Genomic DNA, 57,671 nt, shown 5'->3' on the forward strand with positions numbered 1-57,671 from the left:
TCCCAACCCCAACCCAACCATAGTTAGATAAGTTTCTAGCTAAATAAATAATTTGATCATTAAAAGCTTCCTGTAAACCAGCAATATCAATATTTTGTTCAGTGAATATTGATGTCACTATTTCCTTACGATTGTCCCAAGTGTTATTTCCATCATATACACTGCCATCAACACTATCCTTACTATTTCTTATATTAAATGACATTACATTAAAGTCATCGGCAATTGCCGGTAGTGCCAGCGCAGCTAGCAAAAATATAGCTATCTTTTTCATTAGTTGATTTCCTTATTTAAATTGGATTTTAAATATAAATACTCAAAACATAATGCTGTGCCCGCCTAAGCTGGTGAACCGAAAATACGGACATAAGTAACTTCGCGGGCTTATAGGTCAATCAGTGAGTTCTAGCAGCTTAGTTGATAGAATCTAAACGCTTCAGCTCTGGTGCCAGATCGATCAACTCGCCCTTTTCAAGATCGATCATAAAGTGACGGCTAGCATTACCGTTGGCAAACTTGGTCAAAATACCAAACAGGCTACCAAAACGTTGCTTAAAGACCTCGCCAAAAGCGCTGGAAGCATCAATTGGCTTTGGACGCAAATCTTTGGCCAGTGTTTGTGCCAACAGGCTGTACTGAGGAATGCGCTGCTTCTCGATATCTTTAAAAGCAAGCTCATCGGCATTTCTCAAGCGATAGAAATCAACCGCAAAATCAAAGCCGTTCCAGCGCGCAAAGTCGTCCAGAGTCAGGTTCGACTGTTTTGCCAGTTCAGATGCCTTAAGGCTTGCTTGCTGCCAAGCTTTTGTAAACTCAGGATCATTGATTTTTTCCGGTGTAAAGTAGGTTTCGCCCTCATTTTGCTGGCAGATTTCAATGACCTGTTGGCCTTTGGTCAGTGTTGCAATCTGCTCATTGCTAATTGAGCTATCCAGCAGGCTCAAGATCAGCATGCTCTTACCATCCAAAGCAAACAGCATCTGTTTTAAGTCACAAGGCCAATCTTCAGGAAGGAAGCGCATTCGAGTAAGCTCGGTTATGTGCCAGTTAGTAAACTCATAATAATTTTTGGCACTGAGCACTTCTTTATTCCACATTTCATCGGCGTCAATCTCCTTAAGGTGATCCCACTCCTTTGCATAATGTTCAAACAACTCGTTAAAACGCGGAACTTCATCCAAAATCACGGTTTCCACTTCAACCTGCTGCTTACCTTTAAAAGTTAGGAGTTTATAAGCAGGCACATAAGCCGCCATTGACGGCGCCTGAACATTGAACAAGAAGGTATTATCATCGTAGTGCTTAACCCCAGTATCGTTAAAGTGCATGTGGCCACCAACATGAAGCTTGATGCCGGTTTGTGCTAAAGCCTTGCTGACATCTTCTCTCGGCAAGCGTTTCAGTTGGAAGCTACCTTGTCCGAAGATGTCTGCAATGGTTTCTGCGGCGCCATTATAAAACTCGGTCATCGGGAAATGACTAAAAGTAACAAGGATCTTATCTTGATCTTCTGCTCGCTTAACGACATCACGCATCCAGTCAATAACTTGCTGTTTATGGGTCAGCATTTTGTTATAGCCTGCATTACCAGAACCTGAATAATTATCGCCCGCTTCCGGGTTGCTAGTATCAGCATTGGCTTTTGGTACATATACGTTGGCATCAATAGCAAGCAACCATAGGCCGGGGGTTGGCTCCACCAAATAGCTGGTGTCTGGCACGTTCATGCATGAGGTGTAGCCCTCTTTTTTGTATTCTCCCCCCGTACCCTGATTGCAAATTTCATACTGTCGCTTCTGGTAATCAGCCGCTTTACTTGCATTCGCAAAACTGTAACTTTTCTGGTTGTAATCTGAGTACGGCGTTTCCCAATATACATTGGACTTTTGTGGGGAAAAACCATAATCAGCTAATGATGACATCAGGCCTTCATAACCCAACTCTCGGATCTCTTCACTACATACCGTCGGCAGTTCATACCCAGCATCAATCACGGTAGAAACACCGTCATACCCCAGACACTCTTTTGCCCCTTTGCTAAAGATCCGCTGTGTTTTTCCGTCCTCGCCTAAGAAGTCAGATTTACCACCAGGCCGCCCAAAAGGTCTAACCGGATCATGGTTACCCGGAGCGGCAAAGAACTCAATACCGTGTTCTTTATTGTAACGCTCCAGTATTTTCTGAAGTCCGCGTATATTTACAGGCTGACCGTCATCACTGAAATCACCAGGCAAAGCAACGTACTTAACACCACGCGCAACAGCATCATCAAGAGCCGCGATTAACGCAAAGTAATTTTCATTAAACAACCGAGTCGATGTCAATTGCGCATACATACTGCGAATGGTTGCATTCTTGCCGCTTTTGCTGTTTTTAGGCCCTTGATATGAACCGTCTTCAAACGAGCCGTACACATCATGGAAGTGGATATCTGGCATAAATGCTACTTTCATTTCTTTCGCGACAGCAGAGGTACAGACTCCGCAGGCGATCATGACAGCCATGCTCAGTTTCGTTATATTTTTCATTTTTAGTCCACATTATTGAATGAGTAAGAGTTAAGCTTTGGTGATATTAAAACTTGGCTTGTCCGACTTTTTTGTTATTTTTGTCGGCATTTCACCTTTGAATACTAACAATGAACCTAAGGTGACAATGGCCGAACCCACAGCAATTGCCACAACATAGGTCAACCAGTTTTCCACCGCCAGCCAGCCATAAAACCCCGAGATTGGAGCACGGTTTACCGCACCAAAACCAACAGCCATCGCCGAGCCCACAGCTGAGCCAATCACATTTATAATAATTATTTTAGGGTTTGCTAAGGCAAAAGGAATCGCACCTTCTGAGACACCAATAAGCCCCATAAGAGTGGACGCCTTACCAGCTTCTTGTAATGACTCAGGAAAGCGGGACTTCCAGATCAAAGTAGCAACACCAATGCCGATAGGCGGGATAATAATGGCAACCTGTGCAGCTGTATTCGGATCATAAATTCCGGAGGCCAGCATCGCCATTGCCGTAGTCACCGCCGCCTTGTTAATTGGACCACCGAGGTCAAACCCCACCATACCGCCTATAATGGCAGCCAGAATGACTTTGTTGGTACCTGACATACTAAGCAACCAAGCTTCTAGACCACGGTTCATTGCGGCAAGAGGGTCACCAATCACATACATCATGATGATACATGCCAATAAAGTACCGCCAACTGGGATAATAAAAATGGGCCCTGCAGACGCCAGTGATTGCGGTAACTTAATGTTTGTTGCAAGGTAGCGGACAATATAGCCAGCCACAAAACCTGCGGCTAATGCACCCAAGAAGCCTGTACCCAGATCTTTTGCCAACAAACCCGCAATCATACCTGGACCAATACCCGGCTTATCGGCTAACGAGTATGCGATATAACCTGCTACCACGGGCAGCATTAAGCTAAGCGCCATTCCGCCGAATCCATCAAAGGCATGGAACATTCTGATCAGCGCATTGCCCGCTTCAGCATGACTGCCATCCCAGATATTATCGATGCCATAAAATGAAGCACCAATACGGGATATCCCCATAATTACGGCACCGGCAATAATAAAAGGCAGCATATAAGATACGCCTGTCATTATTGCTTGTTTTATTTCAACACTCGTTGAGTTTCTTTTTTTATTTACATTAAACTTAACCATTATTAATCGCCTCACATAAAGCTTCAAAAACAGCCTCACCATGTTTAATTGGATCCGATACTGCGCATTCTAATATCGGCAACCCAACAAACCTCCCTTTATCATTAATTGCTACTTCCGATGCAATAATAATACCATCCGCACGTTTCATATCCTCTTCAGTTATTACATTTTCGGCCCCCATACTACCCTGAGTTTCCACCTTAACCTCATGACCTAATGACTCACCAATTATTGATAGTGACTCGGCTGCCATATAAGTATGAGCTACGCCCGTCGGGCACGCAGCAACGCAAACAAAAAACATAGTTCTTTCCTTATATTATTTTTTCAACAAGACATAGAAAAAGCACAGCCGTAATATTACTGGCTGTGCTTTTGCATTTACTAATAATGATTTGATTAAAAAAGTGACAGGGTAATAGTTAATAGAACAAGGTATAACACTATTATAAGCAGGTTCACCTGCATTGCGATAACAAATCAACATCTGACTTGAAGCCGCATTAATACAGGTGTGAGCCAATAAGGAGCGCCTTACAGCACAAAGCTTAACGACCATTACCTTTGAAGAAGTAACAAGATCAACTTTCTTTTTTTCAAACGGATAATGATATCGAGAAGATAATTGATGGCCAACACGACTCCACAACGACTCCCACAGGGCGCTTACCTCATCTAAGTCATTCTCTTTACCGTCAATATTGCAATCAAGTTGAGGAGGTATAAATAAAAATGCCATAACTTCTGAAAGCAGGTATTGGCACACAGCTAGAAAACTAGCCAAATGCTTTTTGAGTGTTTTCAATACATAAAATGACATACTCATTAATATACCTACCACCGCTGCTCAACTTATTAAAACAATAGTAACAAACATTTTTCACATATTACCAAACAATAGTCACACTTTTGATTTAATAAAACCAACAAACAGATAAACTTTTATTTATTAGCTAGCCACATTATAAATTCCACGCATTAACCACAGCTTCAATAATTATCTTATTAATTAAGCCGAAATTAGTTTTAGACCATCACTGCATTAATTTAGATTAACCACACCGATGACATAATTATTTTTTAACTTAAACCTCTCAATTTTAAAAAAATACAAACATCATATACATTGCCAGTGAAATAACCCGTGGTGTCTTTTGTCTTTATTGTATGGTTCACTTGCGGAAAAAGATTCTTCTAAATCACGACTATTAAACTTTTCATGCCATTTCTTTATACAAACAAACTCTTAACAGTTCCATCGTTTGTTCAGTTTTTTCTGTTTCCTCCATGTCGCTTTGCATCAGCTGTTGTCTAAAATCGCTATGCATTAACTTTCGTGCCAATTTCGAAAAAATACTCATATGAGTGCCACCTTTATCATGACTGGACATTGTTAACATGATCACCGTCGATACACTCTCATTCTCAACGTCGTTCCATACGATGGGTTCTGATAAATGAGCAATAGAGATGCTATTGTGCGTTACATGTTCGGACTTACAATGTGGTATGGCGACACCAAACCCTAATGATGTAGCAAAAATTTCTTCACGATCCCAAATGGCTTGCTCTGCCGCATCACCGCGAATCACCCGGCCTTGAATTTCCAAGTTATCAGTCAACATTTTAATCACACTCGTTTTATCTTTAGCTTCACAATGTATGACTAGGCGCTCATCCAAGATTTCCGGCTGACTTTGTTGTTGCCAGAAAGCGTCAATACACTCTCTTACCTCATCAGCGGTTTCTTTACTAACCACCTCGACTAATAAGCATTGGCAGGCTTCACTGTCAAGAATATGGAGTTGCGACCGTAACATTGCAATATTCGGAGAAGATAAGCTGATTTCATCAAACCCCATTGCCAGCAGTAATGGCAGAGCACGTCTGTCACTGGCCATTTCACCGCAAATGCCTAATTCAAGTCCGGATCGTTTAGCCGTTACCGCAATATCCCGAAGAAAAGCAATAAATCCAGGGTTCAAACTGTCATAAAGCGATTTGATTTTTATATTCCCCCGATCACATGCCATAAAGTATTGAGTCAGGTCGTTACTACCGATGGAAACAAAGTCGATCCAACTAGAGATTTTTTCCAGAAAATACAGAGCAGATGGCACTTCAACCATGATCCCAAGCCGCCACTTACCAATTGACTGGCCTTCCATCGTTAACTGTTCGGCACATTGGTGGCATAGCTGATAAATCCACTTTACCTCTTCAACACAAGAGACCATCGGAATCATGATATCGATATCCCCCAATGCGCTAGCCCGTAGTAATGCACGCAACTGACTTTCAATCATAGCCTGATACTGCGGATACATACGCACTGCACGGTAGCCTAAGAACGGATTCTCTTCTTGTGGTAAATCGAGGTATGCTAATGGTTTATCCCCACCAATATCGAGTGTTCTTATAATGACTTTCTTCCCATTAGCAGCCTTTACCACTTCACTGTAAATCTCAAATTGTTCCTGCTCTGTGGGTGCTTGAGGGTGATCCATAAACAACATTTCTGTACGGAATAGGCCGATCCCCTCGGCGCCTCGACTAAAAGCTATTTCTGCTTCCAATCCAACGGCGATATTGGCGTACAAGGCCATTGACTGACCGTCTTTAGTTATTCCTTTAGTCGTCATAAAAGGAACCAATAAATCATTCTTGGCTACACACTTACGCGCTTCCAACTTATAAAACTCTGTAACACGATGATCTGGTTCGCGGATCAAGCAGCCGTATTGTGCATCCAGAACAATCCATTCAGAGCCATAAATAAACGACTGTAAATTTTCTATCCCCGTCAATACAGGAATACCAAATGAACGAGCCAAGATTACCGTATGGGAAGTTTGCCCCACATGAGCTAGAACGATCCCTTTTAGTAATGACTTATCGAAACCCAGTAATTCACTCGGTGTTAGGTTCTCAGCAATCACTATACTATTGGAAGTTAGCACCACTGGCTTTTTCAGCGACTCACCAACGACCAAACAGGCGAGCTGAGTACACAGGTCTTCAATATCTAATGCCCGCTCTTTCATGTAGCTACTTTGGCTATTAAGTAAAGGAGCTTTAAGCTCATCAGCTGCAACAGCAATAGCTTTAAGAGTGTTGGTTTGCTTAGCATGTTTTAACAAGGTTTCACTAAAAACAGGATCGTCAGCAATCTGCAAGTGAGCCTGCAAAATAGCAAGCTCTTCTTTTGCTTTCGAATCTACAGCTGCAAGAGCTGAAAACAACTGTTGTTGTAGTTTTTCCAGACCGACTAGTAAATGCTCTGTAACTGTTTCGCTCAACTGCTGTTCGGTCTCATCGGCAAGTTGATGCAAGTTGACCTGACTGCAAATGATGGGCTTACCCTGCCCAATCCCTTTTGACGCGATACTACCGCGTACATAACACGGATTTGACAATTTTAATGAAACGGGAAGTGACAAGCTGTCATTAAGTTCAATAACTTCAATAGGTTCGTCACAGTACGAAAATTCCTGAGTAATAAAATGATGAATGTGTTCAAAAGCGGCTAACTCATCCTTACCGTCAAAAATGAACTGACAAACATCATCCAACACTGCATCAATACCAATCAACGACAACACGCTTTTAGCATTAGCGGTTATCCCTTTAGTTCTATTAACCAAGGAAATGTGACACTGGAACGCCTTTGTACGGCTCTCTATTTCAGCTGCTGGCCTAGCATGAATACCATTTGCTAATTCATTTTTAAATTCAAATTGTCTTGTCATAGCAGTACCTAAATATTTCGTTTACATAGTGACGAACAAAGCCGCTCACCATCAATCTGATGGTGAAGGCTTGGCGCTAACAGGGGGAATTACTTACTTCGTGTTTTGTACATTCTCAGGGTAATCAACCCTTGAGGAGGAACCATGGTAGAGCTGGTTGCCTTACCGATTGGCTGTTCCATACCATTGGCAATCTCCACTTGCCAATCGGAAGGAAGATCACCCAGTTCAGTTGGCTGCATCCCGCTATTTAGTAATCTAAAAATAACTGCACCACTGTCATCCTCAGTGGTCTTGATAGCACTTACCGCTAATTCAGGATGATCAAAAAACATTAAGCTGAAGCATTCAGGAGCCTCAAACAAAGGTGGAGCAATCATGAACCGCTGCACGATGCCATTATGTATAATTAGCGGCGTTGTGAGCCAATGTTTAGCCCGATAACACAAACCTGCTTCCATCGCTTTCCCCTTAAATGGGTACAAAGCCAAACGGAATGATAATGGCTGCTTAAGCTGTGAATCTGGGCTTACATCAGGCAAACCAGATAAACGACCCGGACGGTATTTCAACTCTGGCTTACCAACATAACCAACGGCTCGGAACAGAGTGATAGCAATAGATTCATGGTACTGCTGATATTCACGGATCCCATCGGTTAAGATAGCGATACCACCCTGTTCAGTCTCACCTGCCACCACACTTTGCATTGGGTAAATTGCTACAGGGCAAGATGTCCATTCCTGCTCTTGCCACACTGATAGAGCCTGCTCATCATTACCGCGGCGGATAAGACCAATAGGCTGATCAGCGATGGTTTCTTGGCCAAGAAAATTACCATTAACGTGTAATTGCAATCGATGGTCATCAACCTGATTGTCTAGATGAATATAGATCTCGATTTGATCACTGCCCTTTTCAAGTGACAATTCCATCACCGCAGTTTGCTCTGTCGTGCACAGCTTATCTGCCCTCCCCTGTAGGTTATTAGGCAAGTTAACTTGATAGCTGATACAAATTGTGGAACGTAATGCTCCCTGTGACACCTTGATATTATTAGGGTTAGCCTGTAAAACAACTTGATAGTCTTTGTATGGTTCAGAGAAATCATAGTTGTCGCCATCATCCCCGCCATCAACCAGTGTTAGTAAGTCTTCCCAGTGCTCACCCGACACCGTATTAGTAAGAGAAACTTTGCCAGTGGTATCAACATTGACAGACAGGTACTCGTTTTGAATCATCTGTAACTGATTTTGATCTCTAGCGGATTCAGCATTCCCATCGATATCGGCCTCTTTATCAGCTAAACGTTCAACCATCAGGCTACGATAACCACATGCTGGCAACGCATGCAAAAAAGCAATAATGTGGTGTCGATACCACGATTTAAAGCGTTCATCACCCAGAGTGGTTGGATCTTGGACAATCGCATTGATATCAACCAACTGACAATCAATAGAGTGAACGTCTACCAGATCATCACCATCATGCAGCACGAACTGTCGAGTTGGCAGCACAAGCTCGAGCTCGACCATCGCATTACGCTGGTAAGGTAGAGGATTAAAGGCAAGTACAAATTCCCCCTCAAGACCTTTCGTTGACGCATCAGCCAACTGCTTAAGAGTAATATCTTTTAAGCGTTCAGCATTTTCTCGAACAGCTTGTATTCGTGCCAGTACTTGTCGATTAACAGAGTCCGTATTACATCCACCGATCGAATCATGGGCATGACTTTGCATAAGCTGCTTCCAATTCTTCTCCATCAGACCATAAGGGTATTTCATCCCTAAGCTATTCGCGACCGTTAGCAATGGCTCCAACTGATTAACTATCAAGTTTTCAACACTGCTATTTAGCTTTTTAATATCGTAACGAGTAGAATAAATTCCACGGTGGATCCGGCTATATTTACCGTAAAGCATTTCACTTTCTACAACAGCCAACGGTTTATCAGTAGCCACAGAAAAATAGTCTTCAAAACTACACAGTTGATAACTATATTGTCGTTCATCATTGGCATTGTGAATTGCAGCTACCGTTTCACTCTGCCAAGGTTTCTGATCATGCCCCCCCATAAACAAGAAGTTTTCACGTTCTCCCGGCCAAAAACGCTCAGTCATTTTCTGGTCAATCCCATCTAAATGACAAGCTATGGGTTTCATGCCCTGAAATGCGCTGTAGCCAAACTCCAATACTGCGGTTGTTACTTTGCTGCCATTCGGAGCTCGCCAGATAAATTCAGTTTTTTCAGTGATTCCTTCCCAGATTCCTCGCCAAAATACACATTTATCAATATCAAAATGCTGCAGGAGTTGTGGAAGCTGCTCGCTCTGACCAAACGAGTCTGGTACATAGCCCACTTTCATCACTGCACCGAAGCGCTTTGCATCTCTACAACCCCAAAATAAGTTACGTAGCTGAGATTCACCATGAACAACACACTGATCAGTTTGTGTATACCAAGGGCCCACTAGCAATTTTCCGCGCTTAACCAATTCAGTAACACGGGCTGTGTCTTCTGGTACTACGCTTAGATAATCTTCCAGCATTACCGACTGCCCATCCAGCACAAAGCAAGGCATTCCTTCATCTTGTTCAAGCTGTTCTAGAATCTGTTGCATGGTAAATACCAACAATACCTGAGACTCTTCAGTACTAAAGTACCACTCACGATCCCAGTGAGTATGTGGCACAATATATGCCTTTTTATTCAATGACATTGCTAGATCCTCTATAGTGATTCTGTGTATTTACTTTGGGTCTCTTCCATTGCCTGATTTTTCATATACTGGCGCTTCATGAGCACCGATGTCCCTAGCGCGACGAAAACCACACCAGATGCAATTGAAAGCAGGTATAAGAAGAAGTTTGAAGATAAAACAAGAGCCAAAATCCCCGCAGCAGGAGCCTGAACAATCGAATCAAACATGATAACCATCGAAGCTGCAATTGCACTGCCAACAGTGTTAATCACAATTAATGCAGGATTGGCAAGAATGAATGGAATAGCCCCTTCACTGATTCCGACACAAGACATCATCATTGCCGCACGCCCATTATCTTGCAGCTCTTTGGTATAGTATTTTTTCGCCACAATTGTCGAAACACCAATACCAAACGGAGCAACCATAATCGCGATATGCGAAGCCGTTACAGGCTCATAAATCCCTTGGGCAAATAAGCCAAGACTCACAGTAATCGCCGCTTTATTAATCGGGCCACCCAAGTCAAAACCAACCATGGCGCCAAGTACTGCCGCCATTAATATTTTGTTACCACCAGACATATCCACCAACCAGCTTTCCAAACCTGTATTGAGTGCAATGAGCGGATAACCCACGATATATTTCATAACAAAAAGAACAGTTACAGTTCCTAACAGTGGAATTATTACCATTGGTAACAAACTACGAAAGTCTTTAGGTAATTTGATATTCGCTAGCATCCAGCGAACTAAATAACCAACCATCAAACCACCAAGTAATGCACCGAGAAATCCCATCTGCATATCGCGAGCTAGCATCCCAGCCATTAACCCAGGTGCAATTGCTGGTTTTCCAGCTAATCCAAAACCAACAAAAGCTGCAATAACTGGAAATAAGAGTGTTAATCCATATAAACCAAATATTTTCAAATCATTAATTATTTGGGCTAGAAAGGAATCACTTTCTTTTAAATCAACACCTGTAAGCGTTTCAAATAATGAACCAAAAGCTAATAGCATGCCACCAGCAACAATAACAGGAATCATATATGACACTCCTGTCATCAAGGCTTCTCTTAACCTATCAACTTCTGTTTTTTTTGTTTTTAATAGTAGGGTCATGGTATTCATCCTTGTTGTTTTTATTATTTATTATTTATTATATGTATCATGGTTTCATATACTGCTGCTGATTGTTTAATTGGATCTGCTACAGAACATTCCAAAGTTTTTAATTTTTCAAATCTCTCCATTCCATCGATGGCAATTTCAGCAGCGATTATCGCGCCATCAGCCCGTTCGATATCTTCTAATGTGATTTCATTGTCGATTCCGGTACTACCTTGAGTCTCGACTTTCACTTCCCAGTTATGCTCTTTACCAAGCACTTCCAACGCTTCTGCTGCCATATAAGTGTGGGCAATCCCAGTTGGACAAGCAGCGACACAAACAATAAACATATTTACCTCGTTAACAATCTACTGACTGTTGATTTATTAAAAACAAAAAAAACAGCAGCCACCTTAAGATGACTGCTGTTCAAATGATTGATACTAAATGATTTTACATTAAGAATATGACTAAACGAGTTAGTAGGCAAATTTCCTAACGTCACGCTATTTCCCGGCGCATAACGATAGAAGAGCACCATAGAACTCGCTGAAACTTGTTCTACGAAATGTAGATAAGTCAGTGATAGTACAGAAAGCAACGTTCTCACATTTGCTTGATAAGATAAGAAATTACGACTCCAGCGCAGAACGTTCTCACCATACCAGTGATGTATTTTCTTGCCAATTAACTCACCAATATTGATATAAATCTGATTGTAATTTGAAGCTAATTCATCTAATTCTTCTTCAGTATTTGTGATTAGGTCTTCATGGCTATGAATACATACGCACGAATAAACAGCGTTGACCAGAACGTTTAATACGCCCTGGAAAAACACTTTTATATTTAATTCGTTTGAATTCATTTTCATTAAAAACCCCTATAAAGTACATTTATAATAAACAAAAAATAAAGACATGTATGTGAAGCAATTCACATTTAACACCCCATTAACCTAGTGACATTTAACTATCTGACATAAGAAAATGATTCTTATAATCTAACTTATTAAAAAATCAAAATAACGATCAGCATTCTATTAGCACTAAGAGCAATAACATAACTAGCTTCTTTATATAAGAATAAGCGGTGTCAACCAGAATTCAATCTTGGAGGTTATTTCGAATGCGGTAATAGTTACTCAGCCCTAGCGAGCATCACCTAGATGAATACCTTAATGATACACTTTATTGCTAACGACGAAGCAAGCGATAAAGTATATACCCAAGCTACTTCAATATTCAGGATTCAGAGTGTTCTCAGCGAGCATCTTGAGATAACTTGGGTATAATGCCTATTTTTTAATGGCGGGTTGAAGCTTTGCCATTTAGAGGAGTTCGTAAACCACTCCTGCTAGAATTTACCACGCGTTAGTAAGTTCTTCTGATGCGAATTCTCATGATAAATTGGAGCTATTGGTAGTTAATGTTAGAAAATAGAAATCAATTGAATAGCCATTATGAGGAACAAGGTTTCTTTGTCATAAGGGATTATTTTACGGCGTCTGAAATCTCCTCACTTAGAAACGTTGTCTTGAAATTTCATGAACGTTGGAAAGATGACAACGCGGATTTTTATCATGATGAAGCTTTTAACTCTTCTTTGATCACTGGTAGTCAATATTTAGCATTTGATGATAGGGTAAAGCTGTTTAACTTTATTAGCTCAAAGAAAATAATGGCGCTTGTTGATTCAGTGATCCCAGTTAATCCTGCATTTATGAATACGCAATTATTTTTTAACCCTGTTAACCTTCAACAAAAAGATTTTTGGCACCGAGACTGTCAATATGATCATGATCTTGATTCGCAAAAGAGAATCATAAAGGAAACTCAAGTATTACATCTTCGTGTACCTTTATTTGATGAGCTAGGTATGGAGTTAGTTCCAGGGACACATAAGCGCTGGGATAATGATGAAGAGCTTGATGTCAGACAAGAAGTGAATGGCAGAGTGAGCAGTGAGAATCTCTCAGCGGGTAAGTCAATTGGATTAGCCGCGGGTGACATATTAGTTTTTTCGGCAGATATGATTCACCGTGGTTTATACGGATTGGATAGGCTGGCGTTAGATATCTTAGTTTTTGACTCATCAGCTGATTACATTGACTACGTTGACGACGATTGTTTACCAGATAGTTTAATGTTTGATAAAATTGACGATCCAAGATTGTACAAGAATACAATACAGTTAAAGTCGCAGGGTTAATCTTTCAACGTGTCTAACTGTGCTGGTTAGACATCATCCTTTCCTTTTGCACTGAATCGTATAGCTGAAGCAGCTTATCTAAGGTTAACCACTAAATAACGACGCTACGCCCTGTTGGTAAGTGTTCAAGACGATCACCAAGTACACCTTTGAGTAACCCATACGCCTTCATACCAGTACAATGGCCAGTGTATAACTTATCTATAGGGTAACTTAATAATGTTTGCCCGATAGCTTCAATGTCTTTCTTGCTACCGCCAATACTGTTAAATAGTGGTAATCCGACTAAGTGAAAGCCACCTACAACAGCCTTAATTCTGGTATCAGGAAAAAGCGCAACCGCAGTCTCAACCATATTAAGCACACCACTATGAGCACACCCCGTGAATACGATAAGGCCATCACTTTCTTTAATAACCATAAGTAACTCATGGTCAAATGTATCTGGTTTACAGCCCATCCCAGAGTTAGTGAAAAGATACTGATTACCTTTCGGCTGTTTATACTTGCTACTTATTTTTGTAATAATAAAAATATTGGGGAATATTTCTGTTGTCTTGTTAACGAAATTAAATCGTTCCTTAGCGTTAAGTAATAAGTTCTTATCAATACCTACATTAGTTTTAAAACCAAACGCTTTGAAACAATAGTCGGTTTCTTCGCATTCACGAAAGTGCACCAGAGCTTTAGAGTTGCGCTCGAGGAAATGACTAACACCATTACAATGATCATGGTGTCGATGTGAGATAACAGCAGCATCTATATCTTGAATTTTAACGTTTAATAACGCTGCGTTATCACAAAAAGTTTTACTACTTCCTGCATCAAATAATACCTGTCTACCCATCGTATTCACATGAAGAGACAAGCCTCGCTCAACCGCAAGATCTGTTCGATTATCTAACCGTGTGTTATCAACTAACGCTGTAAGTTTCATAGTCACCTAAGTTATATTCAGCACAATGTAACCCCGTTCATTTTTTGAAAACAATAGGCAAGGCATCAATTTATGCCTTATCGGGTACACCTAACTGCAACAATGCTTTTTGAGTCAGACTTTCAGTATATGGATTAATCTTCCAGTGATCAGGGCTCCAACCTTTCACAAAACGCTGAAAATCAGCCCAAGCGATACAGTAAAGTGGTTTCCATGATTGCACTACATCATTAGGGTCTAATTGAGGCTGATGCTTAACTAAAGCATGTTCAAGTTGTTTGAAATAATAAGCAAGTAAGCTTGGTATTCGTTTATCACATTCATCGAACGGTATACAGCTACTAAAAAACAGTACGACATCTTTCATACCACAACCTTTGCCCACGTATTGAAAATCAACACCAGCAACGTGATCCCCTTTCGGTGTAAAACAAAAGTTCGCAAGTTTTGCATCACCATGCACCAACGTTTGATACGGGGTTTTCTTCAAGGTTTCGTCGATAAGCGGTGCTGCATTTCTTAAGGGGAAATCTAACAATGCTGCAATTTCATCAGGCCGCGTATCTAGATGCCAATACGTGCCGGACTTCCAAAGCCCTATTGGGTCTGTACCAAGGTGCTGAGCATGAAAATGTGCTAACCAGTATAAACAAGCTTCGACTTGTTCTTGGTTTATGTCTTTATGTACTTCACTAAAGCCTAATGTTTTCAAATCTTCTAAGATGAGTAAGATTTCGCCATCTTGTTCTTTTACGAATAAACACTTGGGGACTGCACATTCACTCTTACAATGATTGGCAAAATGTTGATACCAACTGACTTCTACTTGATAAGAATCTAACTTACGTTGATGAGAGGTGACTGTGTTCCACCCTCTTGGGTGATGTTCAGGTTGAGGTAGTTTTATGTATTTAACAATGACCGATTCATATTGAGAGCAGCCTGCAAGTTCAACGCGTAAAAGTTCGCCATAACCGCCCCACAAATGCTGAATTAACTGGGTACTGGTAACGCACTCAGCCCCTACTGCACTCGCGATAGTCTGTAAAATGTTAATGGGGGTTGTCATTCATTGCCTGCTTTAATATTAGGTTCCTTTTCAGTGGTATATAAAAAGCCCTATTCAATATCAGCTACATTAAGCGGCTATTGAATAGGGCTCTTGCCCTTTATATTTGTCCTTTCGTTGAAAGCTTCCTTTACCTTTTTTTGCTTTTACCACTCGTGTTGTAAACAACTTACTGGTCACAACTGCTTTTAGCGCATTATCTCTAATGGTTCCTCTACCAAACTCAGTATCTGTGATATTTGGCTCTAACCGTGTAAAATCAACACTCTCTTTTTGTTTACATTGCTTCAATTTACGTTTTTTAGACATTTGCCGTTCCTCATCGTTGTGTATCATCTGATTGTCTTAAAGAACCCGAGTAATATACCTTATTGTGCAACAATACGTGACTTTTATTAAACTGTACTGAACGTATCATCTTTAAAACTTTTCACTGTTATAGATATGCTTTTTATATAATAGAAGAAAATCGAGCACAATCTCTCGCGCAAATTTTGTTTCGCAATTTGTTAAAAAAACCATACCTGTTTGCGTTAAAGGGTTAAAAAGCATTTCAGTTCGTATTCCTTTAACCCAGCCACCATGATGAACAAAGCCCGTAATACCTTGGTAATCGAATGTTCGCCAGCCTAATCCGTAATAGACATTACTCAGCTTTGCTCTATACCGTGATTGGTTCGCCCGAATGTGCGCTTTATGCATAATTGTTAATGATGAAGGCCGTAATACCGATGGGTTATGCCCTAAATGTGCCAGCATCCACTTTGCAAGATCTTGAGCACTGGCATTTAATCCCGCAGCAGCAGGCACACGATAATAATAAGGTTCTGGCTTAACGGCAGCCCAACCAGATTTTACTTTAACGTGGGGTTCAACACGATTCTTGCTGGCTTTAAATGCATCAAAACCAACAGAAGCATGCTGCATTTTCAACGGAATCAGTAAGTGCTCTTTAACTAATACATCGTAATCATGCCCAGATGCAAGTTCCAGCATTTCTGCACTGAGATTATACACTACATTTTGATAACCATAACAATCACCGGGGGAGCATACAAAATCAATTTGAGGAATCCTTCTCCTGATTTTAGCATAACTGACATTTTGCTCTAACAGATCAGAATAAGCTTGAGGCACCAACCCTGTAGTATGAGACAAAATATGACGCAAGGTAATGATACTCCCCTGCGATGGATCGCTAAATTCAACCGTTTCAAGATAAGGCACAACGTAGGTATCCCAATCAATCATCCCTTTATCAACAAGCACCGAAGTAACCGCTGAAGCGAATGTTTTCGAAATGGACGCGAGCGGAAATACAGTACCAGAGGTGACTCGATTTTTACCACCAATCTTCTTTACACCATAACCTCGAAGTAAACGAATTTGCCCATCGATGATGATCGCAATTGCAGCTCCGGGAATATCTTTCTTAACCGCTTTAGTCACCGAATCATGCAATGTGTAAACAAGCTTATCACCAGGCAAAGCATAGCTATTCGTCACCGTTATTAGCACAAAAAGCGCCAATGCCCTTCTTACAGTCAACGTACAAACAAAGCTAATGTAAAAAGATATACAACGACTAAATTGTAATAGCAGCCCTTTGCAATATTGCGTAGCAAAACTGGGCACTGGACTCACCTTAGACAATAAAAACAACGCCTTTATTTTAGTTGGAAAACGCGAAGTCTGTTTCGAGGGTGAGTATCCATCCTATAATTGTTTAATGAATCTCAATATTGATTCAGTGGCTTGAAGTTAATACTAAATCCATCAGTTATCTTATCAGTTCAGCAAGTACGTGATATTTATCTACCCAAGTTACATTCAAAAATAACAAAGAGATCCGACGTCCTCTACAGTTAATGAAGCTCAAGGTAGCTTCGTGTATGGTCAGCTAAGAACCGTCATTATTTTATACTGTAAGATTTACGTGTTGTTCCACACTATAGTATTGTTATCACACACTCTTGACGGTGTTGTTATTAAGTAAAGTTTTAAACGGTATCATTAAGAACACATACCAATTTATTACGATAAAATGATAAATATAGACTTTTCATACTATTTTGAAATTTTTTATCTTTCTGATTCCAAAGAAGTTTAACTCATCCGATGAGAACAAAAGTGAGAGATAAAGCACAAAAATATTTTTATTAAGGGCGAATATCGTTACAATACGCGCCCTCACTATTTAGTGAGACATTATTTAAAAAGGTCAGATCCATGAAAGTAGTCGATTTTCTCAAGCAAAAGCGAGTTACGCTAGCGCAGCATCCATTTGAATTTAAAGACTGGCTATCACCCTCTATTCGCGATTACTGGATCGAGTTTTTAAGCAAAGCTAACAATAGTCAGCTTGCTACTTGGGTTAAAGAACAAAAAATCGCATCCACTGGAGAATCAATTGACCAACCGGCACCGGTTCAATTACACCCAGAAGCAGAAAAAATACAAACAGAACTGACTGCTACATTAGGGGAAGAAATTCACGTTGGTGATTGGCTGATTGTTGATCAATCTCGAATTAATAGCTTTGCAGCAGTAACAGAAGATCATCAATGGATTCACACTGACCAAGAGCGTGCGGCAAATGAATCACCATTTAAAACAACCATTGCGCATGGTTTTTTAACGTTATCTTTACTATCGGTGTTAACAGACAGTGTTAACCCTGAAAACACCAAGTTTCCTTCGGCCAAAATGACCGTTAATTACGGCCTGAACCAAGTTCGTTTTCCATACCCTGTTAAAGAAGGCAATCGCGTACGTGCACGTACAAAGATTCAGTCTGTAACACCTATCAAACGTGGGCTGGAAATTGTTCAAGAAATATCAGTAGAGATCGAAGGCTGTCGTCGCCCTGGCTGCGTAGCAGAATCTGTTATTCGTTTGTATTTCTAATATGACCGAATAAAAGATTTTAGATATTCCAAGTAAAAAAGCCATCTACAGATGGCTTTTTTAATTTAAGAGCAAAACATAAACATGCTATACAACGCTTTTACTCTTCTTTATTAACGACTTTTAACGCTTCTTTTTTGCTTAACGTGGACAGTTGTTCATTGTGCATTGCAACAAACTCGATAACATAATCAGGGTTTGTTTTAGAATATTCCCGCAATACCCATCCTATTGCTTTGCGAATAAAGAACTCTTTTTCGGGCGCAAGCAATAAGATAGTTTCTTCAAGCAATGGGACATTCGTGTCATTTTTATGCTTTAAGTGCGCGAGCAATGATGCGCGACGTAGCCACATATTATCAGATTGACGCCACTCAATAAGCTTACCTTCAAACTTACGGTAATCTTTAATTAAGTCACCGATCAAATTTGATGAGAGCTTATCAACGGTATCCCAGTTATCTGCTGTTTCTAACATTTCTTCATAAATGCTGAATGCCTCTGGTGTACGAAAAGCCTTGTAGTATTCGGCAACATCCATAGCCAAGTACAGTTCTTCTCGATAAACACCAGACCATAGCCATAGTACCAACCGACGATACTGAACAAAGTCGACAACATCGGTATGCTCACGCGCTTTTTTGAATACAGCTTTACGTTCAGGCGCTTTTACCCCATAAAACGGCTGTTCCGTTTTCATATATTCTTGCATGGAAATAGCATCACCAGCATTTGAAACTTCCACCAAACGCTGTTGCATAAAAATAACCATGGGTATCATCAAGGACATGACGATGGTTTCCTTCTAAAGCAGACTTATTACTTATATTGGCTCGTATTTAGCGTATAGCTAAGAGCCTTTATTATATTGGGCAGCATTTGAACACAAGTTACATCACTTTAACAATACATGATTCAACTTATTGTTCATTCTGGTTATTGTCTTTTAGCTAACCACACTTTCATTCTAGAACTGGCTATTTTTTCCTCACATTACTGATCTTTCCTTGATAGCTTAAGTAATCAAGAATGGAGTCAATTTGTTCTGTCGACAAATCAAGATGATCAGGCATTTGAGTATAGCGAAATTGAGAAGGCTGTTTAATAAATTTACGTAGCATATCTTTCGAACGATAAGACACAACGCTCATGGGTGCATTCAAATCAGGGCCTAGCTTCCCTCCTTGCTGATCCATCGAATGACATTTAATACAACGGTCTTTAAAGATTTCAAAGCCTTGATACACAGTTGAGACTGACTCAACACCTTCTGGATACACTAATGGGTATTGATCTTTAAATTGCAGCATATTGACGCTAGCCAATTGGTAAGGCCACGGGAAAGCTTGCTCAGGTGTTTGCATCTCTCCTTTCCACACCATGTAAAAAGGACCAGGGTTGGCTTTATGGTGCCCTATCGGCTGCCAACCTGCAGCTGCTTTATAAACAATATAACCACCAGCTATTGATATTTTGTCAAACGTTGAAACCGCTTGATAGCCATCTAGCGCTGTAAATTTAACATCCGTGTAGGGTTTATTTCTCCAGTCTTTCCCGTATGCCAATACCATTACATCATTAAGCAAAAACGCATCATAGGCTTTCTCTGCCTCATAATGGGGGTCATAAATTGTAATTTGATGCGTTGCTAATTTGTCCTTCAATACACTTAATGTAAATGTTTGTTCGTTTTGATCCGATTCTGAAAACATCAGCGTTGCTTGTTCTGCATAAGCATCTAATGACACCACGCAAATAGCTGATACTGAAATAGATTTTATGATTGTCCTAATCATCACTCTTCCTTTAACTATTGAGGCATTACCCAAATATTTACAAAAATACCCGCTTAGATATTGCCTTTAACTTTCTAATTATTGATTTACTTCTTACCGCACAAATTACAATACATTATCGGCACAAGATAGGTAACATCTACAGATCACAATGCCACCAATCTATTAACCATAATGTTCATCTTAAATCCAAACATTACAACATCCTGAAAGAACAGTATTTAGACCAATTTAATTGACGGTTCAGCTTCTACTTTCTAGGGTGAATATAGGGAAATGCATAAACAATAGAAAACACCATGGCTAATTTAGGGAATAAATATGAATGCCAGAGATGTTAAAACGATCGATGATGCAAAAAAAATAATAACAGAACGTAAAATCACCCACGTAAAAGTCGGCTTATTCGATAACGATGGCGTCATGCGTGGTAAATACATGTCTAAGTCTAAATTTTTTTCTTCTTTAGAACATGGCTTTGCTTTTTGTGATGTTGTTCTTGGCTGGGATGTTAAAGATCAGCTGTACGATAATGCGAAATATACGGGGTGGCACACAGGTTACCCTGACGCCCCCGTTAGAATTATTCCAGAGAGCTGCCGTGATGTACTTGATGAAGATGGCATGCTGTTATTCATTGCTGAGTTTACAGAAGACGCTGAAAAAGTGTGTCCACGAGCAACACTACGCCGTGTATTACAGCTAGCCGATAAAATGGGATTCAATGTACAGGCAGCTTTTGAATATGAATTCTTTCTTTTCAACGAGACCCCACATTCAGCAAGAGAAAAAGGCTTTAGTAGCCTTGAAACCATTACACCTGATTGGTTTGGTTATTCCATGATTCGTAACTCGACTTACTCAGGACTCTATAAAAGTATTCTTGCCATGGGTGAAAAAATGGACTTCCCCATAGAAAGTATTCATTCCGAAACTGGCCCTGGAGTCATAGAAGCAGCGATCGCTGTTGATCAGGCCATCAATGCCGCAGATAAAGCTGCTTTATTTAAAACCTATATGAAAGTATTAGCCCAGAAAAATGACCTACTCGCCACCTTCATGGCGAAATGGAGTAACGATTACCCTGGCCAGAGCGGGCATATTCATATTTCTTTGCAGAACAAGGATGGTTCTTCTGCTTTTTTTGAAGCCAATAACGATCTCAATATGAGTGATATTCAGCGTCACTTTCTTGCTGGACAGCAACGCTTAATGCCTGAAATTTTGTGCATGATTGCGCCAACCATTAATAGCTACTCACGCATGGTTCCGGGGTTTTGGGCACCCACAGAGGCAACTTGGGGCGTAGAAAACCGAACAACGGCATTACGCTTAATTAAAGGTTCAGAAAAATCACAACGAGTAGAATATCGAATAGGTGCAGCAGACGCTAACCCCTACCTTGCTTTAGCAGCAGCACTCGCATCTGGGCTGTATGGCATAGCCCAGCAATGGGAACCTTTCGACCAAGTTGTAGGCAATGCTTACGATCAGCAACACCCGCAGGAATTACAGTTACCTCATACATTATGGGAAGCAGCCCAACGTTTTAAAGCATCAACCGCTGCACGTGAAATGTTTGGCAATGAATTTGTTGATCACTTTGCAGCATCACGAGAATGGGAAGATCGCGAATTTCGAAAGCATGTCACTGATTGGGAATTAAATCGTTACTTTGAAATTATCTAAGCGCGTTAAGGATTAGCCGCCAGTTAACGACTTAGCGAACTAGATAAAGGGGGGATACATGTCAAATATAAACTCAATTAATACAAAAATTTCCGTTATCTCACCGATTGATAATGATGTATATATCACTCGACCATTTGCATCGCTCACTCACATTACAACATCTTTGAAGAAAGCCAAACAGGCTCAAACACAATGGCAAGCAACACCATTGGCTGAACGTAAAACTCTTTGCAGCAAAGCCATAGATTGGTTAGTCACTAACAAGCATCAGCTCGCAGAAGAAATTACGTGGATGATGGGACGCCCAATTAAATATAGCCAAGGAGAAATCGCTGGTTTAGAAGAGCGTGCTCGGCACATGATTGCGATCAGTGATGACGCATTGGCAACGATTGAGTTACCAGAAAAGCCTCACTTTACGCGCTATATAAAACGGGTTCCGTTAGGCACCGTATTTGTAGTTGCACCGTGGAACTACCCGTACCTGACCGCAATCAATTCCATCATACCAGCATTGTTATCAGGCAATAGCGTTGTACTTAAACACTCTGTGCAAACACCTTTATGTGCAGAGCGCCTATTTCAAGCCTTCACAGAAGCAGGCTTACCGGAAGGTGTGTTTCAGTATCTGCATTTAACGCATCAAGACACAGGCCATGTTATTTCATCAGGTTGTATCAATCATGTCGCGTTCACTGGTTCTGTTAAGGGTGGAAAAGCCATCGAACAATTCGCTGCTGGGCATTTAATCAGTGTTGGGTTAGAGCTTGGTGGAAAAGACCCTGCGTATGTGCGCTCTGATGCTAACCTACAAGACGCGGTTGATACTATTATTGACGGGGCTTTTTTTAACTCAGGGCAATCTTGCTGCAGCATTGAACGTGTTTATGTACATAGTAGTATCTATGATGCTTTTATTGAAAAGGCCGTGTTACTAATCAATCAATATCAACTCGGTCGTTCAGATAACCTTAATACCACATTAGGCCCGCTCGTTAACGGAAAAGCCGCTGATTTTGTACGAGAGCAAACACAAGAAGCAATTCAACAAGGGGCGAAGCCACATATTGATGAACACCATTTTACCAACAGCCAAGCTGGTAGCGCCTATCTTGTCCCTCAATTACTTACCAATGTAAATCATACAATGCGAATAATGACTGAAGAAACCTTCGGCCCCACCCTTGGTATACAAAAAGTAGAATCAGATCAAGAAGCAATCATACTAATGAATGACACTGACTTTGGTCTTAGCGCATGCATTTTCACTCAAGATATAGACAAAGGCATCCATCTTGGGGATCAATTAGAAACAGGGACATTTTTCATTAATCGTTGTGATTACCTAGATCCAGCACTTGCATGGGCGGGTATAAAACAATCTGGTCGTGGCTGTACTCTATCTTCTATCGGATTTGAGCAGTTAACACGCCCTAAGTCGTACCATGTAAAGCACCTAATATAAGCGTTTCTAATACCCTATTGAATCCACCGCAGGTTATTATGTAGAGGAATAACTATGTTACACGGTAACTGGAATTACCCCACCTCAATATCTGTTGGTGTTGGCTGTGTTAATGAAATCCCCAAAGTATGCCAAGAGTTAGGTATTCAATCGCCGTTATTGGTAACCGATCCAGGATTAGCCCATTTACCTGTTATTCAAGCTATCTTAAAAGATTGCCATAACGCGGAGTTAACCATTCATTTATTTAGCAAAGTACAAAGCAACCCAACAGGTAATAATGTAGACGATGGTGTTAAAGCATTTAATGCTGGGCGGCATGATGGCGTGATTGCTTTTGGGGGCGGTTCTAGTATCGATACCGCTAAAGCCATTGCTTTGGTCGCCAAACAAATTCATTCTTTGTGGGATTTTGAAGATGTCGGTGATAACTGGAAGCGTGCCATTACAGAATTAATTGCCCCAATAATAGCGATACCAACCACTGCCGGTACAGGTTCTGAAGTGGGTCGAGCTTCAGTGATAACCGATCAAGAAGAACAGGTTAAAAAGATAATATTTCACCCAAAGATGTTGCCATTAAAAGTGCTTTTAGACCCAAATGTCACTCTCACACTTCCCGCTGAAATTACCGCCGCAACAGGAATGGATGCACTGTCTCATAACCTTGAAGCACTGTGCTCACCGTCGTATCACCCTATGGCAGAAGGTATTGCGCTGGAAGGTATACGTCTAATTAAAGAGTACCTACCTATTGCTTATCATAATGGCCACGATATTGATGCTCGAACTCAGATGCTAGTCGCATCCAGTATGGGAGCAACATCATTCCAAAAAGGCCTAGGAGGTATGCACGCCATCGCTCATACACTCGGGGCACTTTATAACAAACATCACGGGTTATTAAACGCCATCTTAATGCCTTACGTCATGGTCGCAAACCGCCGAGAAATCGAACTAAAGATGACACGTGTAGGGAGTTATATCGCACTCCGACAAGCTAACTTTGATGGTGTTTTAGAATGGGTTTTACAGCTACGTAAAGACCTTGGTATTCCACACACATTAAGTGCAATTGGCATAGATACATTACAACGAGAATTGGTTGGTAAAATGTCAGTATCAGATGCCTCAGCAAGCAGTAACCCTATTAAATTCAACGCAGAGCAATACTCGATTATTTTTTCAAATGCAGTAAAAGGGACACTTTAGACGATGTGGGTATACACTTCTATTAACGATATACTGATTCTACAACCGTTTGGGTATGATTAGATGAAACTGGGTATTTTATTGTGTGACGACGTAAGATCTGAACTTCAAATCAGGCATAATAATTATCCTGAAATGTTCTCCGATATATTACTCAATGCAGACCCAACACTTGAGTTAGTGTTTTATCGTGTTATGGATAATCAATTTCCAACATCACTCGGTGAATGCGATGCGTATATTGGTTCAGGTAGCAAATACAGTGTTTACGATGATATTCCGTGGATTCACCATTTAGCACAATTTGTTCGCGATCTTTATCAACACCAAATCCCTTTTATTGGTGTCTGTTTTGGGCATCAAATGATTGCACATGCTTTAGGTGGCGCTGTCATACAATCTGAAAATGGCTGGGGTGTTGGTTTAAAAACATGGTCTTTAGTCGCAACCAAGCAATGGATGCAATCCGATCGTAAAGTGGAAGAAAAAAGCACATTTTCACTTGCCGTAAGTCATCAAGATCAAATAGTAGATTTACCTGACGATACAGAGATATTAGCAAGCAGTAACTTTTGCCCATATGCAATGATCCAACTCGGGCAACATTTTCTTGGCATACAAGGACACCCTGAATTCACCAGCAGTTACTCACGAGATTTAATGATAGCCCGCCGTGGCGATATACCTGCTTACGTTATTGAAGCAGCTAAAGCCTCACTCGATCAATACATTGATCAAGCAGAGGTCACACAATGGATGCTGGAATTCATCAAATTAAGCATCAGTAGAGTACCTAATTAAACATTCTACTTATTAACTTACGCATAGGTTGTAATTACAACCTATGAAAAAGCGAATTCTCAAAAATGGCTTATAACTATCATCCGAAGCCTTTTCACCTATTACCCATCTTTGGGTAACACTGACTCAATAGAGCTTAATGCGCTCAGCAATTCGGGAGTGAACTATACTTAAAGCCACAATTTTACTATGACTAAATAGTATCGAGGATAGCGTCATGAAAGTTGTCGTTTATGTCTTTAGCGTGATATTGCTTTTTGCTGGCTATATCTCAACATCTGTCGCAAATGAAAAGTCTCAGGCAATGTTAGAAGATGCATTAAGTGCTGCGCCATCGTCACTAAAAGACAAAGTAACAGTGATGGACTGGGAGCAAAATGTTCTGCAAAAGGGTAATAGTAACTACATCTGCTTTCCTACCCCAGCTCAGTTGCAAGGTAAAGCCCCTATGTGTATGGATAAATCATGGATGGAATGGGCGGATGCGTGGATGAATAAGAAGCCTTTTACTGCCAAAACCATAGGTATCTCGTACATGTTAGCAGGCGATGAAGGCGCAAGTAATACCGACCCATACGCAGAAGGAGCAACAGCTGATAATGATTGGGTTAAGGAAGGTCCACATTTAATGATCATTACACCTGATAAGGCACTTTTAGACTCCTTATCAACAGACCCTCACAATGGCGGTCCGTATGTTATGTGGAAAGACACCCCTTATGTGCACATCATGATTCCTGTTGGTGATCGTAAATAGTCACCTTTTTAAGTATTAAATAACATTAAACGGCTGAATAATCAGCCGTTTTTTTATATAAAAAGATGGCATTACGCTGCAACGTGCGACATTAAGAATATCTGTCATTATACTCACTCTTTAGCAGCATTCTTTTCATAATCAAGTACACTGGTGGTATGTATGAGTCATTCGTGAATCTACGTGCTAACAGGCGAAGTTGAGACTCCTATTGAATCAATGATTATAAGAAAAGAAAATACTAAGTACCATGACGAATAATAAAATAACCAAAGTCACACTAGGTAAAGGTTTTACCTTTGATTGCTCAACAAAAGAACTAAAAGAAAATGAACGCTTTATTGAGCTAAACCGTGCTGAAAGGGAAATACTCTGCTATTTAATCCAGCATGCTAATAGTGTTGTCAAAAAGGAGCAGCTTCTTTCAGTAGGATGGACACGGAAAGAAATCACAACAACGTCTTTATTTCAGACTATTCGCAATTTAAGAATTAAGCTTAAAGAGGATGAAATAGGTCAAATCATTGAAATGGTCCCCCGCCTTGGGTACCAAATTAAGGTCGATCATTTTTCAACCTCCTCTGTGCAAAATACAATTGAAAGTTCAAAAAAATCACACAAAAAGAAACGTTATATAATTGTATCGCTATGCCTTCTATTCATCGTCTGTTTTTTTTCATTGTTTTTTTTCTCTCAGCATTCAAAAAAATATCTGCATGAAATAGCTTACGATGATGATATGAACACATTCATTTATTTAGCGAAAGAAGAGGACGACCTTGAATTTTTACGTGACTATACAAAGACATTTGTGACACCTATCGATATTGAAAATAAACTCTTTTTTATCGCTAAAGCGGGTAAATACTATTCAGTCGCATATTGTGATAAAAGTGAACAAAACACCTGCAAACTTACGACAACAAAAGCCGTTACTTTTGCTCATTTTGATCTCAATGAATTTTGGCCAATGTTGTCATTAACCGGTAAAAACACTCAAGCAATTACCCTATTCGATCAAGATAATAAAACCCCAGCAGCAGCAAAATCATTCAACCTTTATCTAGAAAATGGCGTTGTATCAAACAGTGTTGTTCAATACTTTCTTCAGCAAAAAGATCACCTTAATTGGTCTTTTAGTGGTTTAAACTACCGAATGAATACCGATACAAATCAATTTGTACCCGTTTCATTTAAAGGCGGAAATTTTTCATTATCTAGAACATCCGTTTCTCCTTTCGTGGCAGAGATAACGGTGAGACCTGAGTTTTTATATTGGATTCAGACTGAGGCAGAACTTGCCAAGTTAGGTGTCAAAAAACCAGGAAAAATTGAAGAATATTTTGATAATATTTATTTAAGTAATCAAACACATAAAAGTTATATTGTCTTTCGTCAAAAAGACATGATTCTATGGTTTTCAGAAGAGCTTGGCTTTTACTGGCTCAATAAGAAAAATATGCAAGATTCAAACTTTTCAGAGTTGGGCACATTTAAACAGTGTACTGATAACCTTGGTCTAATTCCCAATAGTGCATGTAACCCATTATAAGCGCTCTCAGCAGCGCTTGCTTACAGACTCTCTCTAGTAGTTATACGTCTGCTATTAATCTATCACATAAACAACCAGAAGATTTAGCTTCCATCACACAGTGTTATATTGCAGTTTTCAAATTGCACTTGTTACGCTATTGTTAAAAAACAATAGCATAAAAGGGAAGTATCATGCGTATTTTCAAACAAGGGTTGTTATCCTTATTTATAAGCCTTAAATCGTTTTTCTACTTAAGCTATCCATTGCTTCAAGCTTTATGTCTTTTAGGGTTTAGCGTCGGCGTTTTAATGATTATATCGCCGTCACTTACCCAAGGTTACAGTGAAGAGGTAATGATTCTATTCAGCCTTACCTCTTTATACCTTTTCTTACTTAAGCAGTATTATATTCATGTTATTGCATGGGCAGATCAGCGCAAGAATAATATTATTACAGTAGACTTTAAATAACATTACAGCAGGGTACTGAGTTTATTTCTTAACCATTTATTTGCAGGATTATGATCATTACGTTTATGCCATACCATAAAATGCTTCAACGGTTTTGAGGTAAAAGGTAAAGGTATAACCTGTAAATTAAACTGTTTTGCATATTTATTAGCAAGTAAACCACTCATAATACCTACAGAGTCACTATCTGACACCAGCGCCATCATTGATACCATCGATGCACATTCACAGCTTAGCTCTCTCGGAATAAGGCTTTCTTCCGTAAAATAATTCACTTCAAGCAAATCTGTACGCCGCCTTTGAATCAACACTTGTTTCTCTGCATAAAACTGCTCTCTAGTAGCCGTATTTTGTATATTGGGATGCTCCTTACGGCATACCATTACTGCAATATCGTCATAAAACGCATTATATGAATACGATGGGTTTGATAAATGACCAAAATCAATGGCTAACTCAGCTTTGTGCAAACTAAGCTGATGAAATAATTCATCTTCATTATTTGGCGTAAGGTGTAATTGGATAGAACAATTACCCATACTTTCATCCGCTTCGATTTTCGGCCTGACTATGTGCATCATGGCTTCATTTACATACACCGTAAAAACACGATGAGCTTGAATATCAAAACCAGAGACATTGCCTAATGCGCTTTCTACCTTCGTAAAAGCAGGTTCAATCTCGCTTGCCAATTGAATTGCTGCATATGTGGGAGATATTCCTCGCCCTTCACGTACAAACAGTGCCGTGCCAAGCTGAGCTTGCAACCTTTTAAGTACGCCGCTTACCCCTGGCTGGGTTAAGCCTAACGATTCTGACGCTAAAGTGATTGAACGAAGTCGGTACACTTCTAAAAATACAATCAATAAGTTCAAATCTAATTTCGACTTCATTCGCCACCCAATACATAAGTAATCGTGATGTGTTAAGTAAAGAATACTTTATATATTACGAGGTGTCACTGGCATAAACTACACCCATCAACATTAATAAGCCTTAAACATTCTTAATCTGTTTTCGATATTGTTAATAAACTTCAACAGGATGGATTATCTCACGTTGAAGACTCTTGCAAGGAAGTGCCTTTAGCAACGCGATGACTGAGAACAACTCATCAATCGCAGGACAAACAAGTCCACGCATAAAATTGAGGTTACTACATTATGAAAAATTCAATCAAAACAACTATTGCAGCTCTTGTTTTAGCAACATCTTACAACGTTGCTGCTGCTGATGGCGACTTCACGGGTAATGTGTCGTTTGAACAGCCACAAGCCCATGCCACTCAAGCTAAACATTTTATTAATGACGGCACTCCTGAAAACTATAATTCAGGCATTGTTATTACCGAGAAAACATCACAGCCAACATTCGCAGAAAAATTAGATTCTGCTCGCGATAAATAGCCTTAACGAAAGCGTTATAAATAAGCTCTAGCGCAATTATTCCAGATATAAAAAAAGAGCCTCAAGGGCTCTTTTTTTTAAGTGCGATAAAGCACTTTTACTATATGCCAGCCAAATTTAGTTTTTACCAAATGTGGGGTTAACAATTCACCGGTAAAGCACACTTTATCGAACTGAGGAACCATCTGACCTTTACGGAATTCACCCAAGTCACCACCGCTTTTACCTGATGGACAGTTTGAATACTTCTTGGCAAGCGTCTGGAACTTCGCGCCTTTCTTCAATTGCTCGATGATATCTTCTGCTTTTTCTTGGTGCTTCACTAAAATATGAAGTGCTGCTGCTGTTGAAGCCATGATTGATAACCTAATGTTACGAGTAAATAAGGGGATTAGCTATGGTATGAAGTGTGCGATAAATCACATTAAGTATCAAGTAATAGTACGCACTCTCCCCTTTTCTTATGGCAAAAGAAAACCGCTTAATCGTGAAATTAAACGATTTTCGTATCAAACAGTACTATTTTTTCAAAAAATTAATTTGCGTTTACAGCACATCAATACTGATATCTTCAAAGCTATATAGCTTTCCTCCAAACTCATCAATAAAGACTTCCGCATCGGCTTTTTTGGCAAAGCTGCCCAATGTTTTCCCCATCGCGCCTTTTTTCTCAGAACCGATAACATACCAGGCCTCTCGAGCATTGATGAAATACTCGTCTTCCGGACGCTGCCAAGGCGTTTTACTCATATCATGAACATAGATTTCTTTAACCTGACGTTTGTTTTCCGGTTGCAGGACAAAGCTGAACAAATCGCGGGTTGAGCAGAACTTACTGACCGTGTCGGATGATTTATTATAAGACTCACCTTTTGGTCCTGGGAAATTACTGATGATCATACCGCACAGGTGGCATTCATCAGCCTGTTCTATGGCGATGGCCTGACGCACCATGGCTTGTTCTGCTGATTCCTGATCGGTGCAGGCAACACCTAATATAAGCAACAGGGCAATACTGATAGTCCTTAGTGGATGTAAACTACGCATTATGGTTTCCTTACTTATTCGAATTATTAAATGCTTTATTAAATTGAGCTATTTGCTCTTAAAGCTGCTTGTTTATTGATTTTTATTCTTAAAGCTTTTTCTTACTAAATACCAAGGAAGCGACCGCCAAAGGTGCCACCACCCAGCCACTCATCATCAGAAGCAAGGTTTCTTGTGAGCGGCTTTGGTCGATGGCAACAGCCAGCACGCCATTAACATCACCAGTATTCAATGCTGAAAGGTTTATTAATCGGAACAAATCTGCTGGATTGAACATCATCAGCTGTACTAGCTGTTGCTGTGATAATCCATCTTCAACGCCGACTAGAATAGCCAGCAATGCCAAATCAAAGACCAGCACAAAGAAGAACCAGATCATCAATGCAATACCTGCCGCTTTAGATTTTTCCGATACAGACAGGCTGATCACATAGGCAATTGCGATAAAGCAGAGCCCCAATAGGGTGGCGGTGAGAATAAACAAGCTGAATGCAGGTACTACACCAACAAAATCGGACTGTATCGCCAGCAAGAAAGCAGCACTGCCAAAACCAAGGCAGGTGGCTAGAGTTATGATAGCTCCCTGACCTAAAAACTTACCGAATAACAGCTGACTATGGCTAATAGGATAAGTTAACAACAGCAGCAAAGTGCCAGATTCCTGTTCACCGACAAAACTGTCATAGCTTAATAGCAGCGCAATCAACGGGATCAGAAATACCGCGAGGCTAGACAAGCTGGCAATCGTCGATGACAAAGAGGCCACACCTAGCTGCCCAGATGCGACCGAGCCGTAATAGCTCAAGCCCAAAGACAGCACGGCAAAAATAAGCGTGATGGAAATCAACCAGCGGTTTCTGATTCCGTCTTGAAACTCTTTTATCGCGACAGCAAAAACTGGATTCATGAACTTACGGCCTCCGACCTATTAAGAGCTTCAGGCTGGTTTGATACATTTGGTATATTTGACGCTTTGGATTTAAGGGCACAATCATCATTCAGATAATACTGGTAGAGCTGATCCAAATTGACCGGCTCAATGTGGAGATCACTGATATGGTCATAGCTGAGCAGCTTACGGATTACAGCCAGTTTATCGTTTTCTGGAACCAATAACTGATTATCATTAACCCGCAATTCATTGAGAGCTGGATCATCCCTAAGTATACCCTTGAGTCCCTTAGTATGAATCGTTACAGGTAAGCAAGCCTGCTCGCGTAACTGTACCAAAGTCCCCATTGCTCGCGACTCGCCACCCGACAAAATCATAGCTCTGTCGATATGCTGCTCCACGCCTGGCAAGATATGGGAGCAGAGGATAATACTGGCACCGTTACTCTTAAGGTTGTCTACCGTTTGATAGAACTCTTTCGTCGCAATAGGATCAAGACCCACAGTGGGCTCATCAAGCAATAGTAATTTAGGCTCACCCAAAAAAGCCTGGGCCAAACCCAGTCGTTGCCGCATGCCCTTAGAGTAGGTTTTAACCTTGCGGTTCATGGCAGCGGTTAAGCCGACTTGCTCCAGTAAGGCAATGACCTGTTTTTTATTCACCGATTTTAGTCGAGAGAAATAAGTCAGTACTTCCAATCCGGTAAGGTGATCGTAAAAACTGACATTTTCAGGTAAATAGCCGATATTCCGACGGCTGTGCCAGGCTTGCTTTGACAATGGATCCACGCCGAAGATCTTTACATCCCCGTGGCTAGCTTTAGTAACGCCGAGGATCAGTTTCATCATCGTCGTTTTGCCTGCCCCATTGTGACCAAACAAACCAAGCACTTCACCGGCAGCCAGTTGCAAGTTGATATTTTTTAACGCCTCAACCTGCTGATAGTGTTTGCTCGTATTGTGTAATGAAACAATTGGAGAGGTCGCTTTTATTAAAGAGGTCATGGTTATGCTGTTACCCCGCTGCTTGGTTGTTTTTAGGCATAATTTTATCAAGAGCATGATTTTCCGATGCAGACGGTACTGTCATTAATGGAAAGCTATCTTTTACCCCTGCAGGTTTAAGTACCGGAAATTGTTTCTGTATCCAGCGCAGCATTAGGATTGCTGGGCTATCAAGTAATACCTTAGCTTCCGGATATAGCCACACTACTTTATCGATCCCATCATTGGGTTCAAACGGAGTATCCCCTTTGCCATCGTTGTTCAGATCCCAGCCAAGGTAGTTACTCCAGAAATTTCCGATACCGTCCTGACTCCACTCCTGCTCTCGATTAGAAACATATTTCACCTGAACAGGGTTATTAATAAAGCTATTTCCAAAGATTTTGACATTTTCTGATCCCGCCGTGAGATGAATACCAATTTCAGCGGTGTCGATACTGTTGTAGCTGATGGTGTTGTAACCCGAGTTATAGATAAACAGCCCCTTTCCATCACGCCCCATGACTTTATTTTCAGGCTTAGTCCAAACATTCTTGATTCGATTATGGCTGATATTAGAATAGGTAATAAAATTCATCAAAAAACCGTAATCTTCACTATCACGGCTTTCATTACCAGATACTATCAGCTTGCGAGAACTCATTAATGCATACCCCGCCCGCGTGTTATAGGCCAGGTTGTCTAGCACTTGGTTGCTATGAGAGTACATATAATGGATCCCATAACGGAGATCATGCATAGTATTGTTTTTTAAAATATTATTTTGACTAGCAATGATGTACAAACCATCACGGGTCTTGCTTACCGTATTGCCAGTGACCTCAACATATTCAACTTTTGATAGCTGAATACCATTTCCTCTGTCGGCCGAACGTAGCTTGGGGTTACCCTCAATCTCGTTACCTTCAACCTTGATATGTTTCCCGTCCTGTAACCAAATACCGAAACCGTCACCCTGCAGTTTGTTATTGCGAATGATCAGGTTGCTGGCTTGCTTGTCCGAATAGATACCGGCGTTTTGCTCTGTTAAATCACTACCCCAATTAATGATGGTTAGACCCTCAATCAGGATATCGGAGTTTTTGATCTGCAGAGCGTGCCCCTGTCCGCCGGCATTGATGGTAGCTGTGCTATTTCCGATTAGAGTAATGGCATGACTAAGAACAAAGTTACCCAAATATTCACCCGAAGCCAACGACACCACATCGCCATCCGACACCGAATCCAGCACCACTTGCAAGTTGTCGTCAGCCGTTACCTGATAGGTTTTGGCAAACGCTACAGGCTGGAGACAAAACAGCACTATTAGTGTAATTATTGGTTTAATCATCGACTGTTTTTAACTTCCCTACTACGACTCAAAAGATAAAAGCACAAAGGTGATGATGCAAAAGACCAGTACATAATAAATAAGCTACATACTGACTAAGCTATATGAAGAAAGGTAACAAAGTGCCAACTTGAATGGCACTTTGTCGGTCCTGCTAGCTGTTCAGGCTATACCGATTCAGCATATTAGGCCTCAACCAGCATACGGCCTCGCATCTCCATGTGGAGTGCGTGGCAGAACCAGTTACAGTAGTACCACTGAACCCCAGGTTTATTGGCAATAAAGGTAACGGATGACGTTGCCTGTGGACCAACTTCCATCTGAACGCCATGGTTAGTCATACAGAAACCGTGTGTAACATCTTCCACCATGTCCAGATTAGTGACAATCATGGTGACTTCATCGCCCAGTTTTACCTTAAATTCAGTGAGCCCGAAGTTAGGTGCGACCGAGGTCATATAAACACGTACCTTGTTACCATCACGGATCACTTTACTTTGAGTCATCACATCGACGCCGTCTTTCTTTGCCATTGCCAGTGTTTCTGCAAAGATTGGATCATCACGGGTCCAGAGTTTCTGTGGCTTCACCTTGCTACGGTGAACAATTATACAGTCATGGGGTTCTGCAAACGTCGGGCCGTCATGCACCAACTTCATCTCATCGCCTGAGATATCAATTAGTTGATCATTCTCAGGACGTAGTGGACCAACAGGTAAGAAGCGGTCTTTAGAGAACTTACAGAGAGAAACAAGCCATTTACCATCTGCATCACGAGTTTCCCCTTGAGAGGTATGGTTGTGACCAGGTTGATAATGCACATCTAGCTTTTGACGGATATAGTTTACTTTCTCTCCATTGTAAGCTTTGATTGCATCTTCTACATTCCATTTTGCAATCTGACTATCAAGGAACAACGTCGTGTAGGCGTTACCACGGTTATCAAAGGCGGTATGAAGAGGACCGAGACCCACTTCAGGCTCTGCGACGATAGTGTCACGAGGCTTAATTTTGTCACTAAACAGATCATCAAGCTTGTTGATTGCAATAATCGAAACTGTTGGCGATAGCTTGCCGTTAGCCACAAAATACTTACCATCTGAAGATGTATTCAGTCCGTGCGGAGATTTTGGTACAGGAATGTAACGAGTGAGTTCCGAACCTTTACGGCCATCAAGAACAGGAACATTATTGTCATTGTAAGTTTTGAATTGACCTGCTTTTAGAGCAGCTTCACAACGCGCCAGATTGAAAACAACAACGTGGTCTCGCTCTGGGGTAATCATTTCACCCAGTGTCATACCCATTTCAGAGTTGTAGCTTGTCGACGCGAAATACTTACCGTCGTAGTCGGCATCAGTGTTATCAAGGTTGCCATCAACCATTACCTGGAATGCCACTTCCATTTTCTCGGCGTCAATCACGTTAAACAGAGAACGGTAGGTACTGACATCTTCCAGTGTCGCCTTGCCATCGTTGTTCATCGGGATTTCAAATTCCCCGTTACAGATCACGTACTTGGTCTCAGGTACTTTTTGTACCCGTAATCCGTGAATAGCCTGAACATTCGGAACGGTGATCATTTTGTCGGTTTTCATTACATTACAACGAATACGAGCAACCCGACTGTTGGCTTTGTCGTTGATGAATACATATTTACCATTGTATCGACCGTCTGTCATGCTCATATGAGGGTGGTGGGAATCACCAGCCAAAACATCAACACTGTCGCCTTTAATACGCTTACTTTCGTTGGTTAAACCCCATCCGGTCGCACTATCAATGTTAAATACCGGTATGCGCATTAACTCACGCATTGATGGCAAACCCATAATACGTACTTCACCGGAATGACCACCACTCCAGAAACCATAGTATTCATCTAAATCGCCAGGATGAACAAACGGACTGTTAGCCGCTTCTGCTGCCTTGGCTTGTGCCATTGAAGCAAACATCGCAGCTGACATCGGAGCGACTGCCGCGCCAATACCGATAGCGGCAGTTTTACCAAAAAACTTACGTCGTTCTTTGTTTGGCAATGTATCTTGGTTAGGTTGCTCTATCAGATCATTGTTCTTATTATCACTCATGGTTGGCTCTCCATACCGTTATTATTGACGCAACTACGATTGTTAATATATGTAGTGTCACGTACATCAGCTACGCTGTATTCCTTCTTGCTTTTCACGTTATTTCATCACTATTTGGTACTTACTCTGTAACGACGACTGGAATATCTTGATCCTTGTTTCGGCGTTTTTTGTGTGCCAGCTTCTTAAGTGGTGGACATTTTTCTTCGTTGTAATAGCTGATCTGGCAGTCTAGACAGTAATGGCATTCACGCATGTTGATCACACCATCTGGCTGAATTGCCTGGATTTCACACTCTTTCGCGCATGTCTTACAGGGCGTTCCACAGTCAGGGCGACGTTTCAACCAATTAAATAAACGCACGTTATTGGTGACCGACAGTGCGGCGCCTAATGGACATAAGTAGCGACAAAAGGTTTTTCGGTTAAAAAGATTCAACAAGATCAGGAATGCAGCCCAGGCAACAAATGGCCATTCACGATCAAACTTCAATAAGAAAGTGGTTTTAAACGGTTCAATTTCGGCAAACTGCTCAGCCATTGATAACGAATCGAGCGAAATTCCGAACAAACCTAATAAAATAAGATATTTGATAGTCCACAAACGTTCGTGCACGGCATAAGGCAATTCGAATTGTGGAATTTTGAAATGGCGGGCAAGTTGATTAACCAGTTCCTGCAAGGCTCCGAACGGACATAACCAACCACAGTAAACAGCGCGTCCCCACAATAAAATGGTCACAGCAGCAGCACACCATAAGATGAAAATAATCGGATCGAGTAAGAAAAGATCCCAGGAAAAATCGCTCATCAATGCCTGCAAAAATGTGAAGACATTCACCACAGACAACTGTCCGCCCCATGACCAGCCAATAAATACGACAGTTACCACTAGGAAGCCATGACGTAAGTTATGCATAAAGGTGGGATGGCGAACCAATACATCCTGGAAGAACAGGATCAGCAGCAAAACACTCAGCAAAGCAAGGAGTATCACGACTTCGAGCTGGCGCTCTTTCCATACTTGTTGAGTCAGTGAGAGTTCAGGCTCAGGGACAATTGCTGGCGGCGTATCGACATATTTCTCCAACATGTCGTAACTACCTTTAAAGCTGGTGAACAGGCTGTCGACCGGACCAGTCTGGCGTCGAACCAACAATTCAAGCTGCCAACTTGATCCCGGATCAAGTTCATGGTGCGCCTGCACTCGGAACACCGACATTTCTTTAAACGCTGGCGCCCCTGAAATATACAGATCCGTAATACGGTTGTGGTCTAGATCACGAAATGAAATCGCATTCTCATTCTGATGAATCTGGAGACGATCAAAGATCCCCCCCCGCACATAACCTGACCCCTTGAACGAGTAACCATTACCCAATACGACGAGTAGATGCTCGCTCGGTTTCAGTGATTGCATTAACCACTCATAATCGGCATCACCGAACAAGTTTCGCCCAATCGTTGGCACATCAGCAAGCGCAAAGTAGATTTCAGCGAACATACCCTGCTTTTGATCCGCAGGGATATTACCAATATGCTCAGCCTCTGTGCCTATAAAGGCTTCATCAATTTTTTCATTGGTCAGGTAGAGCTTGCGTATCGAACCATCCCCCGTTAACTGAAGCCAGTCTGCTTTTTCAAACTGATCTTGATAGATGGTCGATGGAGGCTGAATGATGGTTTGCTGTTTTTTAATGATTCCTAGTGACTGAGCCACTTTTGTTGCCGCTTTAGTAACAGCAACATTCATCACCATGACTGTAACAGTTGCGCCTGACAGGCCATCAACGGCAACATACCCCTCGCTCTTATTACCACCAACTTTAATTCTGTCCGTCACCGATAAGCCAGTGTATTGTTCAGCAAAGGCCCACAATTTCTTCTCTGGAATACCCGCTAGAATAATCGGTTCATGGTGTTCCAGCACTTTGGCAGTCAGGTAGTTACCTTGCGGATCGATAGCCACCAGCATATTAACCGGCTCACCGGAATAGGCCGGGATTTTAGCGACATCATTGGTTTCAAAAGCATAGCCGATAATGTCTTGATCTTTGTAGATCCACCAGACAGGGATTTCCCCTTGTTTCTCAGCAATTTTTGTTGCGCTGGGAAAGGTTTTTTTGATGAGGGGGATAGGATCCTTTGGCGGACTAACAAACAATGCACTTGCTGGTGCGATCCCTCCCACAAAGAGCAAAAGGAATAAGAGCGTACGAAAAATAGTTGTTCTGAATAAGCTAATCTTTTGCACCAACGAACTCCCAGATAGTACTTTCGCCTAAGTCACCAAATGAAGTATATTAAATGCAACTAACACCCAGTCATGATTGAGATCAATTAACTTACACATCATTACATCTTTACAACCAAACCGTGACATATATGACAAATGTACTATTTAAGATACAGACGCCGTATTACGCCTTCTATTAACCGTGAACACCCCAGAATCTCTCAAAGTTAAATCTGCTTCAGTTTATTCAACAAAGGGCTACAGTTTAATCATCTATTCATTTTCAGTTCATGGCACTTCGATTACACTACTAATATGAAAAAATATAATAGATTTCTATACATTTTCTGTTTCCTCTTTTTATTGGCTTTTCATGTCAATGCTGCCCCGCAGCTAGAAATTGATGAAGATCACGACGAAGTAATGCATGCCGTTCAACAAGGGTTGATTCAACCTTTTTCCGCGTTACAAGAAAAGGTTGCCAAGCAACTTAATGGTCGCATTATAAAAGTAGAGTTAGACGAAGATGATGATGTATGGGTGTATGAGTTAAAACTGATTGACCCAAACAACAATATCGTAAAAGTCGAATATGAAGCCCGTACACTCACCATTATCGAAATTAAAGGTCGTGGGCTAGAAAATATCATCAAGGTGAACGAATGAAAATATTAGTAGTTGAAGACGAAATTACCCTTGGTGAGCAAATCATTGATGGTTTAGAAAGCAACGGTTGGATTGCAGAACTTTCAAGTGATGGGATTGATGCCCTATACCGTGCAACATCTGAACCTTGGGATGTTATCGTTCTCGATTTAGGCTTACCAAAACTTGACGGTTTAACGGTATTAAAAAGTATTCGAGATGAAAACGTGAATACGCCGGTTGTTATTCTAAGTGCGCGTAATGAGCTTACCCAACGTGTTGAAGGGTTAAATGCAGGGGCCGATGATTACCTCACCAAACCTTTTCAGATGGTTGAGTTAATCGCACGTTTACGTGCCCAGTTACGCCGTTCAACGGGTAATGCGTCCCCTGTTATTCAAGTCCAAGAATTAAGTTTAGATACGCGAACATCAAACGTATTGTGGCAAGGTCAAGTCGTCGATCTTACGGCGTTAGAATTTAAGGTACTGTCTTACCTTATGCATAATACTGATAAAGTAATTTCAAGAACGGAATTGGTCGAGCATATTTACAAGCAAGATTTTGATCGTGACTCTAATACGATTGAAGTATTTATTGGTCGTATTCGCCGTAAGATCGGCAATGATGTTATCAAGACAGTTCGCGGTCTCGGATACCGTATCAATGCCAATTAACACAATTGAAAAACAACTTCCTAGCCTTCGTAGCCGCTTACTTATCGCAGCGGCTGCTTGGCTTGTTGTAATTACGCTTTCTGCTGGTTATCTTGTTCCGAGTTTCATAAAAACTTACCTAGTCGGTCAAGAAGAACAACAACTCAAGCTTTATCTTGATCAACTTACAGCGCTTGTTGATGTTACCCCCGACGGTAAAATGTCATTATCAGGCAAGCTCTCCAACCCTCTCTTTGAATCACCCTACAGCGGATTATATTGGTCGCTGACTATCAATGAGCAACAATTGCGCTCTCGTTCCCTGTGGGATACCCGTATTCGAGGTAATAAAGAAGAAGGCTTTATTGGACCTAACAAACAGCCACTAATCGTGATCAGCCGAGAGTTCTTCGTACCTGAAACGGATGATCCGGTCAATTTATCGGTAGCGATTAATAAAGACAAACTCAATGCTACATTACAAAAATTGACACATGGTTTGTGGTTAATATTAATCATTATGGCTATCGGTATTTTAGCGTTAACGTGGTTGCAAGTTAGCTGGTCGTTATCTCCTCTAAGAAAGCTCCAACAGAACTTAAAAAAAGTACGAAATGGTGAGCTTACTGAATTAACAGGCGTTTATCCGACGGAAGTTAAACCTGTTATCGATGACCTAAATGCACTGCTATTCCATTATCAGGAACTACTAGAACGTGCCCGCAACCATTCAGGCAACCTTTCTCATGCACTTAAAACACCTATAGCCATATTAAACAATGAAGTCGCCCAGCTAAACGACGCAGATAAAACAAAATTAACCCCTGCTTTACTGCAATTACAACAGCATATTGATTATCACTTAGGCAGAGCACGTATGGCAGGGGCTGCGAATATTCTAACGGCCAAGACTGCCCCATCATCCCGTGTTGATGCAATTTCTATGGCCATGGATAAAATTTATGCACACCGTGAAGTGATATTGGTCAACGAATTAGACAGTGATTTGAGTATCGCGGTTGAAAAGCGAGATCTCGATGAGATAGTGGGAAATCTTATTGAAAATAGCTACAAATGGGCAAACAGTTTAATTCGGGTACATCAGCAATCTGTCAATACTGACACAGTGAGCATTGTAATTGAAGATGACGGGCCCGGTATCGCTGAAGATGAATGCAATGAAGCACTAAAGCGGGGTATTCGATTAGATGAAAGTACCCCAGGAACAGGCCTAGGGCTCAATATTGCAAATGAACTTGCGCACAGCTACCGCGGAGAATTAATTCTGAGCCGAAGTCCATTAGGTGGGCTAAAAGCAGAGATAACCTTGCCATTACCAAGAAGTTGAATACATAAAAATCTTGAACTAAAAAGCGAGCAACCTATCATTTAAGGGCCAATCTTCTGAACGATAAAATGCTCGCTTTTTTAATATTATCAGCTTAAACGTTATTAGCTTAGCTTCTATAGTTGAGGCCAAAAAATCATATTCACAATGCGTACAATAACGCCAACCACAAAGCAACTAACCCCAAAGCGATACCAACGGTATTCATGTGCATCCATCCCTACACGTTTGATTACCATTACCGCTACGCCAGACCAGTCTTTCGTACGTTTAGCATAAAGAAACATACTCTTAGCGATAAATAGAACACCAGTAACGAGCAAAATCACTTCAACAAAACCCATCGTCGCTTGCAACATATCAATAATCCTTTTGCTTCATAAATCCATTTAATAAACACTTAATGTAATGAGAATTCCGTTCCCTATTAGCTCTAAGATACTCATGTTAATGCAAGCATCAATTAGACCTTAGTTGCAATGCTTTGCTTAAAACGGCTAAATGCACTCTTACTTGCTGTTAATTAATGCTTCTATACGTTTATGTTCCAGTTGCTCTGGGGTCGAAAAGCTAAACCATTTATAGATATATTTGCTCTTATCTAACGGTGTGTCTGTGCTTAGTTCAACATCACCACCTTCGGCAAACAGTGAACTACAAACAGACTGATGTAGACGCCAGCACAAATGATTGCTTTCAGGGTAATCAATAAGAAAAGCATTTAATGTCGAATAATAACGCAACGTACCAACAGCATTAAAACTACCGTCGTTTTTATCGTAAAGTTCTTTAAACGTTTCACCTAGCAAGGTTTCGCGCATTTGGCAAAGGCTGTAAATTTCAGCTTGAATCTCATCAGGTATTGCTAAACAACCCGACTCCCAGCTCTGCCAAGTACTACTTGATACACCATTACCAATGACGTCAGCGGCTTCGGTTACTTCAAGCATCAAAATCTTTCGTATAGCCTGTAACTCAACATTATTCATGTTTAGCCAACTCATATCATTACCTTCACTCAGTACTATCTAGATAAACATCATACGACAGCAATTATACCCAAGCTACCTCAAGATGTTCGTTACAGCAGGGTAAATCGAAGGTATTTTCTGTAAGGTATCATTAGCTGTAACAACGCTCGCAAGGAGAATCTAAACGAATTGAAAAGAATAAGCACAACATGCGTTAAAGTTTGAATGCTTACTGCCTGACTTTAGTGTAAAATCCAGCCCCCAGAATATATAACGCACGATACCGAGACGACATGCAATTACTCGAAGCCAAATTACACAAAATCGACCGCCATAATTACCGCAGCTATTCTAGTATGCGTGGTGAATACACTTTCGTTGACTTCGACTTTTTTATCGACACTGTTCAAGCCGACCCTTATGCGCCGGCTTCTCGTGTTCGTGCTCGCCGTAAATGGGCGCTAACAGATTTAGCATGGTTGAAAGATCAATCTCAAGATTACCAGCGTGCTGCACGTGATTTTATCGCACGTCAATTTGCCGATCTTTCACAACAAGAAAATGGTATTCAAATCGATCGTCCTGGACAGGTTATTCTTGACCGTACCGCTGTCGTTTTTGATGAAGAAGGTATTGAGTTACGTTTCCGCATTAATTTGCCTGCAGACGACCGGAAAATCATTGCTAAAAAAGCGATGAATTTAATGACGTTCACCATGCCTAAAATTATCCGTCGTTCTACGATTGCTCGTGAACTTCCGATTGAAGAAATGAAGCGTCATTGTGAAGCAGTAGAAGATCAAGTTGCTCTACGTAAGCAGCTTGAAGAAAACAACCTATTAGCGTTCGTTGCTGATGGCAGCGTATTACCCCGCCTTGCTGGTAATGTTGATTTACCAATGGCTGATGCAATTCCTTTTGAATGCCCAGCAGAATTGGCTATCGAACTAGATGCACCGCATAAGGGTAAAATTCGTGGTATGGGCGTACCTAAAGGTATCACCATGATTGTTGGTGGTGGTTTTCATGGTAAATCAACCCTACTCAATGCTATCGAAAGCTCTGTTTACGATCATATTCCTGGCGATGGTCGTGAATATATTGTAACCAATGAATCTGCAACAAAAATTCGTGCAGAAGATGGGCGCTGTGTGCATAACGTCGATCTTTCTCCATATATTAGTAATTTACCTATGGGTAAAGATACCGCAGCATTTAGTACACAAGATGCATCAGGTTCAACATCGCAAGCATCATGGTTACAAGAATCACTTGAAGCAGGTGCTAAAGCATTGCTTATCGATGAAGATACTTCTGCATCGAACTTCATGATCCGTGATGAACGTATGCAAGCGTTAATTTCAAAAAATGATGAGCCGATTACACCACTTGTTGATCGCATTGCACTACTTCGTGATCAACTGGATGTCTCTGTATTATTAGTTATGGGTGGTTCTGGCGATTATTTGGATGTGGCTGATACGGTTATTCAAATGCATAATTACCAAGCACTTGATGTAACAGCGAAAGCAAAAGAAGTGATTGCTACGCACCCTACTCGTCGTACACCTGAAGGGTCTGAAATTTTACCTCTTCCTCGTACACGTCAGTTAAATCGTGCTGCACTTAAAACCATGCTTGAAGACGGTAAATTCCGTATTCAGGTTAAAAACAAAACAACATTACGCTTTGGTCGTGAACTGATTGATCTGCAAGCGTTAGAGCAAATTGCAGATTCTAGCCAGCTATATACTGTCGGTTGGTTATGGTTCCAACTTGCTCAAGGCAAAGGGTGGGAAAAACAACCATCAAAAGCATTTGCCCAAATGCTGAATGATGATTGGTTCCGCACAATGCCGCATTATGGCGATTTAGCGAAGCCACGTGCTATCGATGTTATGGCGGTTTTAAACCGTATGCGTAAAGCCGATTTTAAATAATCTGCCATATTAATCAAAATACCTAAGCCCGCAGTAATGCGGGTTTTTTTATCTTTTATCCCCCCTCTTTTGTTTCTCTAAATTCTAACCCTTGAATCAACCAATGCATTAATAAGCCTCTATACTTTTTAAGTTCACTTTTTACACTCTGTGAAATGGGCTTAATAAGGCTACGATATGTATAAAATGCATTTCATCGATTCTTTACCAATTTATCTTATGGCAGGATTAATTCTTGGCTCGATTTTATTGGTATTTGAATTTGGTTATCGATTAGCACGCATATTTCTAGCGGATAAATTGAATAAAGCGATCAGCCCAATGACGGGGGGATTGGGTGGATTATTGGCTTTTATTCTTGCTATAACATTCAGCATGGCTGCAGGAAAAAATGATGCCAGAAAGCAACTGGTTTTAGATGAAGCTAACGCAGTAGGTACCGCCGTATTGCGTACCGATTTTCTGCCTGAACCTTACAAAAAAGACAGTAAATTATTACTCGTTTCTTATATCAATGAAAGATTAATATCAAAAGAAGAAAAAAAGCGAGTACTTAAATCCTCACAGAGTGAAGATCGCGTTAATCTACTTATAACAAATAGTGTCATATTGCATGAAAAATTATGGCGCAATGCAGTTAGTGCGTATAACGTTGAACAAAACCAGATCATCAAGCTCTATATTGAGTCACTCAACCAAGTTATCGATATCCATACCGAGCGTGTAAATAAAAGCCTTCAAAGCCGAATTCCAGTTAGTATCTGGTTTAGTTTAATACTGCTCACTTTTCTAACAATGGTGCTTACAGGTGTTCAGGTTGGCTCACAAAGTGAAGCTAGAATGCTAATAGCGGCACTTCCATTTGCCCTTGCCTTCACCCTTGTTTTAACATTAATTATCGAACTCGATAGGCCTAATCGAAGTATTCTTGCTGTTAGCCAACAGCCTCTAATTGATTTACAACGTTCACTAATGTCAGAAAGTAACCAATAAGACAGACAATGAATCGTCTAGGCGTAGTTGACGACTGAAACGTTAAGATGAGTTTAATGATGCAGGATGAGCAAACAATCAGATACTTACTTTAGTCTGTATTACATTTCATGTTAGGCTCACACGCAGATAAACTGGCTTGGGACGGCAACATTGAAAACGCAACTGACAAAAACAGGTTTGACTAGATTATGTCTGGCAACCACCATACCTTTGATTTCATTTACAACATTGGCTAACAATTTTTATGTTGAATCGACCTTCATTCAAAATGGTCAAACAATGGGGCCTCCTGCGTTCAATATATTCAACAACAGTGACAGAACGTTCAATGTTGATCACAATACTGCCATTAACTATTCAGTTGTCGAGAAAAAAAACGGCAACGTAAACGTAGAAGTCGTCGTCATTGAAACCAGTAAGCGTGGTGATTCTTATCAATTACAGCCCATTTTCACGATAGCAGCCAATGGTGAATCGAATGGTATGTTATTGGGTAAATCAAAAGCGATACCTTTTCTGGATTGGCAATTGAGTGCGATCAAATCATACACTGTCACTTTTCATCAGCTTTCTAGCAATGAACAAAACTGCCTTAATTACACCAATGGAAATGAAACACTGTGCTTTGACTCAACGCCTTTACTGGATACAGATGCTTTTCTGTATATCCGTAATAAAGCAGAAGATCCATCGGTATTAGAAATCAAACTTACAGATAACGGTGCCAATGCCTTAGGTACCTTTACACGTGAAAATATAGACCAATGGATGGGTGTGATGATCGATGGACAACTTGTAAACGCGAGTATCATTCGTTCTGAAATGGGAGGGGATATTTTGATGCCATTACCCAAACAAGCTGCTGCTGAAGAATAACATCAATACCGACTTACTCGCCTTTTCCTATCATTGATTAGGCGACAGTAAATGTTGCCATTCTTTATGACGGTTCATGTAATGGGCAACATAACTGCACGTTGGAATTATTGTATAACCCTCTTGCTCTATCCCTTTTAGAACAGCCTCCATCATAATGCTGGCGTACCCTTTCCCACGCAATGCATCTGGCACATGAGAATGATCTAACGTGAGCACATTACCTGCGATTTGATAACTGACCTCAGCTTGATAACCCACCTCTAACTCAACAAAGTAAGCCTGTTTTGTACGATCATGCACGGCGTTGTAATGCTTTTCTTCACTCATACCCCTATTCCTTTTATTTCGTGTACTATTTTGTCTTACTTAGCAAAAAAAACGGTGAGCTACGCACTCACCGCTGTTACCTTACGTCTGTGGAGAATAACCTGTGTACGATAAAAAGACACTTGAGGTTTACAATAGCCTCTTAACATTAAGCATTAAGCATTAAGCATTAAGAGTATAATCGTGGTACTAGCCTTGCTGCTTTGCTAAAGCAACCGCCGCTTGCAATGTGGCTTCTTCAACATAGCCCCCTAGCACTGTTGTATTCTGTTCATTGGCACCTTTAACTGGCATCACAACATAAGCTGGTGTACCACTAAAGCGTAGTTCTTGTGCTAGTTTCATGGTTTTCATCAACTCAGGAGACCATTCTTCAAGCTGTGCCAAATCGACCGTTGCACCTGTTTTTTTCACTAATGCCTGAATATTAACGTCAGTTAGTTTCTCGCCATCAAGCCCCAGCTGCATAATGCCTTGGTGGTAAATTGCAAAGCCCTTTTCACCTTGCTGCTTAAACACTTCTAAACTCACACGTGCCGCCGTGTCTGACAACTTGGATCGCTTCGCGAGAATTGGGAAGTTTTTTATTAATAGCTTAGCATCACTGTTTTTTGCCAAGATGGCATCCACAATCGGTGACGATTTAATACAATATGAACACTGATAATCTAAGAATTTCACGATGGCCACATCACCATCAGCATTCCCTTCAAACGGAGTCTCTTTATCATTTAACAGGGCATTTTTCTGCTTCACTGCCTCACTGATTCTCAAAGCATTCTGCTTGGCGTCTTCTCGCGCTTTTAATTCCATGCTGGCATCAATCAATACTTCAGGGTTGTTTACAAAGTATTCCATCGCAATTTTGCCAATTTCTTCTTGCTGTGCGGCAGAAAAGGAAGAAGCGGTATTTGTCGTGTTAGCAGCAAACGCAGAGGTCACGGTAGCGCCAGTCACAACGCTTGCAAGTAAAAGGGCCAGTTTTTGTTTGGTCATTCTTTTCACCATTTATGATTAATTAGCTCGTTAAAATCAACTCCACCCTAAAGGTTGGAGTTAACTTTAAGGTCAAGAGCTTTTGCATCCGCACGACATGCCGAGCACATTTTTGGTTTGAAAATCAGATCTAGAGCCCAAAATGATTTATCTGTCTTAGTCACTAAAATACCAGCAAAAAGTGGCAGTAATAAACCGATAGATAGCGGTGAGATGGGCTGCGCGGTGTTCCAAGCTGCAATCATCAACGCCACGATAGGAAACAGTAAAAAACACAACGAAGCAGTGAACGGGGTCGACAGTTCATTCAATTTAAAGTAAGCCACAATGCCGCCGACACTTGCAAATACACCTAGATGTAACACAGCAAACAAAGATTCAGATGAAAACGTACTTGGCTGCGCCCCTTCGAACAAGAAAGAGACAATAACCAACAATATCGACGCCATGAAACACGGTACGGTGTTGTATGTGAGCACTGGAATATCTTTACAGTATTTTTGCACAAACACGTACATTAACGCATGAATCATGACAGCAGCACTGAGCGCGCTCATACCAATCAAGTAACTGGCTCCCCCAATATTCATTTCATTTTTCAAAATTACGCTCAAGCTAACAACAGCTACCAACAAGCCCGTAATTTGGTGCTTTCCCAAGTTCAAACCAAGAAATAAGGTAGAAGTCATCATCACCGCAATTGGCATATTAGCAAAGATGATCGCCGCTAGACCTGAAGAAATATATTGCTCGCCAAAAATCATAAGTGTGAAGGGAATTGCAAAATAAAAAACTGCCACGATCACCATCCAATGTCGGCGCCCTTTGGGGAACATTAGTGGCAGCCTATACCATCGGGTCAATGTCACAAGAATCGGTGCTGCGATCAAGAAGCGTAAGCTGGTCGCAAAAATGGGCGGAATCGAGCTGACTGCCACTTCCATTGCAAACCATGTCGTCCCCCAAATTAAACACACAGAAAGAAACAACAGCGGTACGGTATACTTTGTATTCATTAACTGGTTCATCCATCAAGGTCACTAAAAACCATTCACTTGTTTTCTAGTAACATTCATTGATTACCTCGAAATCAAGAGGTTAACTCATCCGTTGATGGTGTTTCACTCTACGACGAAAACCGTAAAGCGTTGTCTATAAAGGTAAACTAACGTAAAGATATGAAAAATAATGCTAATGTGTGAGATTACTTCAAGGAAAGAAAGCGTATGCCATGCTCTGACAAACGCTTGAAGAAACCAGAAAGTGGTACGAGTTTATGATGCAGTATCAAAATACTCTGTCGACGTATCTATAAGTAAAAATTCTGTACGAGACTTTATTTCACAATATGAGAACGTAAATTTGGCGGCACTTGGTGCCAAGATTGTCTATCTCGCATCTTTTTATAACTGTCATTAAACAACTCAATCATGTATGCAGGACTAACGTCATCTCCCGGTTGCTCTGATTCAAACTGCGGTTCTATATAGCTAACATTAAATTCCATACCCGTTCGCTGTGATTGCTGATAAATACGGTTTACATCCCCTAGCCCTTGGTATTTCAAAATAGTATCTATTGAGCGGGAGGCAATATCTTTGAATGTGTACTCTGTGGTTTTCCAACGTGGTTCAAGTTCTGAGTTGCGTATCACATACACTTTGTTTCTACTGTTTTGTGGCAACAATGAAAGGTCTACGCCTTCAGGAAATAAAAACACTTGATTAGTAACACCACCATCAACATGCAATTCTTCAAACGATTCCAACGTTGATCCCTTCACCACTTGCACTGAAATCATCTTCGCAGGAAAGACTCCCGGAATCGATGACGAGGCAATAATAATATCTTCAAACAAGGCTTCAGCCTCTGGTGTATTCAATGTTGCTATCTCGCCCATGTTCCAGATTACAGGTCGCTGAGCATCGAGGTTTGTCGTGCCTATTAGTAGAATACGACCACGAGCATATTGCTTTGCAACCTCATCTAATAAGGCCGGAGTAATCGTTTTACGCACCATAGCTTCGAACTTATCGGTGTTCAGTAATGATTTAGTTGCTGCAATTTGGAAAATTGTATTTACGTCGTACAGTTCATCCGATTTCGTTTGAGTATATAACTGCTTAAGAAACAGATCGTAGTCTGCCCCCAAAAAAGCAAATACCGAAATGATTGCGCCAGTACTAACGCCAGTTACTGTCGCAAATTCAGGTCGATCGCCATTGTCGGTCCATGCATTTAACAATCCCGCACTATAAGCACCGTTTGTACCACCACCCGACAATGCCAGATGCGCCACAGCTTTGATATTCCCGTTCTCGTCAGTTAGGATCCCAGCATCCATTTGGCGCTGCTTTAAGGCCACCAGCTGATCTTTCGGGATTGGGTATTCACTGGTGTCTCCCCAGTAGCGTAATAATTCAGTATTTAACGGCTCATAAGAGACATGCTGTTCTTGTGACATATCTTGTCGCTCTAGCGAACTACAGGCAGAAATAAATACAATCGAAACGATAGAAACAAAGCGATACATGGAGGCCCTTACCCGCTAAATGTAGAATGTAGCTGAGCTATAAGAATCAAGCTATTGAACAGTGAATCATTAAAATAAAAGAAGATTATGTCACGACAAAATGAAACATAAATTAAATCTTATTGCCTATTCAGCTACCATACAGCGGGTAAAAATGGTTTGCTCTTTTCGAACCCTACGAGTTTATCTAACCCATTAAAATATAAAGAAACATACGCCCTAGCAGGTTATCATTTTGTTACGTTTTATATTTTCTCTAATTTAGGCTTGCTTGTTTATTCCAAGATTGTGATAACCTCATCCTCTTGTATTGCATAGCGAGTGAAATAACAACGATGAAAATTTTTAGTAATTTCGATGGCGGCAACATTAATGTAGTTAAAGCCGACTCACCAGAAGATATTCAACTCACTATTCCAAATGACAATCAATCTGAATATTACCAATGGTTTCACTTCCGTTTAGAAACACAAGCGCAAGAAGAACACACTGTAAAATTACTCAACCTTGCTAAATCGGCCTACCCTGAAGGCTGGCAAGGCTATGATGTTGTTGCATCTTACGATCGTGATGAATGGTTCCGTATTCCTGCCGAGTTCGATGGTGATACACTGACTTTCCGCTTCTTCCCAGAGCAAGGGTCTATGTACTTTGCTTACTTTGCACCATACACCTACGATCGCCACCAGGATCTTTTGCATCAAGCACAAGTTAACTTCAACTGCCAACTTGAAACATTGGGCAACACACTAGATAACAATGACATGAGCCTGCTTACTATTGGTGAACCCGCTGATGATAAGAAAAAAGTATGGGTAATTGCACGCCAACACCCAGGCGAAACAATGGCAGAATGGTTCATTGAAGGTTTGCTACAGCGCTTACTTGATGAAACAGATACGGTTGGTCGTGCGCTTCTCGATAAAGCCGTTTTCTATGTAGTGCCAAACATGAACCCAGATGGTGGTATTCGTGGACATTTACGTACCAATGCAGCAGGTGTGAATCTAAACCGTGAATGGCAAACGCCATCAATGGAAAAGAGCCCTGAAGTTTTCTTAGTACGTGAACGTATGCTTGAAACCGGTATCGATATGTTCCTCGATATTCACGGCGATGAAGCTATTCCTTATAACTTTGTTGCGGGTAGTGAAGGTATTCCATCTTATGATGAACGCCACGCCAACTTAGAGAATAAGTTTAAGCAAGCATTACTAACAATTACACCTGAGTTCCAAGATGAGCATGGCTATGACAAAGATAAGCCAGGTAAAGCAAATCTAACGGTTTGTTCTAACTGGGTTGCCGAGCAGTTTAAGTGCCTATCTTACACTGTAGAAATGCCTTTTAAAGATCATAATGCACAGCCAGATGCACTTTACGGCTGGTCACCAGAACGTAGCCTTGCGTTTGGCCATGACATGCTAGCAGCAACCCTCGCTGTTATTGATGATGTATAAAGCATAGCTAGCACCTTTAGTAAAATATAGCGCGACAAACTAGTACACACTAAGCCACGCAAGTTTAATTCTGCGTGGCTTTTTCTTTCTCTATCTGTCGTTCTTTTATACTGAAAAAGGTGAGATACGATCCCACCTTCTATATTTATTCATGACAAGATACAGCGTAAACGATATTAACGTTTGCTGTCACTATGAAATGCATAGCGATTATATTCAGTGCCATTCTCAGTAACAGCGTTATATTTCACTGAACGAGAGCTGTTCAATGATAATGGTACAAACACACGGCCATTCTCATTGGTCATATAGGTTCCTTTCGATTGAGGAACATTTTTGACTGTCACCTCAGCGTTAGCAACCAGTGCACCTTGCTCAGATACGGTTACCCACGCACCATTGGCGGTATCGACTACTTTCATATCCGCTAATGTAACAGTTGAAAAAACAACACACATGACGGCAACAGCTGTATTTAATAATTTCATAACAAACCTTCTTATTATAAATGCTGGAAAAAAGTACAGGTTTAGCCTTATTTCCACGTTAAATTTTCAGGTGATGATAAATAACGACATAACAATCAATAACCCATCGAGTTAATCGATTTACTTTTGTGTTAACACCTATTCAACCTATTTTACTTCTCGTTATGTCGAAATAAATACATCATAGTTTGTTAAATTTTAACTAATCCCTTGAGTCCCATTCCTTTAGTTCTTTCATCGGGCATGATTTAACTTTTTAATGAGTTCGGTATTATAATAACGCAATGAAAGTAAACCGCTGTTGAATGAGCGTAAAACAACGTAAATTAACTATTTAATAAAAAAATGTTGATTAGGTGCGAATGATTTTAAACTCATACCGCCTATGTTGGTGTTTCAATAACGTAAGACTTTTCTTCACGCGCAAGATGTTCCGGTAAGGCTTTTCGGCCCTTTCGATTTCGGGGTTTATTTTCTGTTTGGCTTTCTTCAGATTCGTTGAATGTGCCTTTCGGTCTTTTTCTAGCCGCCGATAGTAAAGCCAAAAGCCAAAAGCCAAAAGCCATTAGTATCCCAAACTAAATACCGCTGTAATTTCAACATTCTAATACAACTAAAAACAAATTATTCCTAATAGGGATAGTTACTCTTGACATAAGAAAAAGTGCAATTTTGATCGCAAAATAAAGATAAACAATGAAACAAATATTACCTCCATGTGACTGTAATCACACTGATTTTTTAGTGTGCCATGTATTATTTGCGCAATTACTCTAAATGGTGCGCCATACACATTAAAACTTTTTCTACCCTTGCTTTAGTTGTCAGTGCAGCTCTTCTTGCTGGTTGTAACGATACAGATTACGTTCAGCCAACCGAAGTAAAAATAGCGACATACAATCTTTCATTTGACCGTGATACATTCGAAGAACTTATTGCAGAGATGCAAATTGCACCAGCAAAACAAAAAGCACTCGTTACAGCTTACTTAGACGGTACAATTGATAATGATAATGACAAACGGACAGCAGAAAAAGTTATTCAAATTCGTAATGTTGCTGCTGTTATCCAGAAAAATCGTCCTAATGTTCTTATGATGGCTGAATACAACAACGATGGTACTGGTGAAGACAAAGCTGCGCTAATTGGATTCCAAGATAACTACTTATCTATCGCTCAAAGCATCGATGGTGCTGGCGGTGAAGTGAATCTTGAACCAATTACATTCCCTCACCTTGAATCTTACTCAACGAACACGGGTCTAGCTAGTGGTCTTGATTTAGATAATAACGGTACAATTGGAGGCCTAGGCGACGATTGGGGCTTTGGTCAGTACCATGGTCAATACGCATTCGCATTGATGTCACAGTACGAAATTGATACTGATAACACACGTACTTTCCAAACATTCAAATGGAAAGATCTTGAAGGTGCACAAATTCCGACTATCACTATTTGTGACGACCCAACAAAATTCCCTACTGGTATGAACTGTGGTGATGAATGGTATTCCGCTGAAGAGTGGAAACAAGTTCGCCTTTCTTCAAAAAACCACGTAGATGCACCGATCATCATTCCAACAGCGAATGGTGAGGAAGTCATTCACCTTCTAATGTCTCACCCTACACCGCCAGTATTCGATACAGGCAAAAACAAAGCTCAAAATGCTGCAGAAGTTAAATTCTGGAATCAATATATTCAAGGTAAAAGCTTCTTCTATGACGATGCAGGCCTGAATGGTGGATTAGCTGACAATGCTAAATTCGTGATCATGGGTGACCAAAACCTAGATCCAATTGCAGGTGATGGTATAAGTGATGTGATGCAAATACTTCATCGTGACCCACTGGTAAACCAGGATGTGATGAACGGTGAATTGTACCCTACCAGCTACGGTGCTTCAGAACACGCAGTAGACAAATCACTGACTCATCCAAAACCAAACCGTATATCATCTACATTTGGTCTTGGCGTAGATTACGCTATTCCATCTGCAAACTTGAATGTTGTTGATACTGGCGTTTACTGGTCTGCATCTTACGAAGAAGGTCGCATACTGTTCAATGATGCTCGAATTAGTGACGACGGTGCAGACGGTGATGGTAAATCAGTATCTTCAGACCATCGTATGGTTTGGATCAAAACTCAGTTCTAATACTTAGAAGTTATCATTATAAAAATGGCAATACGATAAAACGTATTGCCATTTTTCTCAGAAAAAAAACGATTCTCTAGAGAATACCGTTAATAATCGATGCCTATTACTCAAAAAACTTTAAGGTAATACTTCCTACATGCCGCTTTTTTAATTACAGATATAATCCAGTTTATTCTTAAGTTCATTGTCGTAGTTATCTACCCAAGCGTAGCGCTCACGGTACATTTTACGCTTTGGACGCTTGATATCTTCCATAGCCTTGCGTTCAGATCTAATCGGAAGCGCATAGAAATAGTCATTATAAGACTCACCATTATGCTCTTTCCACAGACGATCATAATCAAGATTAATTGCTTGGCTCTTTTTTCCATAACGTTTTGCAGTATATATATGTGCTGAATTTTTAACGGCATAAATATGATTTATGTTCAAATTAGCAGCGAGTAAACGTAATGTTTCAACCATGAATGATTTTGGACGTAAACCATAAATTGTTTTGGTGAATAATTTACTGAAACCATTATCATTAGCACCACCTTGCATACAGCCAATATAAATATCATTATCGACAACAGTAAACGCGAGCACATAATATTTATTATATTTTGAGTCTGTAAGCGTAAGCGTAAGCTCCCCTTCTTTTCTTGAATTTCTATCAAAGCTTAGGTTTATTAAATAATCTTGCTCGCCAATTTCTAGTTTATAAAGGGTTAATACATCGTCATATATTTTATGGCGTGCATCAGTTGAAAATTTGTGTTCAAACCAGTCATAGTGCTTGACTAAAATATCAATAGTTTCTTGTCTACTTAAGCCGTTACGCAAGTAAGGAGTTATGCATTTTGTTAAAAAGTTTGGCTGCTTTTTAAAAAGCATTTTCCGTTCATCATGAGCAAAATTATCATTCATCTTTTTTATGTAGGGATAATGTAACAACGCTCGAGTGATGAATTTAACTATAGCTTTTTTCTTTCCACTATTTTTATGGCTACTGGCTTCACGAGCCATGCTGACTATATTCATGGTAAAAATATTCATTGATATTACATATAAAAAAAGGATTATACACGCAATAGAACAACGTTCAAAATGGTAACAAAAATTAATTTAAGGTAACTAATTAAAAAAACACTTACACCGCCCGCTACCAAATCAAAACTTAACGATACATATCAAGCACTTATAGCTATAAAAAACAATATTCATTAGTTAATGAAACGACTATAGATGGTATTTCCTCACGATATAACATACAAAAAACTAAGATTTCATTTTTGAACTGTAGCTATAAATTATCAAGATGATTTTTTATAAGCCTTATCAACAAAGAATTAGTCAACACTGCGATTTTATCTTCAATCACCAGTTAAAGCGCTTCTTGTTTAACGTTAACAACCATCAATCACAATAGGTATTCTTACCAACAGTACGGCAGGTGGCTGACTTTCGGTTACCTTGGGAGTCCGTTCTTGTCTCAAACTTAGTGCTTGATTTTTGGTTACTGACAAACCTCTTTTTTTCCTTTGTATCCACTTTATTAGTTTGGCTCTCATACTTGGTGTAGGTTGAACCATCACTGCAATGGGTTTGTTTCATTGAACCAGCCCCATAGGTAGTGCAATTAATAGCATGGACTGAAAATGATATGCATACGAATACTGCAATAATGAGTAGACTTTTCATCACTCCTCCATAGCACACAAACCTGACTCTTACCCATACTCTTCCAACTGAACGCGCAGTATTTGATCAAGTTTGTTCACTTGTGCCTTATACCTATAAACCAGTAATACATTTCTCTTGTTAGTATGGATGATAAGCGCTTCACTTTCTGAGTTTGTACAGCAAGAAGAAAGACTTGATGCATTGAATGTTTTTAAACAGTAGTCATAAACATGGTTCCAATCATCTTCTATCACCTGTAAAGTACGCAAAACATTACTATAGAGGCGCTAATCCTCTCTTGTTCAACGGTAATGATCCAAACAGATTTAAGCTGCCTACTTTCTACATCATTAGATGACAAAACAGCACTATGCTGTATAAAGCGGGTGGATTTGCTAAATAAGAAAGAGTACTGAACAGATGAAAAATGAACATGATGTAATTGATAGCCTAGAAGAACTAGAACGTTTTCTACTGACTATTGAAAATGGTGGTCTGGGTTTAAAAGACGTTGCAGGTGTAGGCATGGCAACCAATAACACTGATGGCCGCCCTTTCGTTGCGGTATTCGATAATAACCAGAAACTTATTCTTGCACAGTGGATTTCTCAAGACGTTTATGAAAACGGTAAAGATCTTGTTCGTAATGGCCCACAGCGTAAGCATTAAAGCCTTCTTGCCCTAATACCAAGAACCATCGTCGATTAAAACGCCACCAATTACCATTATTACTCGTAATTGATGGCGTATTTTATGAACAATAGAATCTAGTAATTACAACTTTGTAGTACTTAGTCATTAATTCAGCAAGATAGGTTTAATTCAGCGCAACACCCTTCACTTAGGTTTTCTGTTAGCGAGAACGTCCAACCATAGCTATCACATAATCGCTTCACTATTAATAACCCAAGCCCATGTTCAGTACCTGCCTCTTCATTAAGCCCACAGCCTGAATCTATAACCTTTATGCGATTGCTTGTGACCACAACCTCGATTTTGCCTTGCTCTGTGAATCGTATAGCATTGTCTAAAAGGTTTTTTAAGACCATATCAAATACGGCTGGAGGTAAATTGATCTGTGTATCAGGCTCAACCGAAAGCAAAATCTGTACCCCTGCATTCAGTTTTTTATAGTATTTATCAAGACTAATATCTTGCGAGCATATCGGGCGTAGTTGATGCGCATCTCGCACATTTTCTTGCTTCACAATGTTTAGCAGCACTTCAACCGTCGCTTGCATGTTATTTGCTGCAATTAAAATCCGTTCTCTTTGCTTACTCTGAAAATCAGGATCGTCTTTCATTGCCTGAAGACTAGCAGCACCAAGCACCACAGCGATCGGCGTTTTCAGCTCATGACTCGCGTACTTTGCAAACATCATCTCTTGCTTTGCTAGCCGCTCTTTCATCTGTTTATACGTATTCAAGTGGTGTTTAAGCGCTTTAATTTCATCAATGGAACGTTCTGACACATGGAAATCTTCTTCTTTGTTCGCTGTTAATTGCTCACACAACTCTGAAACAGGAGACATTAAACCATCAAAAACTCGGCGAAGGGAAAAGCGCAGAAAGGCAATGAGAAAAGCCATGAGCCCAAATGAGATTAACATCAGGATATCCCAGCTATCGTCACCAAAATCCATACTTCGGCTACCTACCACCAAATAAAGAGGAACACGGGCACCCGACGGTTCAATAAAGGGCGTGTAGTAAACCATGAAACCGTCTTCACTAAAGATGCGAAACCGTGTAACAGATCCCTCTTCATAAGGCAGCAAACCCTTCAACTCATCATCTAATGCAGCTTCACTATAATAAGCACGAACATAAGGGCCAAGCTGGGAAAAATCATCTTTTGCTAATGAAAAATGATCTTTTGCAATACTTTCAAATGACTTCAAGTGGCGTTCTATTTGAGCATTTTCATTGAATATTAAGTGCAATGAGAAAGAAAAGAACACCAACGAAGAAGACGTTAATGCAATCACCGAGAACACAAAGATCAATCTTGATTTAACATCATCAATCGAATTACCCAATGGTTTCCGAAACATCAGTGCTCTAAGCCATTTCATTTATTCTTCCAACCTAAAGCCAAATTTCGGCACTGTAATTAACATCGGTTTTTTAAAAGGCTTATCTAATACATTACGCAGTAAATAAATATGACTACGCAAAATATCTTTATCGGGTGCATCTTCTCCCCATATTTCATGAATCAAGACATCACGAGAAACCATTTCTGGCGCTGTTTTCGTCAGTTTTACTAAGATTTGATACATTACAGGGGTTACTAGCAGTTGCTGCCCTTCTCGCGTTACCTTATGTGAACGCTGATCAATAATAAGCGAACCAAACTGAATAAGCGTGCTTGCCACGTCACCACGATAACGCTTAATCAAGGCACTTAACCGCACTTCGAGTTCAGGAAAATTAAACGGTTTAGTGACAAAGTCATCCACGCCACGCTCAAACCCTTTTAATAGGTCTTCACGACCATTGAGCGC

At 40.5% G+C, this 57,671-nt stretch carries 53 protein-coding genes and 1 pseudogene (1 of these 54 running past the window's edge); 19 read left to right on the forward strand and 35 right to left on the reverse strand.

From position 1 onward, the window contains the following. From C9J47_RS17490 to C9J47_RS17535, 10 genes and pseudogenes are all read right to left on the reverse strand, one after another. Nucleotides 1-274 (reverse strand): annotated as a pseudogene (locus C9J47_RS17490) (endonuclease/exonuclease/phosphatase family protein); the annotation flags it as partial. A 139-nt stretch (nt 275-413) separates the two neighbouring features. Then, a complete protein-coding gene (locus C9J47_RS17495; protein ID WP_245903509.1) occupies nt 414-2,528 on the reverse strand; it encodes a metallophosphoesterase family protein in 2,115 nt (704 codons plus the stop codon). A gap of 30 nt (nt 2,529-2,558) precedes the next feature. Then, on the reverse strand, nt 2,559-3,680 hold the full coding sequence (locus tag C9J47_RS17500) for a PTS fructose transporter subunit IIC (protein ID WP_107254644.1): 1,122 nt from the start codon (nt 3,678-3,680) through the stop codon (nt 2,559-2,561). Next, entirely contained in the window at nt 3,673-3,987 is a 315-nt protein-coding gene (locus C9J47_RS17505) for a PTS fructose transporter subunit IIB (RefSeq protein ID WP_107254645.1), read from the reverse strand. The genes C9J47_RS17500 and C9J47_RS17505 overlap by 8 nt, the downstream gene beginning before the upstream one ends. A gap of 15 nt (nt 3,988-4,002) precedes the next feature. Beyond that, complete coding sequence (locus tag C9J47_RS17510; RefSeq protein WP_107254646.1) at nt 4,003-4,509, reverse strand: hypothetical protein; 507 nt, start codon at nt 4,507-4,509, stop codon at nt 4,003-4,005. A 391-nt stretch (nt 4,510-4,900) separates the two neighbouring features. After that, nucleotides 4,901-7,432, reverse strand: coding sequence for a phosphoenolpyruvate--protein phosphotransferase (gene ptsP, locus C9J47_RS17515; protein WP_107254647.1), 2,532 nt, complete (start codon nt 7,430-7,432; stop codon nt 4,901-4,903). Between the two features lie 89 nt (nt 7,433-7,521). Then, nucleotides 7,522-10,152, reverse strand: a complete 2,631-nt coding sequence (locus C9J47_RS17520) for a glycoside hydrolase family 38 N-terminal domain-containing protein (RefSeq protein ID WP_107254648.1) — start codon at nt 10,150-10,152, stop codon at nt 7,522-7,524. Nucleotides 10,153-10,163: 11 nt separating this feature from the next. Further along, nucleotides 10,164-11,258, reverse strand: coding sequence for a PTS fructose transporter subunit IIC (locus tag C9J47_RS17525; RefSeq protein ID WP_107254649.1), 1,095 nt, complete (start codon nt 11,256-11,258; stop codon nt 10,164-10,166). A 23-nt stretch (nt 11,259-11,281) separates the two neighbouring features. Further along, nucleotides 11,282-11,596: a PTS fructose transporter subunit IIB gene (locus tag C9J47_RS17530; protein ID WP_006229992.1), complete on the reverse strand. Its 315-nt coding sequence runs from the start codon at nt 11,594-11,596 to the stop codon at nt 11,282-11,284. 2 nt (nt 11,597-11,598) lie between these two features. Then, nucleotides 11,599-12,120: a hypothetical protein gene (locus tag C9J47_RS17535; RefSeq protein WP_107254650.1), complete on the reverse strand. Its 522-nt coding sequence runs from the start codon at nt 12,118-12,120 to the stop codon at nt 11,599-11,601. Nucleotides 12,121-12,674: 554 nt separating this feature from the next. Here C9J47_RS17535 and C9J47_RS17540 point away from each other — a divergent pair. Next, nucleotides 12,675-13,457, forward strand: a complete 783-nt coding sequence (locus C9J47_RS17540; protein ID WP_107254651.1) for a phytanoyl-CoA dioxygenase family protein — start codon at nt 12,675-12,677, stop codon at nt 13,455-13,457. A 91-nt stretch (nt 13,458-13,548) separates the two neighbouring features. On the opposite strand, the gene C9J47_RS17545 is transcribed toward C9J47_RS17540, so the two are convergent. The 4 genes from C9J47_RS17545 to C9J47_RS17560 all read right to left on the reverse strand — a co-directional run bounded on the left by C9J47_RS17545 (nt 13,549) and on the right by C9J47_RS17560 (nt 17,098). After that, nucleotides 13,549-14,394 (reverse strand): MBL fold metallo-hydrolase, encoded by an 846-nt coding sequence (locus C9J47_RS17545; protein WP_107254652.1) that lies wholly within the window; start codon nt 14,392-14,394, stop codon nt 13,549-13,551. A 70-nt stretch (nt 14,395-14,464) separates the two neighbouring features. Beyond that, nucleotides 14,465-15,463, reverse strand: coding sequence for a phosphotransferase (locus tag C9J47_RS17550; protein ID WP_107254653.1), 999 nt, complete (start codon nt 15,461-15,463; stop codon nt 14,465-14,467). Nucleotides 15,464-15,532: 69 nt separating this feature from the next. Further along, nucleotides 15,533-15,700 carry an alternative ribosome-rescue factor A gene (locus tag C9J47_RS17555; protein WP_107254845.1) on the reverse strand — a complete coding sequence of 56 codons (168 nt, stop codon included), beginning with the start codon at nt 15,698-15,700 and terminating at the stop codon, nt 15,533-15,535. 183 nt (nt 15,701-15,883) lie between these two features. Next, nucleotides 15,884-17,098, reverse strand: a complete 1,215-nt coding sequence (locus C9J47_RS17560) for a serine hydrolase domain-containing protein (protein ID WP_245903513.1) — start codon at nt 17,096-17,098, stop codon at nt 15,884-15,886. A gap of 594 nt (nt 17,099-17,692) precedes the next feature. On the opposite strand from C9J47_RS17560, the gene C9J47_RS17565 reads away from it, so the two are divergent. Then, nucleotides 17,693-18,370: a MaoC family dehydratase gene (locus tag C9J47_RS17565; RefSeq protein ID WP_107254655.1), complete on the forward strand. Its 678-nt coding sequence runs from the start codon at nt 17,693-17,695 to the stop codon at nt 18,368-18,370. A gap of 100 nt (nt 18,371-18,470) precedes the next feature. Here the strand turns inward: C9J47_RS17565 and C9J47_RS17570 are convergent, their stop codons facing one another. Together C9J47_RS17570 and C9J47_RS17575 are read right to left on the reverse strand one after the other, a co-directional pair. Continuing rightward, the gene (locus C9J47_RS17570) at nt 18,471-19,160 is read right to left on the reverse strand and encodes a DNA alkylation repair protein (RefSeq protein ID WP_107254656.1); all 690 of its coding nucleotides are present in this window, start codon (nt 19,158-19,160) and stop codon (nt 18,471-18,473) included. Between the two features lie 187 nt (nt 19,161-19,347). Next, complete coding sequence (locus tag C9J47_RS17575) at nt 19,348-20,166, reverse strand: c-type cytochrome (RefSeq protein ID WP_107254657.1); 819 nt, start codon at nt 20,164-20,166, stop codon at nt 19,348-19,350. A gap of 321 nt (nt 20,167-20,487) precedes the next feature. Between C9J47_RS17575 and C9J47_RS17580 the strand changes: the two genes are divergently transcribed. From C9J47_RS17580 to C9J47_RS17610, 7 genes are all read left to right on the forward strand, one after another. Continuing rightward, nucleotides 20,488-21,855 carry a glutamine synthetase family protein gene (locus C9J47_RS17580; RefSeq protein ID WP_107254658.1) on the forward strand — a complete coding sequence of 456 codons (1,368 nt, stop codon included), beginning with the start codon at nt 20,488-20,490 and terminating at the stop codon, nt 21,853-21,855. Nucleotides 21,856-21,913: 58 nt separating this feature from the next. Then, a complete protein-coding gene (locus C9J47_RS17585; RefSeq protein WP_107254659.1) occupies nt 21,914-23,323 on the forward strand; it encodes an aldehyde dehydrogenase family protein in 1,410 nt (469 codons plus the stop codon). A 54-nt stretch (nt 23,324-23,377) separates the two neighbouring features. Next, on the forward strand, nt 23,378-24,535 hold the full coding sequence (locus tag C9J47_RS17590) for an iron-containing alcohol dehydrogenase (protein ID WP_107254660.1): 1,158 nt from the start codon (nt 23,378-23,380) through the stop codon (nt 24,533-24,535). A gap of 63 nt (nt 24,536-24,598) precedes the next feature. After that, on the forward strand, nt 24,599-25,336 hold the full coding sequence (locus tag C9J47_RS17595; protein WP_107254661.1) for a glutamine amidotransferase-related protein: 738 nt from the start codon (nt 24,599-24,601) through the stop codon (nt 25,334-25,336). 217 nt (nt 25,337-25,553) lie between these two features. Continuing rightward, nucleotides 25,554-26,093: a hypothetical protein gene (locus tag C9J47_RS17600; RefSeq protein WP_107254662.1), complete on the forward strand. Its 540-nt coding sequence runs from the start codon at nt 25,554-25,556 to the stop codon at nt 26,091-26,093. Between the two features lie 250 nt (nt 26,094-26,343). Next, nucleotides 26,344-27,645, forward strand: coding sequence for a winged helix-turn-helix domain-containing protein (locus C9J47_RS17605; protein WP_107254663.1), 1,302 nt, complete (start codon nt 26,344-26,346; stop codon nt 27,643-27,645). Between the two features lie 173 nt (nt 27,646-27,818). After that, entirely contained in the window at nt 27,819-28,097 is a 279-nt protein-coding gene (locus C9J47_RS17610) for a hypothetical protein (RefSeq protein ID WP_107254664.1), read from the forward strand. A 2-nt stretch (nt 28,098-28,099) separates the two neighbouring features. On the opposite strand, the gene C9J47_RS17615 is transcribed toward C9J47_RS17610, so the two are convergent. Next, entirely contained in the window at nt 28,100-28,990 is an 891-nt protein-coding gene (locus C9J47_RS17615; RefSeq protein WP_107254665.1) for a LysR family transcriptional regulator, read from the reverse strand. Nucleotides 28,991-29,260: 270 nt separating this feature from the next. Here C9J47_RS17615 and C9J47_RS17620 point away from each other — a divergent pair, with 270 nt between their 5' ends. After that, nucleotides 29,261-29,503: a hypothetical protein gene (locus tag C9J47_RS17620; RefSeq protein ID WP_107254666.1), complete on the forward strand. Its 243-nt coding sequence runs from the start codon at nt 29,261-29,263 to the stop codon at nt 29,501-29,503. A 77-nt stretch (nt 29,504-29,580) separates the two neighbouring features. Here the strand turns inward: C9J47_RS17620 and ppiC are convergent, their stop codons facing one another. The 7 genes from ppiC to nosR form a co-directional block, all read right to left on the reverse strand. Then, nucleotides 29,581-29,859: a peptidylprolyl isomerase PpiC gene (gene ppiC / locus C9J47_RS17625; RefSeq protein ID WP_006230017.1), complete on the reverse strand. Its 279-nt coding sequence runs from the start codon at nt 29,857-29,859 to the stop codon at nt 29,581-29,583. A 190-nt stretch (nt 29,860-30,049) separates the two neighbouring features. Beyond that, nucleotides 30,050-30,550 carry a nitrous oxide reductase accessory protein NosL gene (locus C9J47_RS17630; protein ID WP_011220929.1) on the reverse strand — a complete coding sequence of 167 codons (501 nt, stop codon included), beginning with the start codon at nt 30,548-30,550 and terminating at the stop codon, nt 30,050-30,052. Nucleotides 30,551-30,638: 88 nt separating this feature from the next. Then, on the reverse strand, nt 30,639-31,457 hold the full coding sequence (locus C9J47_RS17635; protein ID WP_107254667.1) for an ABC transporter permease: 819 nt from the start codon (nt 31,455-31,457) through the stop codon (nt 30,639-30,641). Further along, nucleotides 31,454-32,446, reverse strand: coding sequence for an ABC transporter ATP-binding protein (locus tag C9J47_RS17640; protein WP_107254846.1), 993 nt, complete (start codon nt 32,444-32,446; stop codon nt 31,454-31,456). Before C9J47_RS17640 ends, C9J47_RS17635 begins: the two co-directional genes overlap by 4 nt. Before the next feature lie 10 nt (nt 32,447-32,456). Further along, nucleotides 32,457-33,776 (reverse strand): nitrous oxide reductase family maturation protein NosD, encoded by a 1,320-nt coding sequence (locus C9J47_RS17645; protein WP_107254668.1) that lies wholly within the window; start codon nt 33,774-33,776, stop codon nt 32,457-32,459. A gap of 185 nt (nt 33,777-33,961) precedes the next feature. Further along, nucleotides 33,962-35,866, reverse strand: a complete 1,905-nt coding sequence (gene nosZ, locus C9J47_RS17650; protein ID WP_006230023.1) for a TAT-dependent nitrous-oxide reductase — start codon at nt 35,864-35,866, stop codon at nt 33,962-33,964. Between the two features lie 121 nt (nt 35,867-35,987). Next, nucleotides 35,988-38,120, reverse strand: coding sequence for a transcriptional regulator NosR (nosR, locus tag C9J47_RS17655; protein ID WP_245903516.1), 2,133 nt, complete (start codon nt 38,118-38,120; stop codon nt 35,988-35,990). Between the two features lie 297 nt (nt 38,121-38,417). Here nosR and C9J47_RS17660 point away from each other — a divergent pair, with 297 nt between their 5' ends. The 3 genes from C9J47_RS17660 to C9J47_RS17670 are packed head-to-tail and all read left to right on the forward strand — an operon-like array spanning nt 38,418 to nt 40,751. Then, nucleotides 38,418-38,768: a PepSY domain-containing protein gene (locus C9J47_RS17660; protein WP_011220923.1), complete on the forward strand. Its 351-nt coding sequence runs from the start codon at nt 38,418-38,420 to the stop codon at nt 38,766-38,768. After that, nucleotides 38,765-39,424, forward strand: coding sequence for a response regulator transcription factor (locus C9J47_RS17665; protein WP_107254670.1), 660 nt, complete (start codon nt 38,765-38,767; stop codon nt 39,422-39,424). Before C9J47_RS17660 ends, C9J47_RS17665 begins: the two co-directional genes overlap by 4 nt. After that, the gene (locus C9J47_RS17670; RefSeq protein WP_107254671.1) at nt 39,414-40,751 is read left to right on the forward strand and encodes an ATP-binding protein; all 1,338 of its coding nucleotides are present in this window, start codon (nt 39,414-39,416) and stop codon (nt 40,749-40,751) included. The genes C9J47_RS17665 and C9J47_RS17670 overlap by 11 nt, the downstream gene beginning before the upstream one ends. A gap of 116 nt (nt 40,752-40,867) precedes the next feature. Here C9J47_RS17670 and C9J47_RS17675 read toward each other — a convergent pair whose 3' ends face one another. Together C9J47_RS17675 and C9J47_RS17680 are read right to left on the reverse strand one after the other, a co-directional pair. Next, the gene (locus tag C9J47_RS17675) at nt 40,868-41,110 is read right to left on the reverse strand and encodes a hypothetical protein (protein WP_107254672.1); all 243 of its coding nucleotides are present in this window, start codon (nt 41,108-41,110) and stop codon (nt 40,868-40,870) included. A 150-nt stretch (nt 41,111-41,260) separates the two neighbouring features. Next, entirely contained in the window at nt 41,261-41,755 is a 495-nt protein-coding gene (locus tag C9J47_RS17680; protein ID WP_107254673.1) for a YdiL family protein, read from the reverse strand. A gap of 260 nt (nt 41,756-42,015) precedes the next feature. On the opposite strand from C9J47_RS17680, the gene C9J47_RS17685 reads away from it, so the two are divergent. From C9J47_RS17685 to C9J47_RS17695, 3 genes are all read left to right on the forward strand, one after another. Then, on the forward strand, nt 42,016-43,662 hold the full coding sequence (locus tag C9J47_RS17685; RefSeq protein WP_006230030.1) for an ABC-ATPase domain-containing protein: 1,647 nt from the start codon (nt 42,016-42,018) through the stop codon (nt 43,660-43,662). Nucleotides 43,663-43,839: 177 nt separating this feature from the next. Continuing rightward, complete coding sequence (locus tag C9J47_RS17690; protein ID WP_107254674.1) at nt 43,840-44,655, forward strand: bestrophin-like domain; 816 nt, start codon at nt 43,840-43,842, stop codon at nt 44,653-44,655. A 153-nt stretch (nt 44,656-44,808) separates the two neighbouring features. Next, entirely contained in the window at nt 44,809-45,534 is a 726-nt protein-coding gene (locus tag C9J47_RS17695) for a SecDF P1 head subdomain-containing protein (protein ID WP_107254675.1), read from the forward strand. 30 nt (nt 45,535-45,564) lie between these two features. Here C9J47_RS17695 and C9J47_RS17700 read toward each other — a convergent pair whose 3' ends face one another. From C9J47_RS17700 to C9J47_RS17715, 4 genes are all read right to left on the reverse strand, one after another. Continuing rightward, nucleotides 45,565-45,864: a GNAT family N-acetyltransferase gene (locus tag C9J47_RS17700; protein WP_107254676.1), complete on the reverse strand. Its 300-nt coding sequence runs from the start codon at nt 45,862-45,864 to the stop codon at nt 45,565-45,567. A gap of 189 nt (nt 45,865-46,053) precedes the next feature. Further along, on the reverse strand, nt 46,054-46,860 hold the full coding sequence (locus C9J47_RS17705; protein WP_170107535.1) for a DsbA family protein: 807 nt from the start codon (nt 46,858-46,860) through the stop codon (nt 46,054-46,056). Nucleotides 46,861-46,907: 47 nt separating this feature from the next. Further along, a complete protein-coding gene (locus tag C9J47_RS17710; RefSeq protein WP_107254678.1) occupies nt 46,908-47,876 on the reverse strand; it encodes a DMT family transporter in 969 nt (322 codons plus the stop codon). Nucleotides 47,877-48,196: 320 nt separating this feature from the next. Continuing rightward, on the reverse strand, nt 48,197-49,393 hold the full coding sequence (locus tag C9J47_RS17715; RefSeq protein ID WP_107254679.1) for a patatin-like phospholipase family protein: 1,197 nt from the start codon (nt 49,391-49,393) through the stop codon (nt 48,197-48,199). 335 nt (nt 49,394-49,728) lie between these two features. Between C9J47_RS17715 and C9J47_RS17720 the strand changes: the two genes are divergently transcribed. After that, entirely contained in the window at nt 49,729-50,853 is a 1,125-nt protein-coding gene (locus tag C9J47_RS17720) for a M14 family metallopeptidase (RefSeq protein ID WP_107254680.1), read from the forward strand. Between the two features lie 176 nt (nt 50,854-51,029). Here C9J47_RS17720 and C9J47_RS17725 read toward each other — a convergent pair whose 3' ends face one another. Together C9J47_RS17725 and C9J47_RS17730 are read right to left on the reverse strand one after the other, a co-directional pair. Beyond that, nucleotides 51,030-51,341, reverse strand: coding sequence for a hypothetical protein (locus C9J47_RS17725; protein WP_107254681.1), 312 nt, complete (start codon nt 51,339-51,341; stop codon nt 51,030-51,032). A 383-nt stretch (nt 51,342-51,724) separates the two neighbouring features. Continuing rightward, entirely contained in the window at nt 51,725-51,907 is a 183-nt protein-coding gene (locus C9J47_RS17730; protein ID WP_107254682.1) for a hypothetical protein, read from the reverse strand. Nucleotides 51,908-52,092: 185 nt separating this feature from the next. On the opposite strand from C9J47_RS17730, the gene C9J47_RS17735 reads away from it, so the two are divergent. Then, nucleotides 52,093-53,496 (forward strand): endonuclease/exonuclease/phosphatase family protein, encoded by a 1,404-nt coding sequence (locus C9J47_RS17735; RefSeq protein WP_107254683.1) that lies wholly within the window; start codon nt 52,093-52,095, stop codon nt 53,494-53,496. Between the two features lie 150 nt (nt 53,497-53,646). Here C9J47_RS17735 and C9J47_RS17740 read toward each other — a convergent pair whose 3' ends face one another. Beyond that, nucleotides 53,647-54,522, reverse strand: a complete 876-nt coding sequence (locus C9J47_RS17740) for a VirK/YbjX family protein (RefSeq protein ID WP_107254684.1) — start codon at nt 54,520-54,522, stop codon at nt 53,647-53,649. A 1,062-nt stretch (nt 54,523-55,584) separates the two neighbouring features. Here C9J47_RS17740 and C9J47_RS17750 point away from each other — a divergent pair. Continuing rightward, complete coding sequence (locus tag C9J47_RS17750; RefSeq protein ID WP_107242405.1) at nt 55,585-55,833, forward strand: hypothetical protein; 249 nt, start codon at nt 55,585-55,587, stop codon at nt 55,831-55,833. A 134-nt stretch (nt 55,834-55,967) separates the two neighbouring features. Here C9J47_RS17750 and C9J47_RS17755 read toward each other — a convergent pair whose 3' ends face one another. Further along, nucleotides 55,968-57,239, reverse strand: a complete 1,272-nt coding sequence (locus C9J47_RS17755; RefSeq protein WP_107254686.1) for a sensor histidine kinase — start codon at nt 57,237-57,239, stop codon at nt 55,968-55,970. Next, nucleotides 57,240-57,671, reverse strand: the 3' portion of a protein-coding gene (locus C9J47_RS17760) for a response regulator transcription factor (protein WP_107254687.1). The gene runs 249 nt beyond the window's last position; only the last 432 of its 681 coding nucleotides appear in the window; its start codon lies beyond the right edge, outside the window; it ends in the stop codon at nt 57,240-57,242.

Origin of the sequence: Photobacterium indicum, assembly GCF_003026215.1 — a bacterium.
GTDB lineage: Bacteria > Pseudomonadota > Gammaproteobacteria > Enterobacterales > Vibrionaceae > Photobacterium > Photobacterium indicum.

Bases quoted from the DNA above. Each gene is read 5' to 3' on its own strand.
- C9J47_RS17495 (WP_245903509.1), bottom strand. From the start codon at position 2,528: ATGAAAAATATAACGAAACTGAGCATGGCTGTCATGATCGCCTGCGGA.
- C9J47_RS17500 (WP_107254644.1), bottom strand. From the start codon at position 3,680: ATGGTTAAGTTTAATGTAAATAAAAAAAGAAACTCAACGAGTGTTGAA.
- C9J47_RS17505 (WP_107254645.1), bottom strand. From the start codon at position 3,987: ATGTTTTTTGTTTGCGTTGCTGCGTGCCCGACGGGCGTAGCTCATACT.
- C9J47_RS17510 (WP_107254646.1), bottom strand. From the start codon at position 4,509: ATGAGTATGTCATTTTATGTATTGAAAACACTCAAAAAGCATTTGGCT.
- ptsP (WP_107254647.1), bottom strand. From the start codon at position 7,432: ATGACAAGACAATTTGAATTTAAAAATGAATTAGCAAATGGTATTCAT.
- C9J47_RS17520 (WP_107254648.1), bottom strand. From the start codon at position 10,152: ATGTCATTGAATAAAAAGGCATATATTGTGCCACATACTCACTGGGAT.
- C9J47_RS17525 (WP_107254649.1), bottom strand. From the start codon at position 11,258: ATGACCCTACTATTAAAAACAAAAAAAACAGAAGTTGATAGGTTAAGA.
- C9J47_RS17530 (WP_006229992.1), bottom strand. From the start codon at position 11,596: ATGTTTATTGTTTGTGTCGCTGCTTGTCCAACTGGGATTGCCCACACT.
- C9J47_RS17535 (WP_107254650.1), bottom strand. From the start codon at position 12,120: ATGAAAATGAATTCAAACGAATTAAATATAAAAGTGTTTTTCCAGGGC.
- C9J47_RS17540 (WP_107254651.1), top strand. From the start codon at position 12,675: ATGTTAGAAAATAGAAATCAATTGAATAGCCATTATGAGGAACAAGGT.
- C9J47_RS17545 (WP_107254652.1), bottom strand. From the start codon at position 14,394: ATGAAACTTACAGCGTTAGTTGATAACACACGGTTAGATAATCGAACA.
- C9J47_RS17550 (WP_107254653.1), bottom strand. From the start codon at position 15,463: ATGACAACCCCCATTAACATTTTACAGACTATCGCGAGTGCAGTAGGG.
- C9J47_RS17565 (WP_107254655.1), top strand. From the start codon at position 17,693: ATGAAAGTAGTCGATTTTCTCAAGCAAAAGCGAGTTACGCTAGCGCAG.
- C9J47_RS17570 (WP_107254656.1), bottom strand. From the start codon at position 19,160: ATGTCCTTGATGATACCCATGGTTATTTTTATGCAACAGCGTTTGGTG.
- C9J47_RS17575 (WP_107254657.1), bottom strand. From the start codon at position 20,166: ATGATTAGGACAATCATAAAATCTATTTCAGTATCAGCTATTTGCGTG.
- C9J47_RS17580 (WP_107254658.1), top strand. From the start codon at position 20,488: ATGAATGCCAGAGATGTTAAAACGATCGATGATGCAAAAAAAATAATA.
- C9J47_RS17585 (WP_107254659.1), top strand. From the start codon at position 21,914: ATGTCAAATATAAACTCAATTAATACAAAAATTTCCGTTATCTCACCG.
- C9J47_RS17590 (WP_107254660.1), top strand. From the start codon at position 23,378: ATGTTACACGGTAACTGGAATTACCCCACCTCAATATCTGTTGGTGTT.
- C9J47_RS17595 (WP_107254661.1), top strand. From the start codon at position 24,599: ATGAAACTGGGTATTTTATTGTGTGACGACGTAAGATCTGAACTTCAA.
- C9J47_RS17600 (WP_107254662.1), top strand. From the start codon at position 25,554: ATGAAAGTTGTCGTTTATGTCTTTAGCGTGATATTGCTTTTTGCTGGC.
- C9J47_RS17605 (WP_107254663.1), top strand. From the start codon at position 26,344: ATGACGAATAATAAAATAACCAAAGTCACACTAGGTAAAGGTTTTACC.
- C9J47_RS17610 (WP_107254664.1), top strand. From the start codon at position 27,819: ATGCGTATTTTCAAACAAGGGTTGTTATCCTTATTTATAAGCCTTAAA.
- C9J47_RS17615 (WP_107254665.1), bottom strand. From the start codon at position 28,990: ATGAAGTCGAAATTAGATTTGAACTTATTGATTGTATTTTTAGAAGTG.
- C9J47_RS17620 (WP_107254666.1), top strand. From the start codon at position 29,261: ATGAAAAATTCAATCAAAACAACTATTGCAGCTCTTGTTTTAGCAACA.
- ppiC (WP_006230017.1), bottom strand. From the start codon at position 29,859: ATGGCTTCAACAGCAGCAGCACTTCATATTTTAGTGAAGCACCAAGAA.
- C9J47_RS17630 (WP_011220929.1), bottom strand. From the start codon at position 30,550: ATGCGTAGTTTACATCCACTAAGGACTATCAGTATTGCCCTGTTGCTT.
- C9J47_RS17635 (WP_107254667.1), bottom strand. From the start codon at position 31,457: ATGAATCCAGTTTTTGCTGTCGCGATAAAAGAGTTTCAAGACGGAATC.
- C9J47_RS17640 (WP_107254846.1), bottom strand. From the start codon at position 32,446: ATGACCTCTTTAATAAAAGCGACCTCTCCAATTGTTTCATTACACAAT.
- C9J47_RS17645 (WP_107254668.1), bottom strand. From the start codon at position 33,776: ATGATTAAACCAATAATTACACTAATAGTGCTGTTTTGTCTCCAGCCT.
- nosZ (WP_006230023.1), bottom strand. From the start codon at position 35,866: ATGAGTGATAATAAGAACAATGATCTGATAGAGCAACCTAACCAAGAT.
- C9J47_RS17660 (WP_011220923.1), top strand. From the start codon at position 38,418: ATGAAAAAATATAATAGATTTCTATACATTTTCTGTTTCCTCTTTTTA.
- C9J47_RS17665 (WP_107254670.1), top strand. From the start codon at position 38,765: ATGAAAATATTAGTAGTTGAAGACGAAATTACCCTTGGTGAGCAAATC.
- C9J47_RS17670 (WP_107254671.1), top strand. From the start codon at position 39,414: ATGCCAATTAACACAATTGAAAAACAACTTCCTAGCCTTCGTAGCCGC.
- C9J47_RS17675 (WP_107254672.1), bottom strand. From the start codon at position 41,110: ATGTTGCAAGCGACGATGGGTTTTGTTGAAGTGATTTTGCTCGTTACT.
- C9J47_RS17680 (WP_107254673.1), bottom strand. From the start codon at position 41,755: ATGAGTTGGCTAAACATGAATAATGTTGAGTTACAGGCTATACGAAAG.
- C9J47_RS17685 (WP_006230030.1), top strand. From the start codon at position 42,016: ATGCAATTACTCGAAGCCAAATTACACAAAATCGACCGCCATAATTAC.
- C9J47_RS17690 (WP_107254674.1), top strand. From the start codon at position 43,840: ATGTATAAAATGCATTTCATCGATTCTTTACCAATTTATCTTATGGCA.
- C9J47_RS17700 (WP_107254676.1), bottom strand. From the start codon at position 45,864: ATGAGTGAAGAAAAGCATTACAACGCCGTGCATGATCGTACAAAACAG.
- C9J47_RS17705 (WP_170107535.1), bottom strand. From the start codon at position 46,860: ATGACCAAACAAAAACTGGCCCTTTTACTTGCAAGCGTTGTGACTGGC.
- C9J47_RS17710 (WP_107254678.1), bottom strand. From the start codon at position 47,876: ATGAATACAAAGTATACCGTACCGCTGTTGTTTCTTTCTGTGTGTTTA.
- C9J47_RS17715 (WP_107254679.1), bottom strand. From the start codon at position 49,393: ATGTATCGCTTTGTTTCTATCGTTTCGATTGTATTTATTTCTGCCTGT.
- C9J47_RS17720 (WP_107254680.1), top strand. From the start codon at position 49,729: ATGAAAATTTTTAGTAATTTCGATGGCGGCAACATTAATGTAGTTAAA.
- C9J47_RS17725 (WP_107254681.1), bottom strand. From the start codon at position 51,341: ATGAAATTATTAAATACAGCTGTTGCCGTCATGTGTGTTGTTTTTTCA.
- C9J47_RS17730 (WP_107254682.1), bottom strand. From the start codon at position 51,907: ATGGCTTTTGGCTTTTGGCTTTTGGCTTTACTATCGGCGGCTAGAAAA.
- C9J47_RS17735 (WP_107254683.1), top strand. From the start codon at position 52,093: ATGTATTATTTGCGCAATTACTCTAAATGGTGCGCCATACACATTAAA.
- C9J47_RS17740 (WP_107254684.1), bottom strand. From the start codon at position 54,522: ATGAATATAGTCAGCATGGCTCGTGAAGCCAGTAGCCATAAAAATAGT.
- C9J47_RS17750 (WP_107242405.1), top strand. From the start codon at position 55,585: ATGAAAAATGAACATGATGTAATTGATAGCCTAGAAGAACTAGAACGT.
- C9J47_RS17755 (WP_107254686.1), bottom strand. From the start codon at position 57,239: ATGAAATGGCTTAGAGCACTGATGTTTCGGAAACCATTGGGTAATTCG.